Consider the following 53,722-nt stretch of genomic DNA (forward strand, 5'->3'; position numbering starts at 1 on the left):
ATGCGAACGTTCGCGGAAGACTTGTTGCAACTCCCCGCCATCGAAACCTGGCGCATCTGCATCGACTGGTGCACTGGAGAGCGGGCCCTGGAAATCGAGAGTCTCTCTCAGGACGGGCTGGAGCTGAGCAATGCTGAATTCTGGTCGTTGTACAAAGGCATCTATCAAACGATAGATGGCGAATTCACCGCTCTCGCGGCCGGGCAGATCATCTGCACCTTCACGGTGGTGGATTCATCCTATTGGGAGATTCAGGGCCCAGAGCCCTTCGAGCTGCACATGCACCAGCGTTATGGGCTTTTTAGCTCCCCAAATCATCAAGGCTAAGACGTAGGGCGTATAACGCTCCGCGTTATACGCCAATCAACGGTGGTCCCAGAGCGCTTCGAGCCTATCCTCGGAGCCAGTGATGGCCTGATGTGATACGGCGTATAACCGCGAACGGTTATACGCCCTACGCCTCAGATCGTAGCCAGCGCCCTGGCCAGATCGCTGCGCAGATCCTCCACGTCCTCCACACCCACCGACAACCGGATCAGCGAATCACCAATCCCCAGCTCCGCACGGTTCTCCGCAGGGATGCTGGCGTGGGTCATGATCGCCGGGTGTTCGATCAGGCTTTCCACGCCGCCCAGGCTTTCCGCCAGGGCGAACAGCTGGACGTTCTCCAGGAAGCGCCGCGAGCCGGCCAGGTCGGTGTCCAGGTCCAGCGAGATCATTCCGCCGAAGCCCTTCATCTGCCGGCGCGCCAGTTCATGCTGCGGGTGCGAGGCCAGTCCGGGGTAATACACACGCTTCACCTGCGGCTGCTGTTCCAGCCACTTCGCCAGGTCGAGGGCATTGGCGCAGTGCCGCTCCATGCGCAGCGCCAGGGTCTTCACGCCGCGCAGGGTGAGGAAGGCATCGAACGGCCCGGCGATGGCGCCGACGGAGTTCTGCAGGAAGCCCACGCGCTCGGCGAGGTCGGGGTTGTCGCCGACGATGGCGATGCCGCCGATGACGTCCGAATGGCCATTGAGGTACTTGGTGGTGGAGTGCACCACGATGTCGAAGCCCAGCTCCAGCGGCCGCTGGATCCACGGGCTGGCGAAGGTATTGTCGGCCACGCAGAGGATGCCGCGCTCGCGGCAGGTGCGGGCGATGGCGGCCAGATCGGTCAGGCGCAGCAGCGGGTTGCTCGGGGTTTCCACCCAGACCATGCGCGTCTCGTCGGTGAGCGCCGCTTTCAGCGCGCCAGGCTGGGACAGGTCGGCGAAGTGGAAATCGTGCCCGGCGCTGCGCCGCCGTACCCGCTCGAACAGGCGGAAGGTGCCGCCATACAGGTCATTGCCGGAGACGATGTGCGAGCCGGCGTCGAGCAGCTCCAGCACCGCCGAGATGGCCGCCAGCCCCGAGGCGAAGGCGAACGCCTTGCTGCCACCTTCCAGGTCCGCCACGCAGCGCTCCAGCGCCCAGCGCGTGGGGTTGTGCGAGCGCCCGTAGTCCAGACCCTTGTGCACGCCGGGGCTGTCCTGGCGGTAGGTGGAGTTGGCGTAGATCGGCGGCATGATCGCCCCGGTGGAAGGGTCCGGCTCCTGCCCGGCGTGGATCACGCGGGTGGCGAAACCGAGGCGGTCGTCGTGCTGGCTCATGCGAGGGTCCTCCGTAGATGGTTGAGCAGGTCGAAACGGGTAATCAGGCCGTGGAAGCCCGAGGCGTCGGCGATGATCGCCACCAGCCCGCGCGCCAGCACGGCTTCGAGTTCCTTGAGGCTGGCGCCGGGCGCGAGGGTTTCCGGGGCGGTGCTCATGGCGCTGGCGACATCGCTGCGGAAATGCGCCGGGTCGTCGTGCACGCCCAACAGGATGTCGGACTCGTCGATGACGCCGACCAGGCGCTGGCCGTCGAGCACGGGGAGCTGTGAGATGTCCGCCAGGCGCATGCGCTGGAAGGCGGTGAGCAGGGTGTCGCCGGGACCGACGGCGACCACCCTGCCCTCCTCGAAGCGCCGCGCGACGATGTCGCGCAGGTCGCCGTAGCGCTTGCGCTGCAGCAGCCCCTGGTCGGTCATCCACTGGTCGTTGTAGATCTTCGAGAGGTAGCGCGTGCCGGTATCGCAGACCAGGCTGACCACGCGCTTGGGTTCCTTCTGCTCGCGGCAGAAACGCAGGGCAGCGGCCAGCAGTGTGCCGGTGGACGAACCGGCGGCAATGCCTTCGTTGCGCAGCAGCTCGCGGGCGGTGCTGAAGCTTTCCTCGTCGCTGATGGAATAGGCATGGCGCACGCTGGAGAGGTCGGCAATCGACGGCACGAAATCCTCGCCGATGCCTTCCACCGCCCAGGAGCCGGGCGTGCCGATGGCGCCGGAGCGCGAGTACTCGGCCATGATCGAGCCCACCGGGTCGGCCAGGACCATTTCCAGGTCCGGCTGGACCTTCTGGAAGAACCGGGTCAGGCCGGTCAGGGTGCCGGCGGAACCGACGCCGACCACCACGGCGTCGAGGTCATGGCCGGCCTGCGCCCAGATTTCCGGGGCGGTGCCGGTCTCGTGGGCCAGCGGGTTGGCGGGGTTGTTGAACTGGTCGGCGAAGAAGGCGTTCGGCAGGTCTTTCGCCAGGCGCGCGGCAACGTCCTGGTAGTACTCGGGGTGGCCCTTGCCGACGTCGGAGCGGGTGATGTGCACCTCGGCGCCCATGGCGCGCAGGTGCAGGACCTTCTCGGTGGACATCTTGTCCGGCACCACCAGCACCACCCGGTAGCCCTTGGCGCGGCCCACCAGCGCCAGGCCCAGGCCGGTGTTGCCGGCGGTGGCTTCGACTATCACGCCGCCGGGCTTGAGCCGGCCGTCGCGCTCGGCGGCCTCGATCATGGCGACGCCGATGCGGTCCTTGATGGAGCCGCCGGGGTTCTGCGATTCGAGCTTGAGGAACAGGGTGCAGGGTCCGGTATCGAAGCGCGTGACGCGGACCATGGGGGTATTGCCGATCAGGTCGAGTACGGCGGGGCGGGATTCGTTGCTCATGGCAGCCACTCCTTCTGGGCGCCATGGGGATCGCCCGGCGGCGCCTGCTACTGTCCTCCTGACCTTAGGCGGGAGGCACAGCTCGCGCCAGGCGGCGCGACGAAAGAAAGCGGCGTAGGAAGTGTGCGGAACATGCGGCTCTCAACTGTAGGAGCGGGCCATGCCCNNNNTCGCGCCCATGGGGCGCTCCTACAGGGAGCGTGGTGCTGTCAGATCCGCTGCGGCCCGTTGCGCTCGGAAATCTGGCTGTTCAGCGTCCAGAAGTCGTACAGCACGCCGACCAGGAACAGCCCGCCGGTGAACAGGTAGATGATCCCGGTGATCCATTTGCCCATGTACATGCGGTGCACGCCGAACACGCCGAGGAAGGTCAGCAGGATCCAGGCGACGTTGTAGTCGATGCCGCCGGCGCGGTAGCGCTGGTCTGCCGCATCATCCATGGAGGGGATGAGGAACAGGTCGATGATCCAGCCGATGAAGAACAGGCCGAGGGTGAAGAACCAGATGGTGCCGGTGATCGGCCGGCCATAGTAGAAGCGGTGCGAGCCGGTGAAGCCGAAAATCCACAGCAGATAGCCGATGACCTTGCTGTGAGTATCAGGGTTGGCGGACATGCCTTTCTCCCGTTGCGTTGCGTGGCTGCCAGAATAAACGAAAAGCCCGCACTAGGCGGGCTCTCCAGGTCAGCGGAAGCGGCGATTGGGATCGTCGTCGCTCATCTCCAGGGTCAGGCCCTGGGTCATGCTGGTCAGGTGGTCGGCGTCGGTTTCCGAGCCCAGCTTGATCATCAGGCGCAGGTCGTTCGCCGAGTCGGCATAGGCCAGGGCATCTTCGTAGGTAATCTCGCCCTGCACGTAGAGCTGGTACAGCGCCTGGTCGAAGGTCTGCATGCCCTGCTCGGTGGAGCGCTTCATCAGCGGCTTGAGCTCGTGGACCTCGCCCTTGCGGATCAGGTCGGCGGCCAGCGGGGTGTTCAGCAGCACCTCGATCACCGCGCGGCGGCCCTTGCCGTCCGGGGTCGGCACCAGTTGCTGGGCGACGATGGCCTTGAGGTTGAGCGACAGGTCCATCCACACCTGGCCGTGACGGTCGGCGGGGAAGAAGTGGATGATCCGCTCCAGCGCCTGGTTGGCGTTGTTGGCGTGCAGGGTCGCCAGGCACAGGTGGCCGGTTTCGGCGAAGGCCACGGCGTGGTCCATGGTCTCGCGCGAGCGCACCTCGCCGATCATGATCACGTCCGGCGCCTGGCGCAGGGTGTTCTTCAGGGCCACCTCGAAGGTATCGGTATCCAGGCCCACCTCACGCTGGGTGACGATGCAGCCCTGGTGCTGGTGGATGTACTCGATGGGGTCTTCGATGGAGATGATGTGGCCGGTGGAGTTCTTGTTGCGGTAGCCGATCATCGCTGCCAGCGAGGTGGACTTACCGGTACCGGTGGCACCGACGAAGATCACCAGGCCGCGCTTGGTCATCGCCAGCTTCTTGAGGATTTCCGGCAGCTTCAGGTCATCGATGGTCGGAATGTTGGTCTCGATGCGGCGCAGCACCATGCCCACCAGGTTGCGCTGGTAGAACGCGCTGACACGGAAACGACCGACGCCGCGGGCGCTGATGGCGAAGTTGCACTCGTGGTTCTCGGCGAAGTCGCGGCGCTGCTGCTCGTTCATCACCGACAGCACGGTCTCGCGGGTCTGCTCCGGCGACAGCGCGGTCTTGGTGACCGGCAGCACCTTGCCGTTGACCTTCATCGAAGGCGGCACGCCCGCCGTGATGAACAGGTCGGAGGCTCCCTTTTCCACCATCAGGCGCAACAGCTTCTCGAATTCCATGATCTTTCTCGCCGAGTTCACGCTGACTACGACAGGGCTGTCGGATCACGAAGCGGGTGCGTGTGGCGCGCTCCGTGCGCCGGGCCGCAAGGGCCCGGTGGGGTTAGAAGTTTTCCGGGATCTTGGCTTTTTCTTTCGCCGCGTCGCGGGTCACCAGGCCCTTGGCGACCAGGCCCTTGAGGCACATGTCGAGGGTCTGCATGCCGATCGCGCCACCGGTCTGGATGGCGGAGTACATCTGCGCGACCTTGTCCTCGCGGATCAGGTTACGGATCGCCGGGGTGCCGATCATGATCTCGTGGGCCGCGACACGACCGCCGCCGATCTTCTTCAGCAGGGTCTGGGAAATCACCGCCTGCAGGGATTCGGAGAGCATGGAGCGGACCATGGATTTCTCCTCGGCGGGGAATACGTCGACGATACGGTCGATGGTCTTGGCCGCGGAGGTGGTGTGCAGGGTGCCGAATACCAGGTGGCCGGTTTCCGCGGCAGTCAGCGCCAGGCGGATGGTCTCCAGGTCACGCATCTCGCCCACCAGGATGATGTCCGGGTCCTCACGCAGGGCCGAGCGCAATGCCTCGTTGAAGCCCAGGGTGTCGCGGTGCACTTCGCGCTGGTTGACCAGGCACTTCTTCGATTCGTGGACGAATTCGATCGGGTCTTCGACGGTGAGGATGTGGCTGTACTTGGTGTTGTTCAGGTAGTCGAGCATCGCTGCCAGCGAGGTGGACTTGCCCGAACCGGTCGGGCCGGTCACCAGGACCAGGCCGCGCGGCACGTCGGAGACGCGCTTGAACACTTCGCCCATCCCCAGGTCTTCCATGGTCAGCACCTTGGAGGGAATGGTCCGGAACACGGCGCCGGCGCCACGGTTCTGGTTAAAGGCGTTGACCCGGAAGCGGGCGACGCCCGGCACTTCGAAGGAGAAGTCGGTTTCCAGGAACTCTTCGTAATCCTTGCGCTGCTTGTCGTTCATGATGTCGTAGATCAGCGCGTGAACCTGCTTGTGCTCGAGCGGCGGCAGGTTGATGCGGCGGACATCGCCGTCGACGCGGATCATCGGCGGCAGGCCGGCCGAGAGGTGCAGGTCCGAAGCGCCCTGCTTGGCGCTGAAGGCGAGCAGCTCGGTAATATCCATGGGACTCCCCAATCAAGAGCAAGCAGGTAGAATGCCGCAGAACACGCAGCAGCCGGGCGGAAAAGCGACGGTAATGTCCACGATAGCAGAGAATATTGCAAAGGTTCGCGTACGAATCCGTGAGGCGGAACAAGCGAAAAATCGCACGCCTGACTCGGTGCAGTTGCTTGCCGTGAGCAAGACCAAACCCGCCGCCGCGATCCGCGAAGCGTTTGCCTGCGGCCTCGCCGATTTTGGCGAGAACTACCTGCAGGAAGCCCTGCTCAAGCAAGCCGAACTGGCCGACCTGCCACTGACCTGGCATTTCATCGGCCCCATCCAGTCGAACAAGACCCGGCCCATCGCCGAGCACTTCGACTGGGTGCACTCGGTGGACCGGCTGAAGGTCGCCCAGCGCCTCTCCGAGCAGCGCCCGGCGAACCTGCCGCCGCTGAACGTGCTGCTGCAGGTGAATGTCAGCGGCGAGGACAGCAAATCCGGCTGTTCCCCTGCCGAATTGCCCGCCCTCGCCCAGGCCGTTGCGCAACTGCCCCAGCTGAAACTGCGCGGCCTGATGGCAATCCCCGAACCCACCGACGACGTCGCCGCGCAGCACGCCGCGTTCGCCCGCCTGCGCGAGCTGATGCAAGCCCTGAATCTCGGCCTGGACACCCTGTCCATGGGCATGAGCCACGACCTCGAAGCCGCCATCGGCGAAGGCGCCACCTGGGTGCGGATCGGTACCGCCCTGTTCGGCGCCCGCGACTACGGCGCCTCCCACTGAATAAAGGAAGAGACTCCATGAGCAGCACCCGCATTGCCTTCATCGGCGCCGGCAACATGGCCGCCAGTCTCATCGGTGGCCTGCGCGCCAAGGGCGTCGCCGCGAGCGACATCCGCGCCAGCGATCCGGGCGCCGAGCAGCGCGCGAAGATCGCCGCCGAGCACGGCATCGAAGTGGTCGGCGACAACGCCAGCGCCGTGGCCGGAGCCGACGTGGTGGTCCTGGCGGTCAAGCCGCAGGTCATGAAGGACGTCTGCCTGGCGCTGGCGCCGGCGCTGACCGAGAACGCGCTGATCGTCTCCATCGCCGCCGGCATTCCCTGCGCCAGCATCGAGCGCTGGCTCGGCGAGGTGAACGGCCAGCCGCGCGCCATCGTCCGCTGCATGCCCAACACGCCGGCGCTGGTCGGCCTGGGTGCCAGCGGCCTGTACCCCAACGCCAGTGTCAGCGCCGCCCAGCGCGAACAGGCGCAGCAACTCTTGAGCGCCGTGGGCATCGCCCTGTGGCTGGACGAGGAGCGGCAGATCGACGCGGTCACCGCCGTCTCCGGCAGCGGCCCGGCCTACTTCTTCCTGCTGATGGAGGCCATGACCGCCGCCGGCGAGAAACTCGGCCTGTCCCGCGAAGTCGCCGGCCAGCTGGCCCGCCAGACCGCCCTGGGCGCCGCGCAGATGGCCACCACCAGCGATGTCGATCCGGCCGAACTGCGCCGCCGCGTGACCTCGCCCAAGGGCACCACCGAAGCGGCCATCACCACTTTCCAGGCCAACGGCTTCGAGGCGCTGGTGGAGAAGGCGGTGGGCGCTGCCGACCACCGCTCCGCCGAGCTGGCCGAACAACTGGGCCGCTGATTGCGATGACGCACGCCGCCCGGCGACCAGGGAAGGTCGCACTGCCCCTCGCCTTCGCCCTGCCGCGCCATCCAGTCGCGGCCCCGGCCCGCCGGTCCCGCGCCGATGGCCTGCCGGGGTTGAATTTGCACGCGACGAAACATACTTACACGCGACCGGCGACGATGAATTCCCTACAGTATGGCGTGACAGCGCCGTCGTTGACCGACCGCCCGATTCGCCCGGCCCTGCGCGCCGGCGCCCAACGTTCACCAAGGACCGCCCAATGACCGGACTTTCCACAGCCGCCATCTATGTGATCCAGACACTTGGCAGCCTGTACCTGCTGATCGTGCTGCTGCGCTTCATCCTGCAACTGGTCCGCGCTGACTTCTACAACCCGCTCAGCCAGTTCATCGTGCGCGCCACCAAGCCGCTGCTGAACCCGCTGCGCCGCGTCATCCCCGGCTTCGGCGGCATCGACTTCGCCTCGCTGGTGCTGGCCATCCTGATCCAGCTGGTGCTGATGGTCGTCACCCTGACCCTGATGGGCTACGGCGTCGGCGGCTACATCCTGCAATTGCTGGTGTGGTCGATCATCGCGGTGACCTCGCTGTTCCTGAAGATCTTCTTCTTCGCCCTGATCATCAGCGTGATCCTCTCCTGGGTCGCCCCGGGCAGCTACAACCCCGGCGCCCAGCTGGTGAACCAGATCTGCGAGCCCTTCCTGGCGCCCTTCCGCAAGCTCCTGCCGAACCTCGGCGGCCTGGATATCTCGCCGATCTTCGCGTTCATCGCGCTGAAGCTGATCGACATGCTGGTGATCGGCAACCTGGCCGCCATGACCGGGATGCCGCAGATCCTTTCGCCCTTCATGTAACCCGGCATGCCGTTCTATCACTGGGACGGCGAGGACCTGATCCTCGACTGCCACCTGCAGCCCAAGGCCAGCCGCGACGAGTTCGCCGGGCTGCACGGTGAGCGCCTGAAGATCCGCCTCACCGCGCCACCGGTCGAAGGCAAGGCCAACGCCCACCTGCTGGCGTTCCTCGGCAAGGCCTTCGGCGTACCGAAAAGCGCGGTGAAGCTGGAAAGCGGCGAGCTGAATCGCCAGAAGCGCGTGCGCATCCCCCATCCGACGAAAATTCCGACAGAACTCGGGATAGCCGCTCGGTAACCTTGGCCGACCTTACGCGTAGGAATGTGCAGTAGGCCAATTGCTATTCCTACACTCCGTCGCATAATCCACGCCATCCATTCCCCGCGCAGGACGCGCCAGCCCAAGGAACGCCCGGATGAGCATGGAACGTCTCAGTCAGCAGATCGATGCCTACGTCACCTGGAAGCGTGAGCTGGTCCGCGAGATCACCCGCTATCGCAGCTGGCTGGAGCGCGCCCGGCTGAATACCCCGGAAATCGAGAACCGCCTCGAACGCACTCTGCGTCTGCTGCGCGTCGACCACATCACCCTGGCCTTCGTCGGCGAGTACTCGCGGGGCAAGACCGAGCTGATCAACAGCCTGTTCTTCGCGGGTTTCGGCCGTCGCATGCTGCCGTCCCAGGCCGGGCGCACCACCATGTGCCCCACCGAACTGTTCTTCGACCCGCGCTCGGAGCGACCGTACATCCGCCTGCTGCCCATCGAGACCCGCGTCGCCGATGCCAGCGTGGCGCAGTTCAAGCGCATCCCGCGGCACTGGGTGAACATCCCGCTGGATACTTCTGACCCGGCCAACATGGCCGAGGCCTTCGCCCAGGTCGCCAAGACCAAGCCGCTGCCGGTGGAGCAGGCGATCCAGCTGGGCTTCCACCCGGACATGCTCGAAGCCACCGACAAGCCCGGCATCGTGCTGGTGCCGGCGTGGCGCCACGCGCTGGTCAACTTCGACCACCCGCTGCTGCGCCAGGGCCTGCGCATCCTCGACACCCCCGGCCTCAACGCACTGGGCAGCGAGCCGGAACTGACCCTGTCGATGCTGCCCAGCGCGCAGTCGATCCTCTTCCTGCTGGCCGCCGATACCGGCGTCACCGCCTCCGACATGGCGATCTGGCAGGACCACGTGCGCCAGCTCGGCGAGGACGGCCACACCACCCTTTATGCAGTGCTGAACAAGATCGACGTGCTCTGGGACGACCTGGCCGGTGAAGCCTTCGTGCAGAACGCCATCCGCCACATCCAGGACACCACCGCGCGCCAGTTGGGCATCGCCCGCGAAGATGTGATGCCGCTGTCGGCCAAACAGGCGCTGCTGGCCAAGGTGCGCGGCGACCGCGAACTGCTCGCGCGCAGCCAGATGGAATCCCTGGAGGACCTGCTCTGCGAACGCATCGTCGCGCAGAAGGAGCGCCTGCTGGAGAGTGCCGTGGTCGGCCAGGTGCTGGCACTGGTCAACAACAGCCAGCACAGCCTGCGCGTACGCCTGGACAAGGTTAAGGAGCAGCGGGCGCTGCTCAACGACCAGCAGCAGGACAGCGGCCAGCTGCTGTTCGAGCTGACCGCGCGGACCAAGGACGACCACAACCTGCACCACAAGCGCCTGCTCAGCCTGAAGACCAACCAGCGCCTGTTGCGCCACCAGGGCGAGCAATTGCGCGAGGCGGTGCGCGCCGAGCGCCTGGAGCAGCACCTGAAGAAGGTCCACGACAAGCTGCGCGGCAGCTGGACCACGGTCGGCATCCACCAGGCCATCCTGCAGTTCTTCCGTACCGTGGAAGGCGACCTGGTGGCCCTCGACCATGAAGCGGAAACCGCCAACCGCATGGTTGCGGCCATCTACCAGCGGCACAACGAGGAAAACCCGCTCAACGCCCTGGACGCCCCGCAGTTCCGCGTCCAGCGCTACCTGCGTGACCTCGCCAAGCTGCAGGAGAAAGCCGACCGCTTCCGCCTGCACCTGAAGACCCTGCTCACCGAGCAGCGCCTGCTGACCCGGCGCTTCTTCGCCACCGTCGCCCAGGAAGTCATCGGCCTGCACCAGCGCCTGCGCGAGGAGGCCGAGCAATGGGCCGCCGACGCCCTGATGCCGCTGATGCAGTACAGCCTGGAGCACAAGCAGATGCTGGAAACACACATGCTGCGCCTCAAGGCCCTGGCCCAGGAAACCCAGCAGGCGCGGCAGCGCTCGCTGCTGCTGGGACGCTATACCGAGGAGCTGGAACAGCAGCTCGCCGAGACCACCGACATCCTCCGCCAGCTGCGCCGCCCGGCACCGCTGCAGCGCCAGGCCAAGGTCGTCACCCTGCCCACTTCGCAGCGCGCCTGAACCCCGCGCCACGCCCGCGCCGCCCCTTCCGAGTGCGCTTGCCGCGGGGGGCGGCGCTCTTTAGACTGGCCGTCCTTTTTTATTCATGAGCTGGGTCGATGCCAACAGTCTTCCCCGAAGATTCCGTCGGTCTGGTCACCCCCCAGACGCTGCAGTTCAACGAACCGCTGCCCCTGGCCTGCGGCAAGACCCTGCCCGAATACCAGCTGGTGATCGAGACCTACGGCGAGCTGAACGCCACGGCAAGCAACGCCGTGCTGATCTGCCATGCGCTCTCCGGCCATCACCACGCCGCCGGCTACCACAGCGAGGATGAGCGCAAGCCGGGCTGGTGGGACAGCTGCATCGGTCCGGGCAAGCCCATCGATACCCGCAAGTTCTTCGTCGTCGCGCTGAACAACCTCGGCGGCTGCAACGGCTCCACCGGCCCGACCAGCCCGAACCCCGCCACCGGCAAGGCCTACGGCGCGGATTTCCCGGTCGTCACCGTGGAAGACTGGGTCCACAGCCAGGCACGCCTGGCCGATCGCCTCGGCATCCAGAGCTGGGCCGCCATCGTCGGCGGCAGCCTGGGCGGCATGCAGGCGCTGCAGTGGACCATCAGCTACCCCGAGCGCGTGCGCCACTGCCTGTGCATCGCCAGTGCGCCGAAGCTGTCGGCGCAGAACATCGCGTTCAACGAAGTCGCGCGCCAGGCGATCCTCTCGGACCCTGAGTTCTTCGGCGGCCACTTCCAGGAACACGACGTGATTCCCAAGCGCGGCCTGCGCCTGGCGCGGATGGTCGGCCATATCACCTACCTCTCCGACGACGCCATGGGCGCCAAGTTCGGCCGCGACATGAAGTCGGAGAAGCTCAACTACGACCTGCACAGCGTCGAGTTCCAGGTGGAAAGCTACCTGCGCTACCAGGGCGAGGAGTTCTCCACCCGCTTCGACGCCAACACCTACCTGCTGATGACCAAGGCGCTGGACTACTTCGACCCGGCCGCCGCCCACGGTGACGACCTGGCGCGGACCCTCGCCGGGGTGAAAGCGGACTTCTGCCTGATGTCCTTCACCACCGACTGGCGCTTCTCCCCGGCCCGCTCGCGGGAGATCGTCGACGCGCTGCTGGCGGCGAAGAAGAACGTCAGCTACCTGGAGATCGACGCACCGCAAGGCCACGACGCCTTCCTGATGCCGATTCCGCGCTACCTGCAAGCCTTCAGCGGTTACATGCACCGCATCAGCGTATAAGGACCACCATGCGCGCCGACCTGGAAATCATCCAAGACTGGATCCCCGCCGGCAGCCGCGTGCTCGACCTGGGCTGCGGCGACGGCGAGCTGCTCGCCTGGCTGCGCGACCACAAGCAGGTCGGCGGCTACGGCCTGGAGATCGACCCCGACAAGATTGCCAAATGCATCGAACGTGGGGTGAACGTCATCGAACAGGACCTGGACAAGGGCCTGGGCAACTTCGCCAGCGACAGTTTCGACGTGGTGGTGATGACCCAGTCGCTGCAGGCCCTGCGCTACCCGGACAAGGTGCTGGCGGAGATGCTGCGCGTGGGCAAGACGTGCATCATCACCTTCCCCAACTTCGGCCACTGGCGCTGCCGCTGGTACCTCGCGCGCAATGGCCGCATGCCAGTGTCGGAGTTCCTTCCGTACACTTGGTACAACACGCCGAACATCCACTTCTGCACCTTCCGCGACTTCGAGGCGCTCTGCCACGAGCAGCACGCGAAGGTGCTGGACCGCCTGGCGGTGGACCACGAGCACCAGCATGGCTGGGCCTCGCGAATCTGGCCTAATCTGTTGGGTGAGATCGGCATCTACCGGATCAGCGGCGCTGGCGTGCAAGACCACCGCATCGCCGTCTGATCGCGGCTACCTGATAGAGCCCGGGAGAAACATCATGCGCCGCCTGCTTACCTTCTTCGCCTGCCTGGTCCTCGCCGTCCCCGCCTTCGCCGAACAGGTGAAGCGCCTGGGTGACCTGCAGGTGCACTACAGCGTGTTCAACTCCAGCTTCCTCCAGCCCAATGTCGCGCAAGCGGTGGGCGTGGTGCGCAGCAAGGCCCAGGGCGTGGTCAACATCGTGCCGCTGGACGCCAGCGGCAAACCGGCCAACGCCACCGTCGCCGGCTCCGCGAAGAACCTGATGGGCCAGACCGTTCCCCTGACCTTCAAGCGCGTGGTCGAGGAAGGCGCCGTGTACAACCTGGCGCAGTTCCCCATCGAAGGCCGCGAAACCCTGACCTTCTCCATCCAGGTCCAGTCCGGAAACGAAGCCCCGCAAAGCTTCGATTTCATGCAGGAAATCTTCCCCGACGAATGATCAAGCTCGAACAACTGGTGCTGGCCAGTCACAACGCCGGCAAGCTCAAGGAACTCCAGGCCATGCTCGGAGCCCACGTGAAAGTGCGCTCCATCGGCGAGTTCAGCGACGTGGAGCCGGAAGAGACCGGCCTCTCGTTCGTCGAGAACGCCATCCTCAAGGCCCGCAATGCCGCGCGCATCTCCGGCCTGCCGGCACTGGCCGACGACTCGGGCCTGGCGGTGGACTTCCTCGGCGGTGCGCCGGGCATCTATTCCGCGCGCTACGCCGACGGCAAGGGTGACGCGGCGAACAACGCCAAGCTGCTGGACGCCCTGAAGGACGTGCCGGACGAGCAGCGCGGCGCCCAGTTCGTCAGCGTGCTGGCACTCGTCCGCCACGCCGACGACCCGCTGCCGATCCTCTGCGAAGGCCTCTGGCACGGCAGCATCCTGCGCGAAGCCCGCGGCGAGCACGGCTTCGGCTATGACCCGCTGTTCTGGGTGCCGGAAGCCAACTGCTCCAGCGCCGAACTGCCGCCCGAGCAGAAGAACCAGCTCAGCCACCGCGCCCGCGCCATGGCCCTGCTGAAGCAACGGCTGGGTCTATGAGCCAGGCAGGACGCCACGGGCTCGACGCCGGGCCGGTGGTTTCCGGCTTCCGCCTGCCGCCGCTGTCCGCGTATGTGCACATCCCCTGGTGCGTGCGCAAATGCCCCTATTGCGACTTCAACTCCCACGCCGCCGGCCCGGAGCTGCCCGAAGACGCCTACGTCGAGGCGCTGCTGGCTGACCTGGCTGCCGACCGCGGCTACGTCCACGGCCGCAAGCTGACCTCGATCTTCTTCGGCGGCGGCACGCCCAGCCTGTTCTCCGCCAGCGCACTGGGCCGCATCCTCGCAGGCCTGGAGCGGCAAGTCGGTTTCGAGAGCGACATCGAGATCACCCTGGAAGCCAACCCGGGCACCTTCGAGCAGGCCAAGTTCGCCGACTACCGCGCCCTGGGCATCAACCGGCTGTCCATCGGCATCCAGAGCTTCCAGGCCGAGAAGCTCAAGGCGCTCGGTCGCATCCATGACGGCGACGAAGCCGTGCGTGCGGCCGAGATGGCCCGCCGCGCCGGCTTCGACAACTTCAACCTGGACCTGATGCACGGCCTGCCGGAGCAGAGCGTCGCCGACGCGCTGGGCGACCTGCAGCAGGCCATCGCCCTGGCGCCGACGCACCTGTCCTGGTACCAGCTGACCATGGAGCCGAACACGGTGTTCTGGAGCCAGCCGCCGGAGCTGCCCGAGGACGACCAGCTGTGGGAAATCCAGGAAGCCGGCCAGGCGCTGCTCGCCCAGGCGGGCTACCTGCAGTACGAAACCTCCGCCTATGCCCGCGACGGCAAGCGCGCGCGGCACAACCTGAACTACTGGACCTTCGGCGACTTCCTCGGCATCGGCGCCGGCGCCCACGCCAAGCTGAGCACCCCGGAAGGCCGCATCCTGCGCACCTGGAAGACCCGCCTGCCGAAGGACTACCTGAACCCGGAGAAACCCTTCCAGGCCGGCGAGCGCGACCTGGAAGCGGACGACCTGCCCTTCGAGTTCATGATGAACGCCCTGCGCCTCACCGATGGCGTGCCGGCGGCGACCTTCGCCGAGCGCACCGGCCTGCCACTGGCTGCCATCGAAGAAGCCTGCCGACAGGCGCGCCAGGACGGCCTCCTGGTGGACGACCCGCAGCGCCTGGCGCCGACCGAACGCGGCCAACTGTTCCTCAACGACCTGCTGCAGCGCTTCCTGCCCTGAGAACCGGGCGGGCGACGCTGCTGTCGCCCGCCGTGTACACTCCCCGGCGACTCTCGATCCCAAGGAGCCCCAATGGACTTCGCGCTCGACCTGATTGCCAACGTCTCCCGCTGGTGCCGCGGCCACCTGTCCGACATCGCCCTGGCGATCATGGCCACCGTGCTGGTGCTGTTCGGCCCGGCGATCAATGCCTGGGTGCAGCAGCGCATCGGCAGCCTGAATTTCGTCTTCCGCACCCTGCTGTTCGTGCTGATCTGCGCCGTGGGCTACGGCCTGGCGATGGTCTTCGTCACCCCGTGGCTGGCCAAGGGCCTGGGCTATTTCAACAACTACACCCTGGCGCCTGTCCTGCTGCTAGTGTTCTTCGTGATTGGCATGATCGCCGACCGCAGTTGACCTGCGTTCTTCCGGCGGTTGGCCACCCCACCCGCCGGAGGACACATGAAGCCGATCAAGCATCTCTACCTGCACTTCTCTGATGGCCAGCGCCTGGCGCTGCGCTTCCCGCAACAGAGCGACGACCCCGCCGAAGTGGCCCGCGGCATCCGCAAGCAGATGGAATCGCCGGTCATCAGCATCGAGGTGGACGGCGACCTGCTGATCATCCCGCGCACCAGCATCAAGTACCTGCAGATCAGCCCGGCGCCAATGCGCATGCCGGAGACCACCGTGCTGGGTGCCGAGCTGATCGAGTAACGCGCGCCACTCGAGCAGGAACATCGACAAGGGCATGGTTTTTTGTAGGAGCGAGCTTGCTCGCGAACCGCCCCAGCACCGGCGCCGCCGGATGGCACGTTCGCGAGCAAGCTCGCTCCTACAGGCTCTGTCCACCCGCATCTCCTGCATAGACAAAGGCCACCTCGCGGCGGCCTCTGCTGGACTCAGTTACCCTCGCGGCGCAATGCCTGCGGGGTGAAGTCGCGCGGGCCCAGCGGGACCTTGAAGTCGTACATCGGCTCGTTGTTGTCCAGGCCGTCGACGAAGTAGCGCCTGCCTTCGAAGTCGTACAGCGCCTCCAGGGTGCTGAGCACCATGGGCACGTCGTAGTAGTTGATCGGGTGCACTTCCTGGGCGCGGATCAGCTTGCCGTCGGCGTTGTAGATGTCCGAGGCGAGGATCTGCCAGCTGTCCTCATCCAGGTAGAAACGGCGCTTGGCGAACGGATGGCCCATGCCCTTGCGCAGGGTCGCCTCGACCACCCAGACACGGTGCGGCTCGTAGCGCAGCAATTCGGGGTTGAGGGTCTTGGTCTTGAGGGTATCCGCGTAGGGAATGCCCTTCTGGTGCACGGCATAGCTGTTGTACGGCACCAGCATCTCGCGCTTGCCCAGCAGCTGCCACTCGTAGTGGTCCGGCGCGCCGTTGTAGACGTCCACGGTATCGGCGGTGGCCAGGCCGTTGGTGTCGGGCTGCAGGGTGTCGTAGGCCAGGCTCGGCAGGCGCCGCACGCGGCGTTCGCCGCTGTTGAAGCGCCAGGCCTTGCGGATCGACAGCACCTGGTCGATGGTCTCCTGCACCACCAGCGCGGAACCAGCCAGCTTGGCCGGGGCGACGATGTTGTACTTGTAGTAGAACAGCGTGTTGTTCAGGTCCTGCGGGGTCATGCCCTCGCGGCCGTAGTTGAAGTACACGTAGCGATCGAGCTTGAGCAGGTTGTAGCTGCCGCTGGCGAGCACGGCGGCCTGGTTGGTCACCATGTGAATCTGCTCGCCACGGTAGCGCATGATGTGGTTCCAGATCGCTTCCAGACCGGTCTTCGGCATCGGGAACGGCACGCCGGCGGCAGCGCCCTGCACGCCGTTGCCGTCGGCGATCAGCTCGGCGTTCTCGGCATTGAAGCGGGTGGCGTCATAGATGCGCTGGGGCAGCGAGGCACTGCGGCGGCTGGGGAAGACGCGCAGGTAGTAGTCCGGGTTCTCCTGCAGCAGCGCCTGGGTGCCGGGCGTGAGCAGCGCCTGGTACTGCGCCAGGTTCTTGCTGTCGATCTTGTACTGCACGGCGTCGCCAGCGTACGGATCGAGGTGATGGCTGCCGGGCTGGTAGCCTGCCGGCGCGGTGGTGATGCCGCCGGTCCAGGCGGGGATGGTGCCACTGGCGTTGCCGGCCATCTCCGCCCCCATCGGCGTGAGGTCGCGGCCCAGTCGAGCGGCCTCGGTGGCATCGACTTTCGCCTGCGCCGGCAGGGCCCACGCCCCCGCCATCAGCAGTACAGCAAGTTTCTTCAACACAGCAGACTCCTTTGCGACGGACTCCTGTCCATCACTCTTATTTTCGTCCGCGGCGGATGCCGCTTTTTATTCAGGAGGTGAGGGGTGGCCTTTGCGGCCTGCCGGGTGGTCCCGGTCTGTAGGGTGTTCATCCGTGGAAAAGGCCTGCCGTGCAGGCCTTTTCGGTAGATCAGTCGACGCGCTCGAACTTCAGGTCCCAGACGCCATGGCCGAGTCGCTCCCCGCGACGTTCGAACTTGGTGACCGGGCGCTCTTCCGGGCGCGGCACATAGGTATTGTCCGCCGAAAGGTTGCGATAGCCGGGTGCGGCATTCATCACTTCCAGCATGTGCTCAGCATATTGTTCCCAGTCGGTGGCCATGTGCAGCACGCCGCCGACCTTCAGCTTCTGGCGCACCAGCTCGGCCCAGGCAGGCTGCACGATACGACGCTTGTGGTGACGCGACTTGTGCCACGGGTCCGGGAAGAACAGCAGCAGGCGGTCAAGGCTGGCGTCGGCCACGCAGTCGCGCAGCACTTCGATGGCGTCGCAGCTGTAGACGCGGATATTGGCCAGGTCCTGGGTCAGCATGCCATTGAGCAGTGCGCCGACGCCCGGACGGTGTACTTCCACGCCAATGAAGTCCTGCTCCGGTGCGGCAGCCGCCATCTCCAGGGTGGCGTGGCCCATGCCGAAACCGATCTCGAAGGTACGCGGTGCCTGGCGCCCGAATACCTGGTCGAAGTCCCGCGCGCCGTCGGCCAGCTCCAGGCCGTATTTCGGCCAGCCCTGGTCGAGGCCGCGCTGCTGGCCCTCGGTCATGCGCCCGGCACGCATCACGAAGCTCTTGATGGCGCGCATCGGACGGTTGTCGGCGTCGGGCTGGTTCTCGGGCTGATTCTCGGGAATGTCACTCATGACTCGGACCTTGCGGGTAATGCACGCGCGGGCCGGCTGCCTTCGGCAATCCGGCCCGCGCGTCGGGATGGAAATACTTAGTTGATCAGGCCCGTCATCGGCGACGACGCACTGGCGTACAGCTTGCGCGGCATGCGGCCGGCCAGGTAGGCCAGGCGGCCGGCGACGATGGCGTGCTTCATGGCCTCGGCCATCATCACCGGGTTCTGCGCGTGGGCGATGGCGGTGTTCATCAGCACGGCCTCGCAACCCAGCTCCATGGCGATGGTGGCGTCGGAGGCGGTGCCCACGCCGGCATCCACCAGCACCGGAACGGTGGCTTCCTCGAGGATGATGCGCAGGTTGTACGGGTTGCAGATGCCCAGGCCCGAGCCGATCAGGCCGGCCAGCGGCATCACCGCGATGCAGCCGATCTCGGCCAGCTGGCGCGCGATGATCGGGTCGTCGCTGGTGTACACCATGACGTCGAAGCCGTCCTTGACCAGCACTTCGGCCGCCTTGAGGGTTTCCACGACATTGGGGAAGAGGGTTTTCTGGTCGGCCAGGACTTCCAGCTTGACCAGGTTGTGGCCATCGAGCAGCTCGCGGGCCAGGCGGCAGGTGCGCACGGCCTCGACGGCGTCGTAGCAGCCGGCGGTGTTCGGCAGGATGGTGTAGCGGTCCGGCGGAATCACATCCAGCAGGTTGGGCTCGCCCGGGTTCTGGCCAATGTTGGTACGGCGCACGGCCACGGTGACGATCTCGGCGCCCGAGGCCTCGATGGCGACACGGGTCTCTTCGAGGTCCTTGTACTTGCCGGTCCCGACCAGCAGGCGCGAATTGTAGGTGCGGCCAGCCAGGGTGAAGGGCTTGTCGACCGGCAGGTTGGAGTTGGTTTGGCTCATCGGATCACTCCTGAAGGAAAGGCGGGCGGGGCCTGAAAGTCTGGGAGGCGGCTGCTAGCCGCCGCCGATGGCATGCACCACTTCCACCTGGTCGCCTTCGCTCAGGGCGGTGGCGGCGTGCTGGCTGCGCGGCACGATGTCCTGGTTGAGCTCGACCGCGACACGCTTGCCGGTGAGGTCGAGACGCTCGAGCAGGTTGGCGACGCTGTGGCCGTCGGGCAGCTCGAAGGGTTCGCCGTTCAACTGAATACGCATGGGCGGGACGGTCGTTGCTGGAGGGGGTCGCATTCTAGCCCGATCGCGCCCGATGACCAAGTTACCGGAGCGTCGCACTCGGGCTTTTCTGACGTCCGGGTCAACCCAGGCGGAAGGCCGCGGCCAGCAGCAGCGCCCAGCCGATCAGGAAGAACAACCCGCCAATCGGGGTGATGATGCCCACCCCCAGGCCGGCCAGGGTCAGCAGGTAGAGGCTGCCGGAAAACAGCAGGATGCCGACGGTGAAGGCCCAGCCGGCAAGGCTGACCAGTGTGCCGCCGATGTGCGCCGAGAGCAGCGCCACGCCGAACAGCGCCAGGGCATGCAGCATCTGGTAATGCACGCCGGTCTGGAACACCGCCAGGTACTCGGGGGTGAGCTTGCTCTTCAGGCCGTGGGCAGCGAAGGCGCCGAGGGCGACCCCGGTGAAACCGAAGAAGGCGGCGAGCATCAGGAAAGTGCGCAGCATCGGAAAGCTCCAGACAGGTGAGTGCCGCTATAATGGCCCGCTCATCCGCCCAGTCAAAGCCTCGAATGCCCAAGCTGCTCCGCCGCCTGCTGAAGATCGCGCTCTGGTTCGTCGCCATCAGCGTCGGGCTGGTCATCGTCCTGCGCTGGGTGCCGCCGCCGGGAACCATGGTGATGATCGAGCGCAAGGTCGAATCCTGGTTCAACGGCCAGCCCATCGACCTGCAGCGCAGCTGGCGCTCGTGGGGCGAGCTGCCGGACAGCCTCAAGCTCGCCGTGATCGCCAGCGAGGACCAGAAGTTCGCCGAGCACCACGGCTTCGACCTGCCGGCGATCCAGAAGGCCCTGGCGCACAACGAACAGGGCGGCAAGGTGCGCGGCGGCAGCACCATCAGCCAGCAGGTGGCGAAGAACGTCTTCCTGTGGACCGGCCGCAGCTGGGTGCGCAAGGGCTTCGAGGCCTGGTTCACCCTGCTGATCGAGACCTTCTGGTCCAAGCAGCGGATTCTCGAGGTCTACCTCAACAGCGTGGAATGGGATGCCGGCGTGTTCGGCGCCCAGGCCGCCGCCCAGCATCACTTCGGCGTCGATGCCAAGCGCCTGTCGCAACAGCAGGCCAGCCTGCTGGCGGCCGTACTGCCCAACCCGCGCAAGTGGAGCGCCGGCAAGCCCGGCCCCTACGTGCGCCAGCGCGCCTCATGGATTCGCCAGCAGATGTGGCAGCTGGGCGGCAGCGACTACCTCGAACGCCTTTAAGGCGTCTCGCTGGTCTTGAGGGTATTGCGCGGGACCACCCGCACCCACTGCAGGGTGCCGTCGCGGTGCAGCAGGGTCATGCCCTTCTCCGGATAGACCCAGGCCTCGCCGCCATCCACCTGCAGGCGCAGGCGCGGGTCGCCCAGGCTCACCGCCAGACGGCCGACCGCCAGGTCCTCCTGGGGCGCCAGCGCCAGCTCGGAGACCGGCTTGTTGCCCAGTTGCCCCATCAGCTCGGCGCTCAGCGGCTGGTCCTTGCTGGTCGGCTGCATGCCGGTGGCCTTGGCCAGGCTGGCATGCTCGGCGCCGCTCAGGGCCAGCTCCGCCTCGACATGCCAGGGACCCTCTTCCGTCACCAGCTTGCCGCGGTAATGCAGTTGCGGGCCGTCCTGGCTGGCGGTCAGCCACAGCTCGCCGGGCTGCTGGCCCTGCAAGTCATTCAGGGTCAGCTGGTCGTCGGCCAGCGGCTCGAAGACCTTTTCCTTCCAGTCGTTGAACCACTGCGGCGGCTTGGGCGGCGCCGAAGTACGGGCAACCCAGGTGCCCAGGCCGAAAGCCAGCAGGGCGATAACCAGAAAAAACATCCCGTGGACGGGACGCAGGCGCGGCATGGGACTCTCCATACGCTGAATGCGGGCAGAAAAAAACCGCACCAGGGTGCGGTTCGCGACTCGCAGGGCGCGTCGAAGCCGATCAGGCTTCGATGCGACCCTTGAGCTTGTTCATCGCGTTCTTTTCCAACTGACGGATCCGCTCGGCGGACACGTTGTACTTGGCTGCGAGGTCGTGCAGGGTCGCCTTCTCCTCCGCCAGCCAACGCTGGTAGAGGATGTCGCGGCTGCGGTCGTCCAGGCCTTCCAGCGCCTCGTGCAGGCTCGCGGTGGAGCTGTCACTCCAGTCCGCTTCCTCCAACTGGCGCGCCGGGTCGTAGCGATGGTCTTCCAGATAATGCGCCGGGGACTGGTAGGCGCTCTCGTCGTCGGCGTCCGCCGCCGGGTCGAAGGCCATGTCCTGCCCGGTGAGACGGCTTTCCATCTCGCGGACTTCGCGGGCCTCGACACCGAGGGTTTCCGCGACGCGGTGCACTTCGTCGTTGCTCAGCCAGGCCAGCTTCTTCTTCTGGCTGCGCAGGTTGAAGAACAGCTTGCGCTGCGCCTTGGTGGTCGCGACTTTCACGATCCGCCAGTTGCGCAGGATGAACTCATGGATTTCCGCCTTGATCCAATGGACGGCGAACGACACCAGGCGCACACCCATTTCCGGGTTGAAGCGCTTCACGGCCTTCATCAGGCCGACGTTGCCTTCCTGGATCAGATCGGCCTGGGCCAGGCCGTACCCGGAATAACTCCGGGCGATATGCACGACGAAGCGCAGGTGCGCCAGAACCATTTGCCGTGCCGCTTCCAGATCTTGCTGGTAGAAGAGGCGTTCGGCCAGTTCGCGCTCCTGCTCCGGCGTCAGCAGCGGAATGCTGTTCACCGAGTGCACATAGGCTTCCAGGTTCGCACCGGGAGCCAGGGCATAGACAGGTTGCAGAGAAGTGGTCATGCGAATCCTCCGATTCACGAAACTCGCGCAGTGTAGCACTGCGAAATCTGACTGCAAGCGGGTGTAAAAGTTCCTTTACACCCGCTTAACCCCTGCAAAATCAGGGGGTTTCAGCGCGGTGCCAGCTCACGCAGGTGGCGCGCCACGGCCAGCCAGGCGCCGATCCAGCCCAGCAGCACGGCGCCGATGGTGAGCGACAGGCCGTCGTCGACCGGTACGCCCGCCAGGCCGAAATCGCTGCCGTACAGCCCGGCCAGGTTGACCACGGAGCTGTTCAGCCAGTCCAGGCCGAAGGCCAGCAGGGCCCAGGACAGGACGCCCGCACCCAGGCCGTACAACGCGCCCATATAGAGGAAGGGGCGACGCACGTAACCGTCCGTCCCGCCGACCAGCTTGATGACTTCGATTTCGTTACGGCGGTTTTCGATGTGCAGGCGGATGGTATTGCCGATCACCAGCAACAGGGTCAGCACCAGCAGGATGGTCAGGCCGAAGACGAAGCGGTCGCCCAGCTTGAGGATCGCCGACAGTCGCTCGACCCAGACCAGGTCCAGCTGCGCCTGTTGTACACCCGGCAGCTCCGACAACCTTTGACGCAAGGCATCCAGCTGGGCCTTGTCGACCTGCTTGGGCGTCACCGAGATGACCGCTGGCAGGGGGTTGTCAGGCAGCTCCTTCAGCGCTTCGCCGAGGCCGGACTGTTCCTGCAACTCTTTCAGCGCATCATCGCGACTGATCAGCTGCGCCTCGATCACATCGGGCATCTTCTCGATCTGTTCGCGCAGATCCTGACCCTGGGCCTCACTGGCCTTGAGGTCGAGGAACAGGGATATCTGTGCGGCGCGCTGCCAGGAGCCGCCGAGGCGCTCGACGTTGTTCAGCAGCAGCGACAAGCCCATCGGCAGGCTCAGGGTGATACCCATCACCAGGCAGGTGAAGAAGCTGCCGATGGGGTGGCTGACCAGGCGGTGCAGGCTGTCCATCAGGCTGGCACGGTGGTTTTCCGCGTAGGCCGAGAGGGAGGCGCTGTGATCCTGATGCTCGTTGTCGTCCGGGCGCTCGCGCGTATTGCGCGTCGGGGTGCCTTCTTCGTCGCCGCGGGGCAGGTCATTGGCGCTCATCAGGCGTTCTCCTCACGGTCGGCGATGATGCGGCCGCGCTGCAGGGTGATCATCCGGTGGCGCATGCGCGCGATCAGCGCGAGGTCGTGGCTGGCGATCAACACGGTGGTACCCAGGCGGTTGATGTCTTCGAACACGGACATGATTTCCGAGGCCAGGCGCGGGTCGAGGTTACCCGTGGGCTCGTCGGCGAGCAGCAGGGCCGGACGGTGCACCACCGCGCGGGCGATGCCGACGCGCTGCTGCTGGCCGGTGGAGAGGTCGGACGGACGGTCCTCGGCCTTCTCCTTGAGGTTCACCCGGTCCAGCGCCGCTTCGACGCGGTAGGCGATGTCCGCCTTGGGCAGGCCGAGGATCTGCATCGGCAGGGCAACGTTCTCGAACACGCTGCGATCATCGAGCAACTGGTGGTTCTGGAACACCACGCCGATCTGCCGGCGCAGGAACGGAATCTGCGCGGTGGAGATGCGCGAGACGTCCTGGCCGCCGAGCAGCAGCTTGCCGGAGGTGGGTCGCTCCATCGCCAGGATCAGGCGCAGCAGGGTGCTCTTGCCCGCGCCGGAGTGGCCGGTGACGAACATGATCTCGCCGCGCGGCACGCGGAACGAAATCTCGTGCAGGCCGACGTGGCCGTTGGGATAGCGTTTGCCAACCTGCTCGAAACGGATCATGCGATTTCCCGGGTCTCGAAGAGTGCACGGACGAAAGCATCGGCTTCGAAGGTTCGAAGATCGTCGATCCCTTCGCCGACACCGATGTAGCGGATCGGCAGGCCGAACTGCTTGGCCAGGGCGAAGATCACCCCGCCCTTGGCGGTGCCATCCAGTTTGGTCAGGGCCAGGCCGGTCAGTTCCACGGCGTTGTTGAACTGCTTGGCCTGGTTGATGGCGTTCTGCCCGGTGCCGGCGTCGAGCACCAGCAGGACTTCGTGGGGAGCCGTCTGGTCCAGCTTGCCGATCACGCGGCGCACCTTCTTCAGCTCTTCCATCAGGTTGTCCTTGGTGTGCAGGCGACCGGCGGTGTCGGCGATCAGCACGTCCACGCCCCGGGCCTTGGCGGCCTGCACGGCATCGAAGATCACCGAGGCGGAGTCCGCGCCGGTGTGCTGGGCGATCACGGCGATGTTGTTGCGCTCGCCCCAGACCTGCAGCTGTTCGACGGCGGCGGCGCGGAAGGTGTCGCCGGCGGCCAGCATGACCTTCTTGCCATCCAGCTGCAGCTTCTTCGCCAGCTTGCCGATGGTGGTGGTCTTGCCGACGCCGTTCACGCCGACCACGAGGATCACATAGGGCTGCTTGTCGGTGGTGATGCTCAGCGGCTGCTCGACGGGGCGCAGCAGGCCGGCCAGCTCTTCCTGCAGGGCCTTGTACAGCGCTTCGCTGTCGGCCAGTTCCTTGCGCGCAACGCGCTTGGTGAGGTTCTGCACGATGGTGGTGGTGGCCTCGACGCCGACGTCGGCGGTCAGCAGGCGGGTTTCGATTTCGTCGAGCAGGTCGTCGTCGATGGCTTTCTTGCCCAGGAACAGGCTGGCCATGCCTTCGCCGAGGCTGGCGCTGGTTTTCGACAGCCCCTGCTTGAGGCGGGCGAAGAAGCCCAGTTTCGACGGCTCGCTGGCGGCAGGCTTTGTCTGCGGCTCGGGTTCGGGTTGCGTTGCAGGCTCGGGTTCCGGCTGGGCGACCACGACGGGGGCTTCGGCAACGGGTTCGGGCTCAACGGGCGCGGCGGCAGGCGCCGGTTCGATCGGCTGGACCGGAGCGATCGGCTGGATAGCCGGCGGCGGCACCTCGGCCGTCACTGGCTGCGCAACGGGTTGCGGCTCAGGTTGCGGCGCGGGCTGCGCCAGCGGCTCGACCGGCACGCTGGCCGGCACCACGTCGATCACCGGCTCCGGAGCCAGCTCGGCGCGCGGGGCTACAGGCTCGGCCTGGACGGCGGGAGCCTGCTCGGGAGCGGGAGCCGGTTCGGCGGCAACAGGCTGTTCAGCCTGGGACTCGGCTTGCGCGGCGGGGTGTTCCTCGGCCTGGGGCTTCTTGCGCCACCAGCCGAACAGACCCTTCTTCTCCCCGGCTGGCGGGGCCTTCTTGTCGTCGTTGGAACCAAACATGTAGGGATCGAATCTCTAGGGGACGCCACGGAAACAGGCAGAAAAAAGCCTCGAAACAGCTTTGCGAAGTCCTGAACGTGGCCGCCCGGAAAACGGATGGGTATCCTAGCATCTCCTCGCCCGCCGGGGTTAAGAGGCTGGCCGCCAGCCTGCATAGACCCCGCGGACAGCCCGAAAGGTTCAGTCCACGATGAAAACCCTTGCACGCCGCCATGCCGGCCTGCTGCTCGGCTCCCTGTTGCTGCCGCTGATGGCGAGCGCCGCGGAACCACAGCCCACCCACGAATACACCCTGGACAACGGCCTGAAGGTCGTCGTCCGCGAGGACCACCGCGCCCCCGTGGTGGTCTCCCAGCTCTGGTACAAGGTCGGCTCCAGCTACGAGACGCCCGGCCTCACCGGGCTCTCCCACGCCCTGGAGCACATGATGTTCAAGGGCAGCCGCAAACTCGGCCCCGGCCAGGCTTCGCTGGTGCTGCGCGACCTCGGCGCGGAAGAGAACGCCTTCACCACCGACGACTACACCGCCTACTACCAGGTGCTGGCCCGCGACCGCCTGCCGGTGGCGCTGGAGCTGGAAGCCGACCGCATGGCGCACCTCGCCCTGCCGGCCGACCAGTTCAAGAGCGAGATCGAGGTGATCAAGGAAGAGCGTCGCCTGCGCACCGAGGACAAGCCCAGCGCGCTGGCCTTCGAGCGCTTCAAGGCCGCCGCCTACCCCGCCAGCGGCTACCGCACGCCGACCATCGGCTGGATGGCCGACCTGCAGCGCATGACCATCGACGACCTGCGCCACTGGTACCAGGCCTGGTACGCGCCGAACAACGCCACCCTGGTGGTGGTCGGCGATGTCAGCGGCGATGAGGTGAAAGCCCTGGCCGAGAAATACTTCGGCGAGATTCCCAAGCGCAACCTGCCCGCCGCGCGCAAACCGCTGGAGCTGGCCGAGCCGGGTGAACGTCGTCTCAAATTGCACGTACGCACCCAGTTGCCCAGCCTGATCATGGGCTTCAACGTGCCGACCCTGGGCAGCAGCGACGACGCCAAGCAGATCAACGCCCTGCGCCTGATCTCGGCAATCCTCGACGGCGGCTACAGCGCGCGCCTTTCCGCACGACTGGAGCGCGGCGAGGAAATCGTCGCCGGCGCCTCGGCCTCCTACGACGCCTTCTCCCGTGGCGACGGCCTGTTCTTCCTTTCCGCGACGCCCAATGTGCAGACCGGCAAGACCCTCGACCAGGTCGAGGCCGCGCTGTGGAAACAGCTGGAAGACCTCAAGCAGAACCCGCCGAGCAAGGAAGAGCTGGAGCGCGTACGCGCCCAGGTCATCGCCGGGCTGGTCTACGAGCGCGACTCCATCGCCGGGCAGGCCAGCACCATCGGCGAACTGGAAAGCGTCGGCCTCGGCTGGCGCCTGGCGGACAAGGACCTGGAAGCCATCCAGGCGGTCACCGCCGACGACATCCAGCAAGCCGCCCGCACCTACTTCACCCGCTCCCGCCTGACCCTCGCCCAGGTCCTGCCGGAAGTCGCCACCGACAAGGAGCCGAGCCATGAGTGAACGCAATGGCCTGCGCTACGGCCTGGTCGGGCTGATCGTCATCGCGCTGATCGCCGGACTGGTGCTGTTCGTTTCCCGCCCCGCCGCCGAGCCCGAAGCGGCCACGCCGGCACCCGCCCCTGCACAACCAGCTGCCGCCGAAAACGCCGCGCCCACCGGCCTGCAATCGCTTGCCGAAGCGGCCGGCAAGGCGCCCAGCCACCGCAAGCTGAACATCCAGCAATGGCAGACCGCCGAGGGCGCCCGTGTGCTCTTCGTCGAAGCCCATGAACTGCCGATGTTCGACCTGCGCCTGACCTTCGCCGCCGGCAGCAGCCAGGACGGCGACAGCTACGGCCTGGCCATGCTGACCAACGCCATGCTCAACGAAGGCGTGCCCGGCAAGGACACCAGCGCCATCGCCGCCGGCTTCGATGACCTGGGCGCCAACTTCGGCAACGGCTCCTACCGCGACATGGCGGTGGCCAGCCTGCGCAGCCTGAGCGAGCCGACCAAGCGCGACGCCGCGCTGGCGCTGTTCGACCAGGTGATCGGCCAGCCTACCTTCCCCGAGGAAGCCCTGGCGCGCATCAAGAACCAGGTCATGGCCGGCTTCGAATACCAGAAGCAGAACCCCGGCAAGCTGGCGGGCCTGGAACTGTTCAAGCGGCTCTACGGCGATCATCCGTACGCCCACTCCAGCGACGGCAACGAGAAGTCGGTGCCCAAGATCAGCGTCGCCCAGTTGCGCGCCTTCCACCAGAAGGCCTACGCCGCCGGCAACGTGGTCATCGCGCTGGTCGGCGACCTGACCCGCGAGCAGGCCGAAGCCATCGCCGGCAGCGTCTCCAAGTCGCTGCCCAAGGGCCCCGCCCTGCCCGCGCCGGGCGAACCGCAGACACCCAAGGCCGGCGTCACCCACATCGAGTTCCCGTCCAAGCAGACCCAGCTGATGCTGGCGCAGCTGGGCATCACCCGTAACGACCCGGACTACGCCGCGCTCTACCTGGGCAACCAGATCCTCGGTGGCGGCGGCTTCGGCACGCGACTGATGGACCAGGTGCGCGAGAAGCGCGGCCTGACCTACGGCGTCTACTCCGGTTTCACCGGCATGCAGTCGCGCGGGCCGTTCACCATCGGCCTGCAGACCCGCGCCGAGATGAGCGAAGGCACCCTCAAGCTGGTGCAGGACATCGTCCGCGACTACCTCGACAAGGGCCCGACGCCGAAGGAGCTGGACGACGCCAAGCGCGAGCTGGCCGGCAGCTTCCCGCTGTCCACCGCCAGCAACGCCGACATCGTCGGCCAACTGGGCGCCATCGGCTTCTACAACCTGCCGCTGGATTACCTGGAAACCTTCCTCAGCCAGGTCCAGGGCCTGAGCGTCGAGCAGGTAAAGGCAGCGATGCGGCGTCACCTCGACCCGGACGCCTTCGTCATCGTCACCGCCGGCCCCACCGTGCCGCAGCAGCCGCTGCCGCCGCCCACCGACAAACCCGCCGCGCAACCCGCCGGCGTACCGGAGCACTGATGAGCAAACGACCCGGCGGCGCCCCGCGCGCCGCACAGAAGCCCCACGGCGGCCAGGGCCAGCTGCGCATCATCGGCGGCGAATGGCGCAGCCGGCGCTTCGCCTTCCCCGACGGCCCGGGCCTGCGCCCGACGCCCGACCGGGTGCGCGAGACGCTGTTCAACTGGTTGGCGGCTTACGTCCCCGGCGCCCGTGTGCTCGACCCGTTCGCCGGCAGCGGCGCGCTGTTCCTCGAAGCGCTGTCCCGCGGCGCCAGCGCAGGCCTGGCGCTGGATACCAACGGCGAAGCCGTGGCCGCGCTGCGCAAAACGCTCGACACGCTCCAGTGCGCCACCGGCCAACTGCTGATGACCGACTCGCTGCGCTACCTCGAAGCCCCGGCATCACAAGCCTTCGACCTGGTCTTCCTCGACCCGCCGTTCCACCAGGACCTGCTGCAGAACACCTGCCGCCTGCTGGAAGAGCGCGGCTGGCTGGCCAAGGACGCGTGGGTCTACACCGAAAGCGAGGCCGTGCCTTCCAGCCTCGGCCTGCCGGGCAACTGGCGACTGCACCGGGAGAAAAAGGCGGGTTCGGTGCATTACGCGCTGTGGCAGCGGGAAGGCTGACGAATGTCGGACGCCCTCCGCGAACAACTGCTGGCACTGGACGAGCGCTGTTTCGAACAGCCCGCCAGCGATTGGGCCGGCGACATCGCCCTGCCGGCCGAGCTGGCGCGCTTCTATCGAGAAATCGGCCCGTGCGACTGCACGCTGGAGACGGCAGGCAATCCGTTCTTCATCCCCTCACTCGCGCGAGTCTGGAAACAGCAGGCCGGCTATCGCTGGCACGGCCTGACCGGCGAGCGGCTGGCGGGGTGGAGAGAGGACTGGATCGTGGTGGCGGACCAGGGTGCCGATCCCTTCATCTTCGAGTGCTCCACCGGCCGGATCCTCTTCGACCAGCATGGTGGCCCGTGGGACCCCGCACCGATGTTCGATGATCTCTGGCAGATGACCGCTTGCCTCGCCACCTTCGCCCACGTGTGGCGCAGTGCGGGCGAGGAGATCTTCGCGGAGGACTACAGCGTCAACCCGGTCTACCGCCGCGAACTGATCGGCGAGCTGGCAAAGCTGCTGGGCGACGCCCGCCGCGGGGAAGACCTGGCCGACGAGTTCGGCTGGTAGCGAGCCTACTGGCTCGCCGGCTCCGCCGCGTCGACGGCCTCGTCTGCATCGACTGCGCTGGCCTCCACGGCCTCCGGTTCAGGCGAGGCGCTCTCGACACCGCGATTGGCGTGCCGGCGATCGGGCACGCCCGAGCAATCGGCGCTGCCGGAAAGCTCGCCATCTAGCGCGGCGTGGGTCCAGTTTTCCAGGCGGGTGTACCAGGCCGCGTCCTCGGCAGTCTTCAGCCTGGCTATTGCGTCCGCATCCTGCTGCTGCGCGGCCTTTTCCAGCCAGAGCCGTGCCTGCAGCTTGTTCATGCCCGCGCCGGAGCCGTTCCAGTAGGCCTCGCCGACCTTGAACTGGGCGCGGGCATTGCCCTGGCTCGCCGCCTTGCAGAACCACTGGAAGGCCTTTTCCCGGCTGGCGGCGTAGCGATCCTGCAGCGCTGCCTCTTCCTCGGAAGCAGCGTCGTAGATGCCCTGGGAGTCATCCAGGTAGAACCATCCCAGGTTGGTTTCGGCGTCTTCGCTGCCGGCCTCGGCCGCGCGTTCGAACCAGGTGCCGGCCTTGACCCGGTCCTTGTCGACGCCTTCGCCGCTCCAGTAGAGGACACCCATCTCGTTCTGCGCGCCAGCGTCGCCCTGCTCCGCGGCCTTGCGGAACCAGCGCGCCGCTTCCGTCTTGTCCTCGGGGCCGCCATCACCGTCGCGATAGAGCATCGCCAGCTGGATCTGCGCGCGAGCCATCCCCGCCGCGGCAGCCTTGCCCCACCATTTACGCGCGCCGGCGTAGTTTTGCTGCTGGTAGAAGTAGGCGCCGAACTCGAACAGGGCTTGCGGCTCGCCGGACTCGGCGGCCTGGTGAAGCCGGGTGAATTCGGCGAACAGCTCTTCGCCGCGCGGGTCACTCTGTTCGGCGCTGGGTGCGTCCTCGCTGAAGTCGGAAGAGGCGCCATCCGCCCAGGCGAAGCTGGGCAAGGCTAGGGTGAGAGCGGAGAGAAACAGCCAGCGGCTGAACATAGGGGACGATCCTCATGTCGGTTGAATCGGGCAGCCGTCCGGGCCGCCCCCTTGATGATACGGGTGCAGAGAGCCCTCAGATCGACTTGCCGACATCGACGGTGCTGGTGCGCACCAACTCAACGCCATCGACCACCATCTTCCACTGGTTGCCGTCCTGGTAGGGTGGTTTGGAAACCTTGAAGTGCGTGTCGAACGGGCCGAATCCCACGGTGAAACCGTCGGCTTCATAGCGCTTGATCGGCGCCTCGATGGACTTTGAAGTACTGCCCGACACTCGCTTGTAGACGACGCGGCCATCCGCCGTGACCAGCAGGCTCATCTGCGGCGCGGTCCACAAGCCCACGTAGGACTTGTGCTCCTGCGGGACCGGTTCGCCACACGCGGCGAGCCAAACGACCAGGCTCAACGCCGCGATTTTCTTCCACATTCCATCCCCTCCTTTGCGTGGGTTTTCCTGATGACGGATGCATGAGGCATCCATCGTGCGGCCGACTTGGCGTTACTATCACAACTCGTCGGCCCCATTCGATCCGTGATGACTATACCCTCCCCGTTCAAACCCGCCTGGTGGCTACCCGGTCCGCACCTGCAAACCCTGTATGGCTCGCTTGCACGCAAGGCGCCCAGCCTTGAACGCACCCGCGAGCGCCTGTGGCTGGACGATGGCGACTTCATCGACCTCGACTGGCACGGCCCGCACGAGGCGGATGCGCCGCTGGTGCTGGCGCTGCATGGGCTGACCGGCTCGTCCTCCTCGCACTACATCCTCGGCCTGCAGCAACAGCTGGCGGCGCAGGGCTGGGCGAGTGTCGCGCTGAACTGGCGCGGCTGCTCGGGCGAGTCGAACCTGCTGCCGCGCGGCTATCACTCCGGCGTCAGCGAGGACCTCGCCTCGGTGGTCGCCCACGTCCGCGCCAAGCGGCCGATGGCGCCGCTCCATGCGGTGGGTTATTCGCTGGGCGGCAATGTGCTGCTCAAGTACCTGGGCGAAGCCTCGGAGAATTGCCCGCTGAAAGGCGCGGTCGCCGTGTCGGTGCCGTTCCGCCTGGACCAGTGTGCGGACCGCATCGGCATCGGCTTCTCCAGGGTCTACCAGGCACACTTCATGCGCGAGCTGGTGGCCTACGTGCAGACCAAGCGCCAGGCCTTCGCCGCCGGCGGCCACGCGGAGAACCTCGCCGCCCTGGAGCGCCTCGGCCCGCTGGACGGCATGCGCACCTTCTGGGACTTCGACGACCGGGTGACCGCGCCGCTGCACGGTTTCGCCGATGTGCACGATTACTACCGGCGCGCCTCCAGCCGCTATTACCTGGGTGGCATCCGCGTGCCGACGCTGATCATCCAGTCCAGCGACGATCCGTTCATCCACGCCCACAGCGTGCCGCAGCTGGACGAGCTGTCCGCATCGACGCAGATGGAACTGCTGCCCCATGGCGGCCACGTCGGCTTCATCGGCGGCCCACCCGGGCGCCCGGACTACTACCTGGAGCGCCGCATCCCGCAGTGGCTGCGCGAACGTCGGGACTCCTGACTGCGCTGGGTCAGCCGGCGGGCGTGGGAATGAGGCAGACTGGAGCTGCACCAGGAAGGAAACGCCAGGAAGGAGCGCCGCCATGCACGACACGCCGCTGACGATTCTGCACAACGAACCACTGAGCGATGCCCAGTGCGCGGGCATCGCCGCGCTGTACCGCGCCGTGGGCTGGGGTTCGCCCGGCACCCAGGCGGAGCTGCGCGATCTCTACGAGTTTTCCAGCTACTTCCTGCTGGCCCTGGACGGTGATCAGGTGCTCGGCCTGCTGCGCGCGGAAAGCGAAACGGCGCAGACCACCTGGCTGGCGGAAGTCGCCGTGCTGCCGGGCTTCCAGTCACGCGGGATCGGCCTTGCGCTGATGGCGCGCTTCCTCACCGACCATCCGAACCGCACGCTGTACTCGGACGCCACCGAGGGTGTGGAGGAATTCTTCCTGCGCCATGGTATCGCCCTGCGCCGGCCACGGGTGCCGGGGCCGCGCAAGATCGACGCCTGAGGGCGAATCAGTCTTCCAGCGGCACGTACAGCCGGTCGAACACCGCCGCCACCGCCTCGCGGAACGGCGGCGCGATGTGCCCGCTTTCCAGCGCCAGCACCTGGTAGATGCCACGACGCATCAGCGCTTCGCTGAGGTCGCTGGCCACCTCGCGGGTGGTGCACAGGTAGCGCACCCAGGAGGTGAGGATGATCCAGGCGTTGAGGGTCAACGCTTCGAGCTGCGGTTCGTCCATCTGCAGGATGCCGGCGTCGACGAAGCCCCGGTAGATCGCCTTGGCGTTCTCCATGGCGCGGTGGGCGAAGGCGCGGTAGGCGGCGGCCAGCTCCGGGTCGGAATCCAGCAGGTGCTCCAGATCGCGGTGCAGGAAGCGGTAGTGCCACATCGCGGCGAGCAGCGCTTCGAGGTAGAAGGTCTTGTCCTCCACCGTCAGCGCGCGGCCTTCGGGCAGGTGCAGGAATTGGTCGACGTGGCTTTCGTACTCGGCGAACAGCTGGGCGATGATCACCTGCTTGTTGCGGTAGTGGTAGTACAGGTTGCCCGGCGAGATGCCCAGGTGCGCGGCGATGTGGTTGGTGGTGACGCTGCGCTCGCCCTGGGCATTGAACAGCTCCAGGCTGGCCTGGGCGATGCGGTCACGGGTGTTGATGCGTGGTGCCATTGCCAAAACTCGTCGAAGCGGATTGCGCGGACGCAAAGGTACACCGATTGCTACCACCTGACACAACTCTCGGGCTCGCCCAACTTTTCGTTGGCTGGGCCTGGCGGTGCGGAACCGGCATGCTGATTGACACTCTAGAGCAATTGCTCTAAAAAACCAGCGACAGCATAAAAACGCGAAGCATCCGGTTTCCCTGCGTGAACCACTGGAGAGCTTCCCCACTCGCTTCCGCCCAGGAGCCCGTCATGGTTGCCGATATCGCCTACCTGCAGCAGACCCAGCAGCAGATCAGCCAGCTGGAAACCCTTCTCGAACGCCAGCGCCAGGCGTACCGCGCCAACCCGATGCCGGACGCCGGCCAGCGCATCCAGTGGCTGAAAAGCCTCGCCAACCTGCTGGTGACCGAGCAGAAGGCGATCATCGATGCGATCAACAGCGACTTCAGCAATCGCTCCGCCGACGAGACCCTGCTCGCGGAAGTGATGCCGAGCCTGCACGGCGTGCACTACGCGGCCAAGCGCGTGAAAAAGTGGATGAAGCCCTCCCGCCGCTCGGTCGGCATGCAGTTCATGCCGGCCTCGGCCAAGGTCATCTACCAGCCGCTGGGCGTGGTGGGTGTGATCGTGCCGTGGAACTACCCGCTGTTCCTCGCCATCGGCCCGCTGACCGGCGCACTGGCCGCCGGCAACCGGGTGATGATCAAGATGAGCGAATCCACCCCGGAATCCGCCCGCGTGCTGAAGGAACTGCTGGGCAAGGTGTTCCCCGAGGACCTGGTCGCCGTGGTGCAGGGTGAAGTGGATGTGGGCGTGGCCTTCTCCAAGCTGCCCTTCGACCACCTGCTGTTCACCGGCGCCACCAGCGTCGGCAAGCACGTGATGCGCGCCGCCGCCGAGAACCTCACCCCGGTCACCCTGGAGCTGGGCGGCAAGTCGCCGGCCATCGTCTCGGCCAGCGTGCCGATGAAGGACGCCGCCGAGCGCATCGCCTTCGGCAAATCGCTCAACGCCGGCCAGACCTGCGTGGCGCCGGACTACGTGCTGGTGCCGCAGAATCGCGTCGACGAGTTCGTCGAGAGCTACCGCCAGGTGGTGCAGGGCTTCTTCCCGAAACTGGAGAACAACCCCGACTACACCGCGATCATCAACGAGCGCCAGCTGTCGCGCCTGAACGGCTACCTCGCCGACGCCCAGGCCCGCGGCGCCACCGTCGTGCCGCTGTTCCCGCAGGCCCAGGGCCGCCGCCTGCCGCAGGCGCTGGTGCTGAACGTGACCGACGAGATGAAGATCATGCAGGAAGAGATCTTCGGCCCGCTGCTGCCGGTGATCCCCTACCAGAACCTCGACCAGGCGCTCAGCTACATCAACGAGCGCGACCGCCCGCTGGCGCTGTACTTCTTCGGCTACGACAAGCGCGAGCAGGACCACGTACTGGCCCAGACCCATTCGGGCGGCGTGTGCCTGAACGACACCCTGCTGCACGTCGCCCAGGACGACATGCCCTTCGGCGGCGTCGGCCCGTCCGGCATGGGCCATTACCACGGCCACGAAGGCTTCCTGACCTTCTCCAAGGCCAAGGGCGTGTTCAGCAAGCCGCGCTTCAATGCCGCGCGGGTGATCTACCCGCCCTACGGTAAATCGCTGCAGAAGCTGGTCTACAAGCTGTTCATTCGCTGACCAGCGCCCTCCAAGACACAGGTGAAAAAACAAGAATGACAGACACCTCCCTGAGCGCGCCGGGACTCTCCCGGCGCGGCGTGCTCAAGATCGGCCTGCTGGGCGGCGCCTTCCTCGCCACGGCGGGCGTCACCGCCAGCCTCAGCGGCTGCTCCGCCAGCACGCCGGCCAATGGCTTTGCCGTGCTGCGCGATTCCGACCTGCCGTTCCTGCGCGCGCTGATCCCGGTGATGCTGGCCGGCGCCGTGCCCGCCGAGAACATGGCGGAGGCCGTGAAAGGCACCATCCAGAGCCTGGACAACAGCCTGAACCACCTCTCCCCGGAAATGCTCAAGCTCACCGTGCAGCTGTTCGACGTGCTCGCCCTGCCGATCACCCGCGGGCCGCTCACCGGCATCTGGGGCAGTTGGGACAACGCCAGCGCGCAGGACGTGCAGAACTTCCTGAACCGTTGGCAGAACAGCTTCATCTCCCTGCTGAAGATGGGCCACAGCTCGCTGCTGCAACTGGTGATGATGGCCTGGTACAGCCGCCCGGAATCCTGGGGCCACTGCGGCTACCCCGGCCCGCCGAAAATCTGATGTCACCAGAACAACAAGAATTCGCCTGAGAGATTCCCGATGCCCGTACCTGATCTGTTCGCCGAGGGCCTGGCCCGTGGCTGGAAAGTCCACAATGGCTCGCGCCTGGACAAGGACCTGACACTGGAGGCCGACGTGGTGATCGTCGGCACCGGCGCCGGCGGCGGCACCACCGCCGAAGCCCTGAGCGCCGCCGGCTACAAGGTGCTGCTGGTGGAAGAAGGCCCGCTCAAGACCAGCACCGACTTCAAGATGCAGGAAGCCGACGCCTACCCAAACCTGTACCAGGAAGGTATCGGCCGGATGAGCAAGGACGGCGCCATCACCATCCTCCAGGGCCGCGCCGTGGGCGGCACCACCCTGGTCAACTGGACCTCCAGCTTCCGCACCCCGGAGCCGACCCTGGAACACTGGGCCAAGGAACACGGTGTGAAGGGCCACAGCGTCGCCGAAATGGCGCCCTGGTTCGCCAAGATGGAAGAGCGCCTGGGCGTCGCGCCCTGGATCATGCCGCCCAATGCCAACAACGACGTGATCCGCAACGGCTGCGAGAAGCTCGGCCTGCACTGGAAGGTCATCCCGCGCAACGTCCGTGGCTGCTGGAACATCGGCTACTGCGGGATGGGCTGCCCGACCAACGCCAAGCAATCGATGCTGGTGACCACCATCCCGGCGACCCTGGAAAAGGGCGGCGAGCTGCTGTTCCTTGCCCGCGCCGACCGTCTGTTGCACGACGGCACCAGGGTCAGCGGCCTGGAATGCTCGGCCATGGACGAGCGCTGCGTTGCCCCCACCGGCCGCAAGATCACCATCAAGGCGCGCCACTACGTGCTCTCCGGCGGCGGCATCAACACCCCGGCGATCCTCCTGCGCTCCAAGGCGCCGGACCCGAACGGCCGCGTCGGCCAGCGCACCTTCCTGCACACGGTGAACTTCAGCGCCGCCCTGTTCGACGAGGTCATCAACCCCTTCTATGGCGCGCCGCAGTCGATCTATTCCGACCACTTCCAGTGGGACGACGGCGCCACCGGGCGCATGTCCTACAAGCTCGAAGTGCCGCCGCTGCAACCGGCGCTCAGCGCCACCCTGCTCGGCCGCTTCGGCGAGGACAATGCGCTGCGCATGGAGCAACTGCCGCACACCAACGTGATCCTGGCGCTGATGCGCGACGGCTTCCACCCGGACAGCGCGGTGGGCTCGGTCAGCCTGCGCGGCGACGACACCCCGGTACTCGACTACCAGATGACCAACTACACCTGGGACGGCATCCGCCGCGCCTTCCACACCATGGCCGACATCCAGTTCGCCGCCGGCGCCAAGGCCGTGCTGCCGCTGCATGCCGATGCCGACTACGTGAAGAGCGCCAAGGAAGCCCACGCGCTGATCGACGGCCTGAGCCTGGAGCTGTACCGCACCCGCCTGGGCAGCGCCCACGTGATGGGCGGCTGCGCCATGGGCGAGGACCCGAAGCAGTCGGTGTGCGACAGCCTCGGCCGCCACCACCAGCTGGAGAACCTGTCGATCCACGACGGTTCGCTGTTCCCCACCAGCATCGGCGCCAACCCACAGCTCTCGGTCTACGGCCTCACCGCGCAACTGGCCGACGCCCTGGCCAAGCGGCTGGGCAAGGCCTGACCGTCCGTGCCAAGCGGCTCTTCGTAGGAGCGAGCTTGCTCGCGAACATTCTCCGCTGCGGGGCTGGTTCGCGAGCAAGCTCGCTCCTACAGGGGGTCTCCTTGCGAAAATCCGTGCACAGGCTCTGGCACGCGGCCTGCGCGTGACCCGTCGGTCTCTCGCCGGTTATCTCAGGTAGTCCGTTCACAGAAGCACTACCAAGGTCGCTTGGCCCCACGGACATGCTGCGTTACCATCCGCCCGCTATTGCACCAGCCTGCCAACAAGAGCCGACCAGGACGCCGCGATGAATCGAGTGTTGTACCCGGGTACCTTCGACCCCATCACCAAAGGCCATGCCGATCTGGTCGAACGCGCCTCGCGACTGTTCGACCAGGTGATCATTGCCGTCGCCGCCAGCCCCAAGAAGAACCCCCTGTTCCCGCTGGAACAGCGCGTAGAACTGGCCCGCCAGGTCACCTCGCACCTGCCCAACGTGGAAGTCGTCGGTTTCTCGACGCTGCTCGCCCATTTCGCCAAGGAACAGAACGCCAACATCCTGCTGCGCGGCCTGCGCGCGGTGTCGGATTTCGAGTACGAGTTCCAGCTGGCCAACATGAACCGCCAGCTCGCACCCGACCTGGAAAGCATGTTCCTCACGCCGTCGGAGAAGTACTCCTTCATCTCCTCCACCCTGGTACGCGAGATCGCGGCGCTGGGCGGCGATATCACCAAATTCGTCCATCCCGCGGTGGCCAGCGCCCTGGCCGAGCGCTTCAAGCGCTGATCCGCGCGGCCGCCAAGGAAGGCGGTTTCCGTCAGCTGACTCCCTGATTGCGTGCACTGCGCGCGCCGATACGGCACAATTTCACCATTGTTGCTACCGATCGCCATGGCTGCCGCCCTGGTTGGAGTTGTTCGATGTCCCTGAAAATCACTGACGATTGCATCAACTGCGACGTCTGCGAACCCGAGTGCCCCAATGCCGCGATCTCCCAGGGCGAGGAGATCTACGTCATCGACCCGAACCTGTGCACCGAGTGCGTCGGTCACTACGACGAGCCGCAGTGCCAGCAGGTCTGCCCGGTCGACTGCATCCCCCTCGACGAAAGCAACGTCGAGAGCAAGGATCAGCTGATGGAAAAGTACAAGAAGCTCACCGGCAAAGCCTGACTTCGCGCGTTTCGACACTTTTTCATTGAGTTCTCACAAACCCGGGGCGTTGTGGATTGTCTATCCTCCACCTTCGCCCCGTTTGGTTTTCCAGCCGGCCCTGCCGGCGGTTCGTGAGATGCCATGTCCCTGTTGAACTCCCGCTCCCGCGCCTCCCTGCTTGGCTTCTGCAGCCTCCTGCTGCTGAGCTTTGCCCTGCACGCCGCGGAACATCCCGCCCAGGCCAGCGTCGCCAGCGCACATCCATCGGCCACCGTGGCCGGCCTGGAGACCCTCGCCGACGGCGGTAACGCCTTCGACGCCGCCGTTGCGATCGCCGCCGCCCTGGCGGTGGTCGAGCCCTACGGCTCGGGCCTGGGCGGCGGCGGTTTCTTCCTGCTGCGCAAGGCCGGCAGCCCGCCGACCTACCACTTCATCGACGCCCGCGAGCGCGCGCCACTGGCCGCCCACGCGCGGATGTACGAGCGCAATGGCAAGGTCGATCCGCAGCTGTCGCTCAACGGCCCGCTGGCCGCCGGCATCCCCGGCCTGCCCGCCGCCCTGGCGGACATCACCAGCCGCTACGGCCGCAAGACCCTGGCGAACAACCTCGTACCGGCGATCCGCCTGGCCACCGATGGCGTCTCCATCGACCGCATCTACATCGACCGTGCCTCCTGGCGCCTGGACGCCATGCGCCAGGACCGCGAGACCGCACGCATCTTCCTCGACCAGGGCAACCTGCCCGAGGAATACAGCCTGATGCGCCAGCCGCAGCTGGCCAATACCCTGGAGAAACTGGCGCGCTATGGCCGCATCGGTTTCTACGAAGGCGAAACCGCCGAGAAACTGGTGGAAGGTGTGCGCGCCGCCGGCGGTGTGTGGAGCCTGGAAGACCTCGCCAGCTACCGCACCGTGGAACGACAGGCGCTGCGCTATCCGCTGGCCGACGGTCGCGAACTGATCAGCGCCCCGCCGCCCTCCGCCGGTGGCGTCGCCCTCGCGCAAAGCCTGGGCATGCTGCAGCAGTTGCCCTGGCAGAAGGCCGAACCCGTGCAGCGCGTCCACTACGTCGTCGAAGCCCTGCGCCGCGCCTACCGCGACCGTGGCCTGCTGGGCGACCCGGACCGCGTCGCCAACCCGGTCAACCAGCTGCTCGCCCCGGACTACCTGAAGCGCCTGGCCGCCGGCATCGACCCGCAGCGCGCCACGCCCAGCTCCTCCCTGCCGCCGGCACCGGCCTGGCGCGAAGGCGACCACACCACTCACTTCGTGGTCATGGACGCCGAGGGCAACGCCGTGGCCGCCACCCTGTCGGTCAACCTGCCGTTCGGCGCAGCGTTCACCGTGCCGGGCACCGGCGTGCTGCTCAACGACGAGATGGACGACTTCGCCACCGACGTCAGCGGCGCCAATGCCTACCAGCTGGCCGGCAGCCAGGCCAACGCAGTGGCCGCCGGCAAGCGGCCGCTGTCGAGCATGAGCCCGAGCTTCATCGAAAGCCCCACCGAGCTGGCCGCCTTCGGCACGCCGGGCGGCAGCCGGATTCCCAGCATGGTGCTGCTGGCGATGCTGGATTATCTGGACGGCAAGCCGGTGCAGCGCTGGGTATCCTCGCCGCGCTACCACCACCAGTTCCTGCCCGACGTGATCGAGCATGAACCGCGAGCCTTCACGGCCGCCGAAATGGCCGACCTGCAGCGCCGTGGCTACACGCTCAAGGACGTGGGGCGTGCCTATGGCAACCAGCAGGTGCTGCTGTGGAACAAGAAGTCCGGCGAGGTGCAGTCCGCCAGCGACCCGCGCGGCATCGGCCTGGCCACCGAGCTGGCGGCGCCGCTGCGCTGATCAGGGCAGGATGAGAGCCGGCGCGTCCTCTTCGCGGGCGTCGAACAGACCATGTTCGGTGCCCAGTTGCAGCACATTGCGCAGGCTCTGGATGATCCGGCTGACGTAGCCCAGGTCGTTCATCAGCGAGCTCATCTGCAGGCCGTCCAGCTCCTGCCGGCGTACCGCCGCGAACAGGCGCTGGCGGAATGCCGCGTCGAACTCCGCCGCGCTCTCGTCGAGCAACTGCAGGCGCGCCACCAACGCCTCTTCCGGCAGCTCGCCACCCAGCAACGAGCCCAGCGCGCGCACTTCGCGCAACATGCCGATCAGGTGCCGGCGCAACTCGACGTAGGTGTCGCGAAGCGCCGAAGGCTCGCCGTGAAGTGCCTGGCCGAGGTTCTTCTGCAGGTGCTTGGCGTCCTTCACCGCGTCCACCAGTTGCAGCGCCACCACCTGGCAGGACAGCCAGAAGCGCTGGTGTTCCTCGTCCAGCGGCACTTCCAGGCGGCTCATGAAGCTCAGCAGATCGCCGTACACGCCTTTGATATGGCGCTGGTAAAGCACTTCCGCGGCCAGCGCATGGCGATCCGGTGCCGCCTGCAGCTGGGTTTCGTCCACCCGCGGCTGGTTGAGCATCTCCACCGGCAGGTACAGCGCGTGGCAGATCACCTCGATGCTCAGGCGCCCCAGGTGCCGGAGCTCCTGTAACACCGCGCTGGCGGCGGCGTCGGCCGAGTCCAGCGCGCGCTCGTTGAGGTAGCGCGCATGGGTACGTTCGATGGTGGGCAGCGCCGGAGCCATGTCGGTGATCAACACCGCCGGCTCTTCGACCTCCGGCAACCAGCGCACCAGCGCATTGGCCAATGCGCCCTGGATCGGCCAGAACAGCACCACGCCCATGCCGTTGAACAGCGTGTGGAACAGCGCCAGCTGGATCATCGGGTTGTCCGCCAACCCCACCGGCGTCACCAGCCAGTGCACCAGCCAGGTCAGCGGCGCGAGCAGGAGGAACGCCAGCACGCCGGTCACCACGTTGAACAGCACATGCGCCAGTGCCAGGCGCTGCCCGCTGCGGTTGCCGCCCAGGGAGCCGACGAAGGCCGTGGTGACGCTGCTGCCAACGTTGGAGCCGATGGCGATCGCCAGGCTCTGGCCCAGTTCCAGCTGACCACCGGCGAGGGCGGCGAGCGTCAGCATCAGGGTCGCGTGACTGGACTGCAGCACCACGGTAATGAGGATGCCGAAAGTGACGAACAGCAGCGCGCCGAGCATGCCCTCCGAGCGCAGTTCGCTCATGTCCATGGCGTCGCCGAAGCTGCCGAAGCCGTCCTTGATCTGGTCGATGCCCAGGAAGATGAAGGCGATGCCCAGCAGGATGCGCCCGGCGGCCTTGCTCTTGGCGCCGTTGAAGCCCATCAGCACGCCGAACACCAGCAGCGGCAGCGCCAGGGGGCTCAGGCTGAGGTTCTGCCCGGCCAGCGCCAGCAGCCAGATGCCGCTGGTGGCGCCGAGGTTGGCACCGAAAAGAATGGCGATACCACCGGCCAGCTGGATCAGCCCGGTGCTGATGAAAGCGATGGTGAGCAGGGAAACCAGGGTCGAGGATTGCAGCAGGAAGGTGCCGAACAACCCGAACAGCAGGCTCTTGCCGCGGGTTGCGGTGCTCTTCTCCAGCCAGCGCTCGAGCTGGCTGCCGGCAAGATCGCGCAGGCCTTCTTCGAGGCACTGCATGCCGAACAGGAACAGCGCCAGGCCCGCCCCCAACTGCAGCAGACCGGCGCTGGACCAGAAGGTGTAGCCCAGGATGACAGCGACCAGCAGCAGAAGCAGCGGACGCAGATGCTTCTTCAGGCCGCTCAGGTTCATGGGCTACCTACGGGACTTACCCGGCAAGCCGGGCAGGCGAGGCGGACGCGCCGCCCCGGAACTGGACGACGGATCAGTCCTTCTTGTAGCCGCTGGTGGTGCAGCCCAGGCAGCGCACGAAGGCGGCCTTGCCCGGGTCGACGACCAGCGCCTTGCCCGCTTCGCCGATGTTGCCGCCGGCTGCGCTGAACGGTAGGGTCACCACGAAGGCAGCGGTGCCTACCACGGTGGCGGCGATCAGCAGCGGACGCGCGATCAGCAGGTCGCCCATCATGGAGTAGAACGGCGGGGCCGAGACAACATAGGTCGGGTCACCGCTGACGTTGCTCACTTCTTCCTGAGCAACGGCCGGCAACACCGAGAATGCACAGACCAGGGCCATTGCAGTGGCGGCGGTGCGGAACACGTTCATGGAGGGAAGTCCTTTTTTGTGTAGTTGGGCAGGCAGACTGCCATAACTATAACAGCGCTCCGTGACTTGTCGCGTGACAGCCTTCAATCGCCGAAGAATGCGTATTCAGGCTTTTTCGGCACGAAAGGCCGGTAGAAGGCCAGCATGCGCCGCAGGTCGGCGGGCTCGTCGCCGGTGGGCCAGAACGGCTCGCCGATGACAATGCGCCGGCCGGGATAATCCAGCGCCGCCAGCACGATGGGCACGCCTGCGCCACGGGCGATGTGGTAGAAGCCCATTTTCCAGCGTTCGACCTTCTTGCGCGTGCCCTCCGGGGAGAGGATCAGCATCATCTCGCGGTTATCACCGAAGGCCTGGATCGCCTGGTCCACGGTGTTGAGCTTGCGGTGGCGCTGGATCGGGATGCCGCCCCAACGGCGCATCAGGCCGCCAAACGGCCCGCGGAAGAGCGTGTGCTTGCCGAACCAGCGGGCGTTCAGGCGCAGCACGAACTTGACCGCCAGAAAGAGGATGAAGTCCCAGTTGGACGTGTGGTGCGCGCCAATCACCACGAACTTGTCCAGTGGCGGCAGCGCACCTTCGATACGCCAGCCGGCCAGGCGCAGCATGCTGTGGCCGAGCGCCTCGGCGAACGGGTTGCGGGGCAGGTAGTTGCCAGACATGAATCACCTGTAGGCCCCTCATCGGGGGCCCTTGTTGTTATGGCGGAGGGAGGATCGGACAGAGCGGGGCAGCAGCTTAACGGCCGCCCCAGGCCTCAGCGTTGGCAGCGCGAACAGTAGACGCTGGCACGCTGGCCGAGGCGCACTTCACGCAGGGTTGAACCGCAGACCTTGCACGGCTCGCCGCCGCGCCCGTAGACGAAGAGCTCCTGCTGGAAATAGCCGGGCTGGCCATCGCCGCCGACGAAGTCGCGCAGCGTGGTACCACCGCGTTCGATGGCGATGGCGAGGATGCGCTTGATCTCCTGGGCGAGCTTCACGTAGCGCGCCCGCGAGAGGGTTCCCGCTTCGCGGCGCGGATCGATGCCGGCAGCGAACAGCGCCTCGGTGGCGTAGATGTTGCCGACACCGACCACCACCGCGTTATCCATGATGAAGGGCTTCACCGCCATGCTGCGGTTGCGCGACAGCTGGAACAGGCGCTCGCCTTCGAAGGCGTCGGTCAGCGGTTCCGGGCCGAGGTGGCGCAGCAGCTCGTGCTCCAGCGGCGTCAGGCTCCAGAGCAGTGCGCCGAAACGACGCGGGTCGGTATAGCGCAGCGCCATGCCCGACTCCAGTTCGATATCCACATGCTCATGCCGCGCCGCCGGCGTGCCGCACTCCACCAGTCGCAGGCTGCCGGACATGCCCAGGTGGCTGATCAGTGTCCCCACCTCGGCATTGAGCAACAGGTACTTGGCGCGCCGCTCCACCTGCACGATGCGCTGCCCGGACAGGCGAACGTCCAGGTCCTCGGGGATCGGCCAGCGCAAGCGGCGCTCGCGGACGATCACGCGGCTGACGCGCTGGCCTTCGAGGTGGGGCGCGATACCCCGGCGGGTGGTTTCGACTTCAGGTAATTCAGGCATGGATCACAACTGCGTAGGAGCTTTTCTGTAGGAGCGAGCTTGCTCGCGAATGTGCTGACCGGCAACACCTGTATTGAGGCGATTCGCGAGGCCGAATCCATTCCCTGCGGATAACGGCATTCCCCACATCCCTGTGGGTCACAAGCTCGCTCCTGCAAGATCCGTGGGGTCAGTCCAGCGCGCGGGCCAGTTGGATCAGGTCTGCGCGCCAAGGTGCCGCCTTGGGCAGCGCCAGGAAGGACTCGTTGAGCAGACTCTCCCGCGCTTCATAGGTGAAGGGCTCGCCGCGCACGTCCAGCACTTCGCCGCCAGCGCCTTCCAGTACGCCCTGGGCCGCCGCGGTGTCCCACTGGCTGGTCGGCGCCAGTCGCGGGTAACAGTCAGCCGAGCCTTCGGCGAGCAGGCAGAACTTCAGCGAGCTGCCGATGCTGGCCAGGTTCAGGTCGCCGAAGCGCTGCGCCAGGCCGGCCAGCAGGTTTTCCTGCTGCGGGCTGGAGTGGCGCTTGCTGGCCACCACGGTGAAGACATCGTCCGGCTCGGTGCGCACCTCGATGGCCTCGCGTTCGCCGTCGCGCTCCTCGCGCCAGGCGCCCAGGCCGGTGCCGCCGTAGTAGCAGCGGCCGCTGGCCGGAATGCCGACCACGCCGAAGACCACGCGGCCGTGCTCGATGAGTGCGACGTTGACGGTGAACTCGTCACTGCCGGAGATGAACTCCTTGGTGCCATCCAGCGGGTCCACCAGCCACCAGCGGGTCCACTGGGCACGTTGCTCCAGCGGGATGTCGCAATCTTCCTCGGACAACACCGGCACGTCCGGCGCCAGCGCGCGCAGACCGTCGGCCAGCAGGCGGTGGGCTGCCAGGTCAGCGGCGGTCACCGGCGACTCGTCAGCCTTGCTCTGGATATCCAGGTCGCCCTGCCAGAACGGCAGGATCACATCGCCCGCCTTGTGCACCAGGTCGATCACGGCAGGCAGAAAAGCATTCATCACGGCTGGAATTCCCCTCGTTGGGTCAGCAGGTCACGTACCAGATAGAGCGCGGCCAGGGCCCGCCCTTCACTGAACTGGGCATTCTGCGCGAGGCTGGAAAGCTCGCGCAGGCTGATCTTGTCCACGCCCATCGGCTCGGGCTCGTCGCCGGGCAGCGATTCCTCGTAGAGGTCGCGGGCCAGCACCACCTGGATGCGCTGGCTCATGTAGCCGGGCGACAGCGAAAGCTCGGTGATGTACTCGAGCTGGCGGGCGCCATAGCCGGCCTCCTCCTTCAGCTCGCGGTTGGCAGCGTCGAGGATGTTCTCGCCCGGCTCCACCAGGCCCTTGGGCAGCGACAGCTGGTACTCGTCGACCCCGGCGCAGTATTCCTCGACCAGCACGGCGTGTTCGGCATCGAGCATGGCGATCACCATCACCGCGCCGTAGCCCTGCCCCTTGCCCACCAGGCGCTCGTAGGTACGCTCGACGCCATTGGAGAAGCGCAGCTGCAGCTCCTCGACGGCGAAGAGCCGGCTTCTGGCAACGATCTCTCGGGCGAGGACCGTGGGTTTCTGACGCATGGGGCGACTCCTGGGGGTGGCCGGGTCGGCTATGATAACCCGCCTTTTCCGATTCTCCGTGTCAGATATCGCGCCGATTCCGTCCGCCGACGGCGCAATTGCGACACCCTTTTGCGAAAGCCCAGCATGCCACGCCTGCCCTGGAACCAGATCGACACCGTCCTGCTCGACATGGACGGCACCCTGCTCGATCTGCATTTCGACAACCACTTCTGGCTCGAACACCTGCCGCAACGGTACGCCGAGCACCATGGCATCAGCCGCGCCCAAGCCGATGCCGAACTGCTGCCGCTGTTCCGCGACAACGCCGGGCTGCTCAACTGGTATTGCCTGGATTTCTGGAGCCGCGAGCTCAAGCTGTCGATCATGGACCTCAAGCGCGAGGTCGCCCACCTGATCGCCCTGCGTCCGGACGCCGACTTTTTCCTTGCGCAACTGCGCGAGCACGGCAGGCGCACGGTGCTGATCACCAACGCCCACCGCGATTCGCTGTCGCTGAAGATGCAGCGAGTGGAGCTGTCGCCCTGGCTCGATCGGTTGATCAGCTCCCACGACTACGGCTTCCCCAAGGAAGACCAGCAGTTCTGGCAGGCGCTGCATGCGGACGTCGACTTCGACCCGGCGCGCAGCCTGTTCATTGACGACAGCCTGCCGATCCTGCGCGCGGCACGGACCTTCGGCATCGGCCATCTGCTTGCGGTACGCCAGCCCGACAGCCGCCAGGGGCCGAAGGACACCGAGGAATTCGCAGCCCAGGAAGACTACCGGGCGCTGCTCGAAGGCTTGTGAGGGGCGCAGAAACAACGAGCCCGGCACTGGGCCGGGCTCGGGGACATCATTCCGGAATCCGCAGCACCTGGCCGGGATAGATCTTGTCCGGATGGCTGAGCATCGGCTTGTTCGCCTCGAAAATCTTGTTGTAGAGGTTGGCGTTGCCGTACTCCGCCTTGGCGATGGCACTGAGCGTGTCGCCCTTCTTCACGGTGACGAAACGCGCCTCGGCAGCCGGCGTGGCGACGGTGATGTGGTCTTCCACACCCGACACGCCCGCGACGTTGCCCAGCGCCAGCAGGATCTTCTCCTTCTCTTCCTGGCTGGCCACTTCACCGGTGGCGATCACCTTGTCGCCCTCGACGCTGACCTGGATATTCGGGTTGCCCAGGCCAACCTTGGCGATGTGGTCCTTGAGCGATTCGGCGGCCTGCGCCTCCTGGCCCACAATGCTTTCCCACAGCTTCTCGCCGGCTTCCTTCACGAACGCAAAAATGCCCATTTCCAACCTCCCTACGGTTACAGTGACAGGCGGCCGGCATTGGGCAGACCGCGCGCCCCTGGAGTCTAGTCGCCGACTTCCGCAGCGCCTGACGGAATACTCCCAATCCCGCCATAACCCGACAGAACGCCCCCGGAGCCCTCCCGCCGATGGACATCAAGCAGCTGAAATTCCTCTGCGCGCTGGACGAGACGCGGCACTTCGGCCAGGCCGCGGCGCGCTGCCATGTCACCCAGCCAACGCTGTCGATGCGCGTGCGCGGCCTGGAGGAAGAGCTCGGCCTGGAACTGGTGCGCCGTGGACAGCGCTTCGAGGGTTTCACCGAGGCCGGCGAGCGCGTACTCGCCTGGGCCCGGAGCCTGCTGGCAGCGCATGACGGGCTCTACGCAGAAGCGGCGGCCTGTCGCGGCCAACTGGTCGGCACCCTGCGCCTGGGCGTGGTGCCACTGGCGGGGTTCGACCCCATGCGCCTGATCGAGCTGTTCGCCCAGCGCCACCCGGAGTTGCGTTTCCAGCTGTTCGCCCTGAGCTCGGAAAACATCCTCGAAGGCCTCGGCCGCAACCAGCTGGACCTCGGCCTGTCGTACCTGGATCGCCTCGACCGCGAGCATTTCGAAAGCCTCGAACTAGCCGCCACGCGTATGGGCCTGCTGCACGACCGCCGGCACTTCCGGATCGACAGCCCGACCCTGAGCTGGGATGCCCTGGCGGAGCTGCCACTGGGCCTGCTCTCGGCTGGCATGCACTTCCGTCAATCCATCGACCACGGATTCCGCAGCCGCGGCCTGACGCCCCAGGCACGCCTGGAAACCGATGCCGTGCACCAGCTGGTGCAGGCCGTGGAGCGTGGACTGTGTTGCGCGATCATGCCGCTGGGCAGCGGGCTGGACACCCAGGGCGAACACTTCGTCCTCACCCCGATAGAGGACGCGCGCACGCTGTCGCCGCTGGGCCTGATCCTGCGCCGCAGTGAACCACGCTCGGCGCTGGCCGAGGCCTGCTTCCGCGAAGCGGCCGCTCTGCTGGGCAGCGATCCGCCGACCGATAAACCGCGTCTATCACAACATCGACAGCAGCCATTAGACGCTGCCCCGGCATAGGCATAGGCTGGTCGCATTACTAGAACCACAGGGCTCAGCCCATGCCTTGCCTGATCACCCGCCCGGCCAGCGCCGCGGTCCGGGATGCCGTCGTGCCTGCCGACGGCTACAGCTACGCCGAACTCACTCCCGAGGGCGATGCCGGCCGCGCCGTGCTGGCCGGGGAAATCGCCCTGGCGATTGCCTACAACGGGCTCAGCCAGGCCGTCATGATGGTCTCGCCGAACGACCTGGAAGACTTCGTCTACGGTTTCAGCCTCGGCGCCGGCCTCATCGATTCCATCGACGACATCTATGACGTGCGCCTGACGCCCCACGGCGATGCCATTGCCGCCGAACTGCAAGTCAGCAATCGCGCCTTCTGGGCCCTCAAGGACCAGCGCCGACAACTGGCCGGCAATACCGGCTGCGGCCTGTGCGGCGTCGAGGCGCTGGACCAGGCGCTGCCCGGCTTGCCGGTGCTGCCGCAGGCAGCGCTGCCGCCCGCCGCGCACTTCGAACACCTGCGTGAACGGGTCAACGCCGTGCAGGAGATCGGCCGCCGCAGTGGCGCCCTTCACGCCGCGCTGTTCGTCGATGCCGCCGGCGATATTCGCCTGTGCCGCGAGGACATCGGCCGCCATAACGCCCTCGACAAGCTGATCGGTGCCCTCAAGCGCCAGCGCCTGGACCTGGCCGGCGGGTTCGCCGTGGTGACCAGCCGCTGCAGCCTGGAACTTATCCACAAGGCCGTCCGTGCCGGACTGTCGACCCTGGTCAGCCTCTCCGCGCCGACAGCACTCACCGTGCAGTGGGCCCGCGAGCACAACCTGAACCTCATCCACCTGCCGCACCGCAGCGCGCCGCGCATCTACAGCCCGGCTCCGCCAGCCGCCTGAACGCCCGCTTTCGAAGATAAAGAGACCCCATGAGCCTGCAGCAAGAGAATCCCCGCTACCAACCCTACAAGGGCGCAGCCGCCGGTTGGGGCGCGCTCATCAGCGTCACGCGCTTCTGGCTGGACAGCAAGCAGCCGTTCAAGAACCTGCGCGCCCTGCTCAAGACCAACCAGAACGGCGGCTTCGACTGCCCCGGCTGCGCCTGGGGCGATTCCCCGGAAGACGGCCGGGTGAAATTCTGCGAGAACGGCGCCAAGGCAGTGAACTGGGAAGCCACCAAGCGCCGCGTCGACCCGGCCTTCTTCGCCCGCCACAGCGTCAGTTCGCTGCGCGAGCAGAGCGACTACTGGCTCGAGTACCAGGGCCGCCTGACCGATCCGATGCGCTACGACCCGGCCACCGACCGCTACCAGCCGATCGCCTGGGACGATGCCTTCGCCCTGATCGCCAAGCACCTGAATGCCCTGGAAAGCCCGGATCAGGCCGAGTTCTATACCTCGGGCCGGGCGAGCAACGAGGCCGCGTACCTTTATCAGCTATTCGTCCGCGCCTTCGGCACCAACAACTTCCCCGACTGCTCGAACATGTGCCACGAGGCCAGCGGCGTCGCCCTGGGCCAGAGCGTCGGCGTCGGCAAGGGCAGCGTGACCTTCGACGACTTCGAGCATGCCGACGCGATCTTCGTCTTCGGCCAGAACCCCGGCACCAACCACCCGCGCATGCTCGAACCGCTGCGCGAGGCGGTGAAGCGCGGCGCCCAGGTGGTGGCCTTCAACCCACTGAAGGAGCGCGGCCTGGAGCGTTTCCAGCACCCGCAGCACGCGCTGGAAATGCTCACCAACGGTTCCGAGCCGCTCAATACCGCGTTCTTCCGCCCGGCGCTGGGCGGCGACATGGCGGCCGTGCGCGGCATGGCCAAGTTCCTCCTGCAATGGGAGCGCGAAGCCCAGGCCAAGGGCGAGCCGGCGGTGTTCGATCACGCCTTCATCGCCGAACACACCCAGGGGGTCGACGCCTACCTGGCCGTGGTGGACGACACCAGCTGGGATCACATCGTCCAGCAATCGGGCCTGAGCCTCGAGGAGATAGAGCAGGCCGCGATCATGTACCGCCGCGCCGAGCGGGTGATCGTCTGCTGGGCCATGGGCATCACCCAGCACCATCACTCGGTGCCGACCATCCAGGAACTGGTCAGCCTGCAACTGCTGCGCGGCAACGTCGGCCGCCCCGGCGCCGGCCTGTGCCCGGTGCGCGGCCACAGCAACGTGCAGGGCGACCGCACCATGGGCATCAACGACCGTCCTCCGGTCGCGTTGCTGGACGCCATCGAGCGCCGTTTCCAGTTCAAGGTGCCGCGCGAGAACGGCCACAATACCGTCGAGGCGATCAATGCCATGCTCGATGGCAAGTCCAAGGTGTTCATCGGCCTGGGCGGCAACTTCGCCCAGGCGACCCCGGACAGCCCCCGAACCCACAGCGCCCTGCAAAGCTGCGCGCTGACCGTGCAGATCAGCACCAAGCTCAACCGCAGCCACCTCACCGTGGGCGGTGACGCGCTGATCCTGCCGTGCCTGGGCCGCACCGACATCGACCGCCAGGCCGAAGGCCCGCAGGCGGTGACCGTGGAAGACTCCTTCAGCATGATCCACGCCTCCTTCGGCCAGCTGGAACCCTCGTCGAAGCTGATGCGTTCCGAGCCCGCCATCATCGCCGGCATCGCCAAGGCCACCCTGGGCAACCACCCGGTGGACTGGGACGCGATGATCGCCAACTACGACCGCATCCGCGACCTGATCGCCGATACCATTCCCGGCTTCACCGACTTCAACCGTCGCGTGGCCAATCCCGGCGGCTTCCACCTGGGCAACTCGGCCGGTTCGCGGCGCTGGAACACCGCCAGCGGCAAGGCCAATTTCCACCCGCATCCACTGCCGGCGGACCTGGTCCACGCGAAGATCCGCGAAACCGGCCAGGAGCCACACCTGATCCTGCAGACGCTGCGCTCCCACGATCAGTACAACACCACCATCTATGGCCTGGACGACCGCTACCGCGGCGTACGCGGCCATCGCGAAGTGGTATTCGCCAACGAGGCCGACATCCGCCGCCTGGGCTTCGAGCCCGGCGAGAAGGTGGACATGGTGTCGCTCTGGTCCGATGGCGTGGACCGCCGCGTCAGCGGCTTCACCCTGCTGGCCTACGACATCCCCGCCGGCCAGGCCGCGGCCTACTACCCGGAAACCAACCCGCTGGTGCCGCTGGACAGCCACGGCGTGGGCAGCCACACGCCGACTTCGAAGTTCGTCGCCATCCGCTTCGAGAAGGCGCGGCCGAGTCTGCGGATCGTTTGACGGCCTTTCCTCGGCGCCCCAACCGGGGCGCCGTCTCGCCATACGTCCCGAAATGTCTTTCGCTGGAGTGCACCACGGGCGCGATCGCGGTCATGGCCCACTCCTGCAAGGGGATTTCGTGCGCGCAGGAAAATGCCGCCCTGCGAAAAATTCGTTGGATTGGCGTCACATCAGAAAGGGATGAAGGGTAAACTCGGAAGGACCAGGGCTTTCTTCGTGAAAAGCCATCATTTCAATGGCCATTTGTGAGAAAAACACACCACAAATGGAACCCTGGAATAATACTCAGACCGCCCAAAATCGAAAAAGTTCTGACCATAAATCAAATACTTGCAATATTTGATGAAAGTCGTGTTACTCGTCGGAACCCCCTTGTCAGAGCCTTCGCACGAACCGAGGATCGCTTCCAACATCCCCACAGAGAGATCCTCTCTATGAAGTACTCCTCGATGCTCCTGTTGTCTCTTGCGCTGGTCGGTGGCACCGCCTTCGCGGACGGCGACACCCGTGCCGGCGTCGGTGGCGCCCTGGGCGGGGTATTGGGTTCGGTCATCGGCCAGTCGGTCGGTGGCAGCACCGGCGCCGCCATTGGTAGTGGTCTGGGCGGTGCGGCCGGTGGCGCGGTCGGTGCCCGCCACGGCAACAAGACGGAAGCCGCCATCGGCGGCGGCCTGGGCGCAGCCGGCGGCCAGGTGATCGGCAACAAGATGGGCGGCACCACCGGTGGCCTGATCGGCGCGGCCCTGGGCGGCGGCGCGGGCGGCGCACTGGGCAACCATTACGCCGACAACAATCGTGACGACGATGACGACTACCGCGGCTACCGTCGCGCTCGCTATGACGACCATCGTCACTACGATCGCCGCTGGCACGACAACGGTCGCCACCGTGGCTGGTACAAGCACAAGCACCACCGTCGCGACTGGGATTGATTTGCGGCATAGCAACCGCGATCAGTCCACGGAAACGACGACTGACAGCCGGGCCTGATTGCCCGGCTGTTTTGTGTGCGGGACAATTCTCCCGATAATTCCTACATTCAGGTTCGCAACATGCGCAAGACTCTTTCTGTTCTGGCACTGGCCCTGCTGGCCAGCCATGCCGTGGCCGACGACACCAAATCCGCCATTGGTGGCGGTGTCGGTGGCGCCCTCGGCAACGTGGTCGGCGGCGCCCTGGGCGGCTCCACCGGCGCGGCCATCGGTGCTGGCGTAGGCGGTGCAGCTGGCGGCGCGATGGGCGCGAAGAACGGCAACAAGACCGAGGCAGCCATCGGTGGCGGCCTGGGTGCGGCCGGCGGCTCGGTCATCGGCAACAAGGTCGGCGGCTCCACCGGCAGCGCCATCGGCGCGGGCCTGGGTGGTGCAGCCGGCGGCGCGCTGGGTAACCACATGGCCGACAAGAACAACGACGACGATCACCACAGCAGCGGCCACAGCCACAACAAGGGCAAAGGCCACTACAAGCACAAACACAAGCATCACGACGACAACAACGATCAGTGATGCCGTGCTGAAGCAAGAGCCCGCCTTTCGGCGGGCTCTTTCGTTTCAGGCCTGAAGTCCGGCCGCCGACGGCAACACCGAGAGCAGCGCGCCCAGCTCGGCCGGTGGACGCCGCTCGATACGCCGGTACTCGCCGCCATCCTCGGTGCGTGCGAGCCAACCGCCGTCCACCAGTGCCCTTCGCAGCAGCAGGTGGTCGCCCAGACACTCCTGGGCGCGCAGCCGTTCATTGAGTTCCTTCTCGCTCCAGCGCTGCCGCGCCGGCAATCGCGACCACAGCACCCAGAGACAGGCCTCCCGGTGGCTGTGCTTCTTCGGCCAGCGTTGCAGGCTGCCGGCGTCGTCGAAGTAGCGCCGCCATTGCTCAACGCGGCGGAAATCCACCACCGCCTCGGGCCCGGCTTCACGCACTAGCCGAGTCTCGGCCTGGTGGCTGGCGCGCAGCGCCTGGTAGTTGCGGAAGCCCACCGCGCGGGCGAGCAGGTTGAGCATTTCGACATGACCGGGGCGCTCGGGCGATTCGTCGAGCTGGCGCGCCAGCGATTTCGCCAGGGCGGAGATGTCGGGGGCGTGGTAGGGCAAGCGTTGCCTGGACACAGTGCAATCCTCGTTGCGTGCCAAGACCTCGCGCAGGAGGTTATCGGGGGTCGCCGTATTCCGATGCGGCACTGGGAAAGTGTGTCGGATCGTCAAAAGTGCGGGGAACCGCGCGGCAGGTTTAGCGCTCTCCATACGGAGGCGGCGACGCCTGGGTGAACTGCCGACCGGCGGCCAGCATAGGCCGGACGTGACACCCGGGACAAGCCCCCCGAGTCATCCCGCGAGACTGGTATAGGCTTGCCGGGGAGGGATCACTGCCGACAAGGAGTTACTCGTGAAAGCTCTTGCTGCCGCCGGACTGCTGCTGACGTTTTGCGCCGCGCAGACCGCGCACGCCGGGGACTGGCAGGTCTGCCAGCTGGAAGTGGAGATCACCGGAGCACTGAAGCTGCCCGTGCGCGGCCTGGAAGGCCGGGTCGCGTCATCCAAGCCGCGCTCGGCGGGCACCGAGTGCCCGAGCCCGGGCGAGGTCATCGCCTTCGAACCGGAAAGCGCCGACTGGCAGAGCCGCATTCCGCGCCAGCACTGGCCTTCGGCCGGGCAACGGGTGTGGATGCGCTACCAGTACCTGGACGGCGTCTGCAAGGGCGACGGCAACAGCCGGCCATGCCGGATCGAGCATTATCCGATGGGCTGGTGACGCA

General features: G+C 66.4%; 59 protein-coding genes (1 of these 59 running past the window's edge). 33 read left to right on the forward strand and 26 right to left on the reverse strand.

Annotation, left to right across the window (positions count from 1 at the left end; all coding sequences use genetic code 11):
• Positions 1-327 carry the 3' portion of a hypothetical protein gene (locus UB43_RS16395; RefSeq protein ID WP_156160431.1) on the forward strand. 93 nt of this gene lie to the left of the window's left edge, so 327 of the gene's 420 nt are visible here — the last part of the coding sequence; its start codon lies beyond the left edge, outside the window; the stop codon is at positions 325-327.
• 134 nt (positions 328-461) lie between these two features.
• Here UB43_RS16395 and UB43_RS16400 read toward each other — a convergent pair whose 3' ends face one another.
• The 5 genes from UB43_RS16400 to pilT form a co-directional block, all read right to left on the reverse strand.
• A complete protein-coding gene (locus UB43_RS16400) occupies positions 462-1,631 on the reverse strand; it encodes a PLP-dependent aspartate aminotransferase family protein (protein ID WP_045212975.1) in 1,170 nt (389 codons plus the stop codon).
• Complete coding sequence (locus UB43_RS16405) at positions 1,628-3,001, reverse strand: cystathionine beta-synthase (RefSeq protein WP_045212977.1); 1,374 nt, start codon at positions 2,999-3,001, stop codon at positions 1,628-1,630. Before UB43_RS16405 ends, UB43_RS16400 begins: the two co-directional genes overlap by 4 nt.
• 209 nt (positions 3,002-3,210) lie before the next feature.
• Positions 3,211-3,615, reverse strand: coding sequence for a TM2 domain-containing protein (locus tag UB43_RS16410; RefSeq protein WP_024766756.1), 405 nt, complete (start codon positions 3,613-3,615; stop codon positions 3,211-3,213).
• Between the two features lie 69 nt (positions 3,616-3,684).
• A complete protein-coding gene (gene pilU / locus UB43_RS16415) occupies positions 3,685-4,830 on the reverse strand; it encodes a type IV pilus ATPase PilU (protein ID WP_045212979.1) in 1,146 nt (381 codons plus the stop codon).
• 103 nt (positions 4,831-4,933) lie between these two features.
• The gene (gene pilT, locus UB43_RS16420) at positions 4,934-5,968 is read right to left on the reverse strand and encodes a type IV pilus twitching motility protein PilT (protein WP_017520118.1); all 1,035 of its coding nucleotides are present in this window, start codon (positions 5,966-5,968) and stop codon (positions 4,934-4,936) included.
• Positions 5,969-6,041: 73 nt separating this feature from the next.
• Here pilT and UB43_RS16425 point away from each other — a divergent pair, with 73 nt between their 5' ends.
• The 12 genes from UB43_RS16425 to UB43_RS16480 all read left to right on the forward strand — a co-directional run bounded on the left by UB43_RS16425 (position 6,042) and on the right by UB43_RS16480 (position 15,618).
• Positions 6,042-6,731 (forward strand): YggS family pyridoxal phosphate-dependent enzyme, encoded by a 690-nt coding sequence (locus UB43_RS16425; RefSeq protein WP_045212982.1) that lies wholly within the window; start codon positions 6,042-6,044, stop codon positions 6,729-6,731.
• A gap of 17 nt (positions 6,732-6,748) precedes the next feature.
• Positions 6,749-7,582, forward strand: coding sequence for a pyrroline-5-carboxylate reductase (gene proC / locus UB43_RS16430; RefSeq protein WP_045212984.1), 834 nt, complete (start codon positions 6,749-6,751; stop codon positions 7,580-7,582).
• Positions 7,583-7,847: 265 nt separating this feature from the next.
• On the forward strand, positions 7,848-8,441 hold the full coding sequence (locus UB43_RS16435) for a YggT family protein (protein WP_045212986.1): 594 nt from the start codon (positions 7,848-7,850) through the stop codon (positions 8,439-8,441).
• Between the two features lie 6 nt (positions 8,442-8,447).
• Positions 8,448-8,738, forward strand: coding sequence for a DUF167 domain-containing protein (locus tag UB43_RS16440; RefSeq protein WP_045212989.1), 291 nt, complete (start codon positions 8,448-8,450; stop codon positions 8,736-8,738).
• A 118-nt stretch (positions 8,739-8,856) separates the two neighbouring features.
• Positions 8,857-10,824 (forward strand): dynamin-like GTPase family protein, encoded by a 1,968-nt coding sequence (locus UB43_RS16445; protein WP_045212992.1) that lies wholly within the window; start codon positions 8,857-8,859, stop codon positions 10,822-10,824.
• A gap of 98 nt (positions 10,825-10,922) precedes the next feature.
• On the forward strand, positions 10,923-12,062 hold the full coding sequence (locus UB43_RS16450; protein WP_045212994.1) for a homoserine O-acetyltransferase: 1,140 nt from the start codon (positions 10,923-10,925) through the stop codon (positions 12,060-12,062).
• Between the two features lie 8 nt (positions 12,063-12,070).
• Positions 12,071-12,691: a methionine biosynthesis protein MetW gene (gene metW / locus UB43_RS16455; RefSeq protein ID WP_045212996.1), complete on the forward strand. Its 621-nt coding sequence runs from the start codon at positions 12,071-12,073 to the stop codon at positions 12,689-12,691.
• 34 nt (positions 12,692-12,725) lie between these two features.
• Positions 12,726-13,148, forward strand: a complete 423-nt coding sequence (locus tag UB43_RS16460) for a DUF4426 domain-containing protein (protein WP_045212999.1) — start codon at positions 12,726-12,728, stop codon at positions 13,146-13,148.
• Positions 13,145-13,738 (forward strand): RdgB/HAM1 family non-canonical purine NTP pyrophosphatase, encoded by a 594-nt coding sequence (gene rdgB, locus UB43_RS16465; protein WP_045213002.1) that lies wholly within the window; start codon positions 13,145-13,147, stop codon positions 13,736-13,738. The genes UB43_RS16460 and rdgB overlap by 4 nt, the downstream gene beginning before the upstream one ends.
• The gene (hemW, locus tag UB43_RS16470; protein WP_045213004.1) at positions 13,735-14,922 is read left to right on the forward strand and encodes a radical SAM family heme chaperone HemW; all 1,188 of its coding nucleotides are present in this window, start codon (positions 13,735-13,737) and stop codon (positions 14,920-14,922) included. Before rdgB ends, hemW begins: the two co-directional genes overlap by 4 nt.
• A gap of 72 nt (positions 14,923-14,994) precedes the next feature.
• Positions 14,995-15,318 carry a DUF3392 domain-containing protein gene (locus UB43_RS16475; RefSeq protein WP_017520106.1) on the forward strand — a complete coding sequence of 108 codons (324 nt, stop codon included), beginning with the start codon at positions 14,995-14,997 and terminating at the stop codon, positions 15,316-15,318.
• A gap of 45 nt (positions 15,319-15,363) precedes the next feature.
• A complete protein-coding gene (locus tag UB43_RS16480) occupies positions 15,364-15,618 on the forward strand; it encodes a hypothetical protein (protein WP_017520105.1) in 255 nt (84 codons plus the stop codon).
• 185 nt (positions 15,619-15,803) lie between these two features.
• On the opposite strand, the gene UB43_RS16485 is transcribed toward UB43_RS16480, so the two are convergent.
• The 5 genes from UB43_RS16485 to UB43_RS16505 all read right to left on the reverse strand — a co-directional run bounded on the left by UB43_RS16485 (position 15,804) and on the right by UB43_RS16505 (position 19,656).
• Positions 15,804-17,150, reverse strand: coding sequence for a DUF1329 domain-containing protein (locus UB43_RS16485; RefSeq protein ID WP_045213007.1), 1,347 nt, complete (start codon positions 17,148-17,150; stop codon positions 15,804-15,806).
• Positions 17,151-17,319: 169 nt separating this feature from the next.
• Complete coding sequence (gene trmB / locus UB43_RS16490) at positions 17,320-17,991, reverse strand: tRNA (guanosine(46)-N7)-methyltransferase TrmB (RefSeq protein ID WP_218187701.1); 672 nt, start codon at positions 17,989-17,991, stop codon at positions 17,320-17,322.
• A gap of 134 nt (positions 17,992-18,125) precedes the next feature.
• Positions 18,126-18,932 carry a thiazole synthase gene (locus tag UB43_RS16495; protein WP_045213012.1) on the reverse strand — a complete coding sequence of 269 codons (807 nt, stop codon included), beginning with the start codon at positions 18,930-18,932 and terminating at the stop codon, positions 18,126-18,128.
• A 54-nt stretch (positions 18,933-18,986) separates the two neighbouring features.
• Positions 18,987-19,187, reverse strand: a complete 201-nt coding sequence (gene thiS, locus UB43_RS16500; protein WP_017520101.1) for a sulfur carrier protein ThiS — start codon at positions 19,185-19,187, stop codon at positions 18,987-18,989.
• Between the two features lie 100 nt (positions 19,188-19,287).
• Positions 19,288-19,656, reverse strand: coding sequence for a DUF423 domain-containing protein (locus UB43_RS16505; RefSeq protein WP_045213015.1), 369 nt, complete (start codon positions 19,654-19,656; stop codon positions 19,288-19,290).
• Positions 19,657-19,688: 32 nt separating this feature from the next.
• Between UB43_RS16505 and mtgA the strand changes: the two genes are divergently transcribed.
• Positions 19,689-20,411, forward strand: a complete 723-nt coding sequence (gene mtgA / locus UB43_RS16510; protein ID WP_045213017.1) for a monofunctional biosynthetic peptidoglycan transglycosylase — start codon at positions 19,689-19,691, stop codon at positions 20,409-20,411.
• On the opposite strand, the gene UB43_RS16515 is transcribed toward mtgA, so the two are convergent.
• From UB43_RS16515 to ftsY, 5 genes are all read right to left on the reverse strand, one after another.
• Entirely contained in the window at positions 20,408-21,022 is a 615-nt protein-coding gene (locus tag UB43_RS16515) for a hypothetical protein (RefSeq protein ID WP_045213020.1), read from the reverse strand. The genes mtgA and UB43_RS16515 overlap by 4 nt on opposite strands.
• Positions 21,023-21,104: 82 nt before the next feature.
• On the reverse strand, positions 21,105-21,959 hold the full coding sequence (rpoH, locus tag UB43_RS16520; RefSeq protein WP_045213023.1) for an RNA polymerase sigma factor RpoH: 855 nt from the start codon (positions 21,957-21,959) through the stop codon (positions 21,105-21,107).
• 110 nt (positions 21,960-22,069) lie between these two features.
• Positions 22,070-23,080 carry a permease-like cell division protein FtsX gene (ftsX, locus tag UB43_RS16525; RefSeq protein WP_045213026.1) on the reverse strand — a complete coding sequence of 337 codons (1,011 nt, stop codon included), beginning with the start codon at positions 23,078-23,080 and terminating at the stop codon, positions 22,070-22,072.
• Complete coding sequence (gene ftsE / locus UB43_RS16530; protein ID WP_017520095.1) at positions 23,080-23,751, reverse strand: cell division ATP-binding protein FtsE; 672 nt, start codon at positions 23,749-23,751, stop codon at positions 23,080-23,082. Before ftsE ends, ftsX begins: the two co-directional genes overlap by 1 nt.
• Positions 23,748-25,184, reverse strand: coding sequence for a signal recognition particle-docking protein FtsY (gene ftsY / locus UB43_RS16535; protein WP_045213029.1), 1,437 nt, complete (start codon positions 25,182-25,184; stop codon positions 23,748-23,750). The genes ftsE and ftsY overlap by 4 nt, the downstream gene beginning before the upstream one ends.
• A 190-nt stretch (positions 25,185-25,374) precedes the next feature.
• On the opposite strand from ftsY, the gene UB43_RS16540 reads away from it, so the two are divergent.
• From UB43_RS16540 to UB43_RS16555, 4 genes are read left to right on the forward strand one after another with little or no spacing between them, the layout of a single operon-like run.
• Positions 25,375-26,745: a pitrilysin family protein gene (locus UB43_RS16540; RefSeq protein ID WP_045213032.1), complete on the forward strand. Its 1,371-nt coding sequence runs from the start codon at positions 25,375-25,377 to the stop codon at positions 26,743-26,745.
• Positions 26,738-28,255: a pitrilysin family protein gene (locus UB43_RS16545; RefSeq protein WP_045213034.1), complete on the forward strand. Its 1,518-nt coding sequence runs from the start codon at positions 26,738-26,740 to the stop codon at positions 28,253-28,255. The genes UB43_RS16540 and UB43_RS16545 overlap by 8 nt, the downstream gene beginning before the upstream one ends.
• Complete coding sequence (gene rsmD, locus UB43_RS16550; RefSeq protein ID WP_045213035.1) at positions 28,255-28,863, forward strand: 16S rRNA (guanine(966)-N(2))-methyltransferase RsmD; 609 nt, start codon at positions 28,255-28,257, stop codon at positions 28,861-28,863. Before UB43_RS16545 ends, rsmD begins: the two co-directional genes overlap by 1 nt.
• Before the next feature lie 3 nt (positions 28,864-28,866).
• A complete protein-coding gene (locus UB43_RS16555) occupies positions 28,867-29,421 on the forward strand; it encodes a hypothetical protein (protein WP_045213036.1) in 555 nt (184 codons plus the stop codon).
• A gap of 5 nt (positions 29,422-29,426) precedes the next feature.
• On the opposite strand, the gene UB43_RS16560 is transcribed toward UB43_RS16555, so the two are convergent.
• The gene (locus tag UB43_RS16560; protein ID WP_045213039.1) at positions 29,427-30,422 is read right to left on the reverse strand and encodes a tetratricopeptide repeat protein; all 996 of its coding nucleotides are present in this window, start codon (positions 30,420-30,422) and stop codon (positions 29,427-29,429) included.
• Between the two features lie 76 nt (positions 30,423-30,498).
• Entirely contained in the window at positions 30,499-30,852 is a 354-nt protein-coding gene (locus tag UB43_RS16565; RefSeq protein WP_045213042.1) for a hypothetical protein, read from the reverse strand.
• Positions 30,853-30,960: 108 nt separating this feature from the next.
• Here UB43_RS16565 and UB43_RS16570 point away from each other — a divergent pair, with 108 nt between their 5' ends.
• Both UB43_RS16570 and UB43_RS16575 read left to right on the forward strand, forming a co-directional pair.
• On the forward strand, positions 30,961-31,956 hold the full coding sequence (locus tag UB43_RS16570; RefSeq protein ID WP_177329801.1) for a hydrolase: 996 nt from the start codon (positions 30,961-30,963) through the stop codon (positions 31,954-31,956).
• A gap of 82 nt (positions 31,957-32,038) precedes the next feature.
• Positions 32,039-32,455, forward strand: coding sequence for a GNAT family N-acetyltransferase (locus UB43_RS16575; RefSeq protein ID WP_045213044.1), 417 nt, complete (start codon positions 32,039-32,041; stop codon positions 32,453-32,455).
• A gap of 7 nt (positions 32,456-32,462) precedes the next feature.
• On the opposite strand, the gene UB43_RS16580 is transcribed toward UB43_RS16575, so the two are convergent.
• Positions 32,463-33,116 (reverse strand): TetR/AcrR family transcriptional regulator, encoded by a 654-nt coding sequence (locus UB43_RS16580; protein WP_045213047.1) that lies wholly within the window; start codon positions 33,114-33,116, stop codon positions 32,463-32,465.
• A gap of 245 nt (positions 33,117-33,361) precedes the next feature.
• On the opposite strand from UB43_RS16580, the gene UB43_RS16585 reads away from it, so the two are divergent.
• The 6 genes from UB43_RS16585 (at position 33,362) to ggt (ending at position 39,987) form a co-directional block, all read left to right on the forward strand.
• The gene (locus UB43_RS16585) at positions 33,362-34,792 is read left to right on the forward strand and encodes a coniferyl aldehyde dehydrogenase (protein ID WP_045213050.1); all 1,431 of its coding nucleotides are present in this window, start codon (positions 33,362-33,364) and stop codon (positions 34,790-34,792) included.
• 35 nt (positions 34,793-34,827) lie between these two features.
• Positions 34,828-35,373, forward strand: a complete 546-nt coding sequence (locus UB43_RS16590; protein ID WP_045213052.1) for a hypothetical protein — start codon at positions 34,828-34,830, stop codon at positions 35,371-35,373.
• Positions 35,374-35,412: 39 nt separating this feature from the next.
• A complete protein-coding gene (locus UB43_RS16595) occupies positions 35,413-37,008 on the forward strand; it encodes a GMC family oxidoreductase (protein ID WP_045213055.1) in 1,596 nt (531 codons plus the stop codon).
• A 286-nt stretch (positions 37,009-37,294) separates the two neighbouring features.
• Positions 37,295-37,774, forward strand: coding sequence for a pantetheine-phosphate adenylyltransferase (gene coaD / locus UB43_RS16600; protein ID WP_024767001.1), 480 nt, complete (start codon positions 37,295-37,297; stop codon positions 37,772-37,774).
• 134 nt (positions 37,775-37,908) lie between these two features.
• Positions 37,909-38,160 (forward strand): YfhL family 4Fe-4S dicluster ferredoxin, encoded by a 252-nt coding sequence (locus UB43_RS16605; RefSeq protein WP_017521427.1) that lies wholly within the window; start codon positions 37,909-37,911, stop codon positions 38,158-38,160.
• A gap of 123 nt (positions 38,161-38,283) precedes the next feature.
• On the forward strand, positions 38,284-39,987 hold the full coding sequence (gene ggt, locus UB43_RS16610) for a gamma-glutamyltransferase (RefSeq protein ID WP_045213058.1): 1,704 nt from the start codon (positions 38,284-38,286) through the stop codon (positions 39,985-39,987).
• Here the strand turns inward: ggt and UB43_RS16615 are convergent, their stop codons facing one another.
• From UB43_RS16615 to nudE, 6 genes are all read right to left on the reverse strand, one after another.
• Positions 39,988-41,835, reverse strand: coding sequence for a Na/Pi cotransporter family protein (locus tag UB43_RS16615; protein WP_045213061.1), 1,848 nt, complete (start codon positions 41,833-41,835; stop codon positions 39,988-39,990).
• Between the two features lie 73 nt (positions 41,836-41,908).
• Positions 41,909-42,247 carry a hypothetical protein gene (locus UB43_RS16620; protein ID WP_045213063.1) on the reverse strand — a complete coding sequence of 113 codons (339 nt, stop codon included), beginning with the start codon at positions 42,245-42,247 and terminating at the stop codon, positions 41,909-41,911.
• An 83-nt stretch (positions 42,248-42,330) separates the two neighbouring features.
• Positions 42,331-42,909: a lysophospholipid acyltransferase family protein gene (locus UB43_RS16625; RefSeq protein WP_045213065.1), complete on the reverse strand. Its 579-nt coding sequence runs from the start codon at positions 42,907-42,909 to the stop codon at positions 42,331-42,333.
• 95 nt (positions 42,910-43,004) lie between these two features.
• Entirely contained in the window at positions 43,005-43,817 is an 813-nt protein-coding gene (gene mutM / locus UB43_RS16630) for a bifunctional DNA-formamidopyrimidine glycosylase/DNA-(apurinic or apyrimidinic site) lyase (protein WP_045213067.1), read from the reverse strand.
• Positions 43,818-43,986: 169 nt separating this feature from the next.
• Positions 43,987-44,805: a 3'(2'),5'-bisphosphate nucleotidase CysQ gene (gene cysQ, locus UB43_RS16635; protein WP_156160432.1), complete on the reverse strand. Its 819-nt coding sequence runs from the start codon at positions 44,803-44,805 to the stop codon at positions 43,987-43,989.
• Entirely contained in the window at positions 44,805-45,371 is a 567-nt protein-coding gene (gene nudE, locus UB43_RS16640; RefSeq protein WP_045213072.1) for an ADP compounds hydrolase NudE, read from the reverse strand. Before nudE ends, cysQ begins: the two co-directional genes overlap by 1 nt.
• A 126-nt stretch (positions 45,372-45,497) precedes the next feature.
• Here nudE and yrfG point away from each other — a divergent pair, with 126 nt between their 5' ends.
• Entirely contained in the window at positions 45,498-46,160 is a 663-nt protein-coding gene (yrfG, locus tag UB43_RS16645; protein ID WP_045213075.1) for a GMP/IMP nucleotidase, read from the forward strand.
• Positions 46,161-46,206: 46 nt separating this feature from the next.
• On the opposite strand, the gene lysM is transcribed toward yrfG, so the two are convergent.
• On the reverse strand, positions 46,207-46,644 hold the full coding sequence (gene lysM / locus UB43_RS16650) for a peptidoglycan-binding protein LysM (protein ID WP_037018714.1): 438 nt from the start codon (positions 46,642-46,644) through the stop codon (positions 46,207-46,209).
• A 149-nt stretch (positions 46,645-46,793) separates the two neighbouring features.
• On the opposite strand from lysM, the gene UB43_RS16655 reads away from it, so the two are divergent.
• The 5 genes from UB43_RS16655 (at position 46,794) to UB43_RS16675 (ending at position 52,478) form a co-directional block, all read left to right on the forward strand.
• Positions 46,794-47,744 carry a LysR family transcriptional regulator gene (locus UB43_RS16655; protein WP_045213078.1) on the forward strand — a complete coding sequence of 317 codons (951 nt, stop codon included), beginning with the start codon at positions 46,794-46,796 and terminating at the stop codon, positions 47,742-47,744.
• A 41-nt stretch (positions 47,745-47,785) separates the two neighbouring features.
• The gene (gene fdhD, locus UB43_RS16660; RefSeq protein WP_045213079.1) at positions 47,786-48,622 is read left to right on the forward strand and encodes a formate dehydrogenase accessory sulfurtransferase FdhD; all 837 of its coding nucleotides are present in this window, start codon (positions 47,786-47,788) and stop codon (positions 48,620-48,622) included.
• A 29-nt stretch (positions 48,623-48,651) separates the two neighbouring features.
• Complete coding sequence (locus tag UB43_RS16665) at positions 48,652-50,973, forward strand: FdhF/YdeP family oxidoreductase (RefSeq protein ID WP_045213081.1); 2,322 nt, start codon at positions 48,652-48,654, stop codon at positions 50,971-50,973.
• A gap of 434 nt (positions 50,974-51,407) precedes the next feature.
• Positions 51,408-51,905 (forward strand): hypothetical protein, encoded by a 498-nt coding sequence (locus UB43_RS16670; protein ID WP_045213083.1) that lies wholly within the window; start codon positions 51,408-51,410, stop codon positions 51,903-51,905.
• 120 nt (positions 51,906-52,025) lie between these two features.
• Positions 52,026-52,478, forward strand: coding sequence for a glycine zipper domain-containing protein (locus UB43_RS16675; RefSeq protein WP_045213084.1), 453 nt, complete (start codon positions 52,026-52,028; stop codon positions 52,476-52,478).
• 45 nt (positions 52,479-52,523) lie between these two features.
• Here the strand turns inward: UB43_RS16675 and UB43_RS16680 are convergent, their stop codons facing one another.
• Positions 52,524-53,075 (reverse strand): DUF2087 domain-containing protein, encoded by a 552-nt coding sequence (locus UB43_RS16680; RefSeq protein WP_045213085.1) that lies wholly within the window; start codon positions 53,073-53,075, stop codon positions 52,524-52,526.
• Positions 53,076-53,352: 277 nt separating this feature from the next.
• Between UB43_RS16680 and UB43_RS16685 the strand changes: the two genes are divergently transcribed.
• Entirely contained in the window at positions 53,353-53,718 is a 366-nt protein-coding gene (locus UB43_RS16685; RefSeq protein WP_052969555.1) for a hypothetical protein, read from the forward strand.
• Positions 53,719-53,722: the final 4 nt, after the last annotated feature.

The sequence above is a fragment of the Pseudomonas sp. 21 genome (assembly GCF_000955805.1).
Lineage (GTDB): Bacteria > Pseudomonadota > Gammaproteobacteria > Pseudomonadales > Pseudomonadaceae > Pseudomonas.

Bases quoted from the DNA above. Each gene is read 5' to 3' on its own strand.
- UB43_RS16445 (WP_045212992.1), top strand. From the start codon at position 8,857: ATGAGCATGGAACGTCTCAGTCAGCAGATCGATGCCTACGTCACCTGG.
- UB43_RS16410 (WP_024766756.1), bottom strand. From the start codon at position 3,615: ATGTCCGCCAACCCTGATACTCACAGCAAGGTCATCGGCTATCTGCTG.
- UB43_RS16405 (WP_045212977.1), bottom strand. From the start codon at position 3,001: ATGAGCAACGAATCCCGCCCCGCCGTACTCGACCTGATCGGCAATACC.
- rpoH (WP_045213023.1), bottom strand. From the start codon at position 21,959: ATGACCACTTCTCTGCAACCTGTCTATGCCCTGGCTCCCGGTGCGAAC.
- UB43_RS16495 (WP_045213012.1), bottom strand. From the start codon at position 18,932: ATGAGCCAAACCAACTCCAACCTGCCGGTCGACAAGCCCTTCACCCTG.
- UB43_RS16570 (WP_177329801.1), top strand. From the start codon at position 30,961: ATGACTATACCCTCCCCGTTCAAACCCGCCTGGTGGCTACCCGGTCCG.
- UB43_RS16595 (WP_045213055.1), top strand. From the start codon at position 35,413: ATGCCCGTACCTGATCTGTTCGCCGAGGGCCTGGCCCGTGGCTGGAAA.
- UB43_RS16505 (WP_045213015.1), bottom strand. From the start codon at position 19,656: ATGCTGCGCACTTTCCTGATGCTCGCCGCCTTCTTCGGTTTCACCGGG.
- rsmD (WP_045213035.1), top strand. From the start codon at position 28,255: ATGAGCAAACGACCCGGCGGCGCCCCGCGCGCCGCACAGAAGCCCCAC.
- hemW (WP_045213004.1), top strand. From the start codon at position 13,735: ATGAGCCAGGCAGGACGCCACGGGCTCGACGCCGGGCCGGTGGTTTCC.
- UB43_RS16590 (WP_045213052.1), top strand. From the start codon at position 34,828: ATGACAGACACCTCCCTGAGCGCGCCGGGACTCTCCCGGCGCGGCGTG.
- nudE (WP_045213072.1), bottom strand. From the start codon at position 45,371: ATGCGTCAGAAACCCACGGTCCTCGCCCGAGAGATCGTTGCCAGAAGC.
- UB43_RS16480 (WP_017520105.1), top strand. From the start codon at position 15,364: ATGAAGCCGATCAAGCATCTCTACCTGCACTTCTCTGATGGCCAGCGC.
- pilU (WP_045212979.1), bottom strand. From the start codon at position 4,830: ATGGAATTCGAGAAGCTGTTGCGCCTGATGGTGGAAAAGGGAGCCTCC.
- UB43_RS16655 (WP_045213078.1), top strand. From the start codon at position 46,794: ATGGACATCAAGCAGCTGAAATTCCTCTGCGCGCTGGACGAGACGCGG.
- UB43_RS16515 (WP_045213020.1), bottom strand. From the start codon at position 21,022: ATGCCGCGCCTGCGTCCCGTCCACGGGATGTTTTTTCTGGTTATCGCC.
- ftsY (WP_045213029.1), bottom strand. From the start codon at position 25,184: ATGTTTGGTTCCAACGACGACAAGAAGGCCCCGCCAGCCGGGGAGAAG.
- ftsX (WP_045213026.1), bottom strand. From the start codon at position 23,080: ATGAGCGCCAATGACCTGCCCCGCGGCGACGAAGAAGGCACCCCGACG.
- lysM (WP_037018714.1), bottom strand. From the start codon at position 46,644: ATGGGCATTTTTGCGTTCGTGAAGGAAGCCGGCGAGAAGCTGTGGGAA.
- UB43_RS16545 (WP_045213034.1), top strand. From the start codon at position 26,738: ATGAGTGAACGCAATGGCCTGCGCTACGGCCTGGTCGGGCTGATCGTC.
- pilT (WP_017520118.1), bottom strand. From the start codon at position 5,968: ATGGATATTACCGAGCTGCTCGCCTTCAGCGCCAAGCAGGGCGCTTCG.
- mutM (WP_045213067.1), bottom strand. From the start codon at position 43,817: ATGCCTGAATTACCTGAAGTCGAAACCACCCGCCGGGGTATCGCGCCC.
- UB43_RS16565 (WP_045213042.1), bottom strand. From the start codon at position 30,852: ATGTGGAAGAAAATCGCGGCGTTGAGCCTGGTCGTTTGGCTCGCCGCG.
- ftsE (WP_017520095.1), bottom strand. From the start codon at position 23,751: ATGATCCGTTTCGAGCAGGTTGGCAAACGCTATCCCAACGGCCACGTC.
- yrfG (WP_045213075.1), top strand. From the start codon at position 45,498: ATGCCACGCCTGCCCTGGAACCAGATCGACACCGTCCTGCTCGACATG.
- UB43_RS16585 (WP_045213050.1), top strand. From the start codon at position 33,362: ATGGTTGCCGATATCGCCTACCTGCAGCAGACCCAGCAGCAGATCAGC.
- UB43_RS16555 (WP_045213036.1), top strand. From the start codon at position 28,867: ATGTCGGACGCCCTCCGCGAACAACTGCTGGCACTGGACGAGCGCTGT.
- UB43_RS16670 (WP_045213083.1), top strand. From the start codon at position 51,408: ATGAAGTACTCCTCGATGCTCCTGTTGTCTCTTGCGCTGGTCGGTGGC.
- UB43_RS16400 (WP_045212975.1), bottom strand. From the start codon at position 1,631: ATGAGCCAGCACGACGACCGCCTCGGTTTCGCCACCCGCGTGATCCAC.
- proC (WP_045212984.1), top strand. From the start codon at position 6,749: ATGAGCAGCACCCGCATTGCCTTCATCGGCGCCGGCAACATGGCCGCC.
- coaD (WP_024767001.1), top strand. From the start codon at position 37,295: ATGAATCGAGTGTTGTACCCGGGTACCTTCGACCCCATCACCAAAGGC.
- mtgA (WP_045213017.1), top strand. From the start codon at position 19,689: ATGGCCCGCTCATCCGCCCAGTCAAAGCCTCGAATGCCCAAGCTGCTC.
- cysQ (WP_156160432.1), bottom strand. From the start codon at position 44,805: ATGAATGCTTTTCTGCCTGCCGTGATCGACCTGGTGCACAAGGCGGGC.
- UB43_RS16560 (WP_045213039.1), bottom strand. From the start codon at position 30,422: ATGTTCAGCCGCTGGCTGTTTCTCTCCGCTCTCACCCTAGCCTTGCCC.
- UB43_RS16620 (WP_045213063.1), bottom strand. From the start codon at position 42,247: ATGAACGTGTTCCGCACCGCCGCCACTGCAATGGCCCTGGTCTGTGCA.
- UB43_RS16425 (WP_045212982.1), top strand. From the start codon at position 6,042: ATGTCCACGATAGCAGAGAATATTGCAAAGGTTCGCGTACGAATCCGT.
- metW (WP_045212996.1), top strand. From the start codon at position 12,071: ATGCGCGCCGACCTGGAAATCATCCAAGACTGGATCCCCGCCGGCAGC.
- UB43_RS16440 (WP_045212989.1), top strand. From the start codon at position 8,448: ATGCCGTTCTATCACTGGGACGGCGAGGACCTGATCCTCGACTGCCAC.
- ggt (WP_045213058.1), top strand. From the start codon at position 38,284: ATGTCCCTGTTGAACTCCCGCTCCCGCGCCTCCCTGCTTGGCTTCTGC.
- UB43_RS16675 (WP_045213084.1), top strand. From the start codon at position 52,026: ATGCGCAAGACTCTTTCTGTTCTGGCACTGGCCCTGCTGGCCAGCCAT.
- UB43_RS16625 (WP_045213065.1), bottom strand. From the start codon at position 42,909: ATGTCTGGCAACTACCTGCCCCGCAACCCGTTCGCCGAGGCGCTCGGC.
- rdgB (WP_045213002.1), top strand. From the start codon at position 13,145: ATGATCAAGCTCGAACAACTGGTGCTGGCCAGTCACAACGCCGGCAAG.
- UB43_RS16615 (WP_045213061.1), bottom strand. From the start codon at position 41,835: ATGAACCTGAGCGGCCTGAAGAAGCATCTGCGTCCGCTGCTTCTGCTG.
- UB43_RS16435 (WP_045212986.1), top strand. From the start codon at position 7,848: ATGACCGGACTTTCCACAGCCGCCATCTATGTGATCCAGACACTTGGC.
- UB43_RS16580 (WP_045213047.1), bottom strand. From the start codon at position 33,116: ATGGCACCACGCATCAACACCCGTGACCGCATCGCCCAGGCCAGCCTG.
- trmB (WP_218187701.1), bottom strand. From the start codon at position 17,991: ATGCGCGCCATCAAGAGCTTCGTGATGCGTGCCGGGCGCATGACCGAG.
- UB43_RS16575 (WP_045213044.1), top strand. From the start codon at position 32,039: ATGCACGACACGCCGCTGACGATTCTGCACAACGAACCACTGAGCGAT.
- UB43_RS16605 (WP_017521427.1), top strand. From the start codon at position 37,909: ATGTCCCTGAAAATCACTGACGATTGCATCAACTGCGACGTCTGCGAA.
- UB43_RS16475 (WP_017520106.1), top strand. From the start codon at position 14,995: ATGGACTTCGCGCTCGACCTGATTGCCAACGTCTCCCGCTGGTGCCGC.
- UB43_RS16450 (WP_045212994.1), top strand. From the start codon at position 10,923: ATGCCAACAGTCTTCCCCGAAGATTCCGTCGGTCTGGTCACCCCCCAG.
- thiS (WP_017520101.1), bottom strand. From the start codon at position 19,187: ATGCGTATTCAGTTGAACGGCGAACCCTTCGAGCTGCCCGACGGCCAC.
- UB43_RS16460 (WP_045212999.1), top strand. From the start codon at position 12,726: ATGCGCCGCCTGCTTACCTTCTTCGCCTGCCTGGTCCTCGCCGTCCCC.
- UB43_RS16540 (WP_045213032.1), top strand. From the start codon at position 25,375: ATGAAAACCCTTGCACGCCGCCATGCCGGCCTGCTGCTCGGCTCCCTG.
- UB43_RS16665 (WP_045213081.1), top strand. From the start codon at position 48,652: ATGAGCCTGCAGCAAGAGAATCCCCGCTACCAACCCTACAAGGGCGCA.
- fdhD (WP_045213079.1), top strand. From the start codon at position 47,786: ATGCCTTGCCTGATCACCCGCCCGGCCAGCGCCGCGGTCCGGGATGCC.